At 30.6% G+C, this 55,608-nt stretch carries 58 protein-coding genes, 1 tRNA gene, 1 riboswitch and 1 other annotated feature; of the genes, 44 read left to right on the forward strand and 15 right to left on the reverse strand.

Annotated features, from left to right (window positions below):
* The first annotated feature begins 35 nt into the window (after positions 1–35).
* From BUA92_RS18485 to BUA92_RS23775, 18 genes are all read left to right on the forward strand, one after another.
* Positions 36–110 (forward strand) — tRNA-Asn (locus tag BUA92_RS18485).
* A gap of 263 nt (positions 111–373) precedes the next feature.
* The gene (locus BUA92_RS18490; protein ID WP_073022129.1) at positions 374–1,135 is read left to right on the forward strand and encodes a DeoR/GlpR family DNA-binding transcription regulator; all 762 of its coding nucleotides are present in this window, start codon (positions 374–376) and stop codon (positions 1,133–1,135) included.
* A 17-nt stretch (positions 1,136–1,152) separates the two neighbouring features.
* The gene (gene pfkB, locus BUA92_RS18495; RefSeq protein ID WP_073022132.1) at positions 1,153–2,091 is read left to right on the forward strand and encodes a 1-phosphofructokinase; all 939 of its coding nucleotides are present in this window, start codon (positions 1,153–1,155) and stop codon (positions 2,089–2,091) included.
* 3 nt (positions 2,092–2,094) lie between these two features.
* On the forward strand, positions 2,095–2,538 hold the full coding sequence (locus BUA92_RS18500; protein ID WP_021803788.1) for a PTS sugar transporter subunit IIA: 444 nt from the start codon (positions 2,095–2,097) through the stop codon (positions 2,536–2,538).
* Between the two features lie 30 nt (positions 2,539–2,568).
* Positions 2,569–3,933 (forward strand): PTS fructose transporter subunit IIC, encoded by a 1,365-nt coding sequence (locus BUA92_RS18505; RefSeq protein ID WP_073022134.1) that lies wholly within the window; start codon positions 2,569–2,571, stop codon positions 3,931–3,933.
* 109 nt (positions 3,934–4,042) lie between these two features.
* Positions 4,043–4,615 (forward strand): nitroreductase family protein, encoded by a 573-nt coding sequence (locus tag BUA92_RS18510; protein WP_073022137.1) that lies wholly within the window; start codon positions 4,043–4,045, stop codon positions 4,613–4,615.
* Between the two features lie 56 nt (positions 4,616–4,671).
* Positions 4,672–4,888, forward strand: a binding site (T-box leader).
* Between the two features lie 198 nt (positions 4,889–5,086).
* Entirely contained in the window at positions 5,087–6,370 is a 1,284-nt protein-coding gene (gene aspS / locus BUA92_RS18515) for an aspartate--tRNA(Asn) ligase (protein WP_073022139.1), read from the forward strand.
* Between the two features lie 161 nt (positions 6,371–6,531).
* On the forward strand, positions 6,532–6,687 hold the full coding sequence (locus BUA92_RS18520; RefSeq protein WP_073022141.1) for a zinc-ribbon domain-containing protein: 156 nt from the start codon (positions 6,532–6,534) through the stop codon (positions 6,685–6,687).
* 172 nt (positions 6,688–6,859) lie between these two features.
* Entirely contained in the window at positions 6,860–7,993 is a 1,134-nt protein-coding gene (locus BUA92_RS18525; protein ID WP_073022143.1) for a zinc-dependent alcohol dehydrogenase, read from the forward strand.
* Between the two features lie 265 nt (positions 7,994–8,258).
* Complete coding sequence (gene fusA / locus BUA92_RS18530; protein WP_073022145.1) at positions 8,259–10,355, forward strand: elongation factor G; 2,097 nt, start codon at positions 8,259–8,261, stop codon at positions 10,353–10,355.
* A 187-nt stretch (positions 10,356–10,542) separates the two neighbouring features.
* Entirely contained in the window at positions 10,543–10,779 is a 237-nt protein-coding gene (locus BUA92_RS18535) for a hypothetical protein (RefSeq protein ID WP_073022147.1), read from the forward strand.
* A gap of 118 nt (positions 10,780–10,897) precedes the next feature.
* Positions 10,898–11,845, forward strand: a complete 948-nt coding sequence (locus BUA92_RS18540) for an ROK family protein (protein WP_073022149.1) — start codon at positions 10,898–10,900, stop codon at positions 11,843–11,845.
* A gap of 129 nt (positions 11,846–11,974) precedes the next feature.
* Positions 11,975–14,428 carry a tetratricopeptide repeat protein gene (locus BUA92_RS18545; RefSeq protein WP_073022151.1) on the forward strand — a complete coding sequence of 818 codons (2,454 nt, stop codon included), beginning with the start codon at positions 11,975–11,977 and terminating at the stop codon, positions 14,426–14,428.
* A gap of 78 nt (positions 14,429–14,506) precedes the next feature.
* Complete coding sequence (locus BUA92_RS18550; RefSeq protein WP_073022153.1) at positions 14,507–15,148, forward strand: histidine phosphatase family protein; 642 nt, start codon at positions 14,507–14,509, stop codon at positions 15,146–15,148.
* Between the two features lie 219 nt (positions 15,149–15,367).
* Positions 15,368–15,505: a hypothetical protein gene (locus BUA92_RS23400; protein ID WP_021803777.1), complete on the forward strand. Its 138-nt coding sequence runs from the start codon at positions 15,368–15,370 to the stop codon at positions 15,503–15,505.
* A 302-nt stretch (positions 15,506–15,807) separates the two neighbouring features.
* Complete coding sequence (locus BUA92_RS18555; protein WP_073022155.1) at positions 15,808–17,040, forward strand: competence/damage-inducible protein A; 1,233 nt, start codon at positions 15,808–15,810, stop codon at positions 17,038–17,040.
* Between the two features lie 170 nt (positions 17,041–17,210).
* Complete coding sequence (locus BUA92_RS18560) at positions 17,211–18,233, forward strand: CPBP family intramembrane glutamic endopeptidase (protein ID WP_073022157.1); 1,023 nt, start codon at positions 17,211–17,213, stop codon at positions 18,231–18,233.
* A 59-nt stretch (positions 18,234–18,292) separates the two neighbouring features.
* Complete coding sequence (locus BUA92_RS23775; protein WP_278335150.1) at positions 18,293–18,427, forward strand: clostri-philic family protein; 135 nt, start codon at positions 18,293–18,295, stop codon at positions 18,425–18,427.
* A gap of 42 nt (positions 18,428–18,469) precedes the next feature.
* On the opposite strand, the gene hisC is transcribed toward BUA92_RS23775, so the two are convergent.
* From hisC to BUA92_RS18580, 4 genes are all read right to left on the reverse strand, one after another.
* Positions 18,470–19,528: a histidinol-phosphate transaminase gene (hisC, locus tag BUA92_RS18565; RefSeq protein WP_073022159.1), complete on the reverse strand. Its 1,059-nt coding sequence runs from the start codon at positions 19,526–19,528 to the stop codon at positions 18,470–18,472.
* Between the two features lie 12 nt (positions 19,529–19,540).
* Positions 19,541–20,728: a pyridoxal phosphate-dependent aminotransferase gene (locus tag BUA92_RS18570; protein ID WP_073022161.1), complete on the reverse strand. Its 1,188-nt coding sequence runs from the start codon at positions 20,726–20,728 to the stop codon at positions 19,541–19,543.
* A 64-nt stretch (positions 20,729–20,792) separates the two neighbouring features.
* A complete protein-coding gene (locus BUA92_RS18575) occupies positions 20,793–21,332 on the reverse strand; it encodes a biotin transporter BioY (protein WP_073022163.1) in 540 nt (179 codons plus the stop codon).
* 144 nt (positions 21,333–21,476) lie between these two features.
* Entirely contained in the window at positions 21,477–21,680 is a 204-nt protein-coding gene (locus BUA92_RS18580; protein WP_073022165.1) for a hypothetical protein, read from the reverse strand.
* 373 nt (positions 21,681–22,053) lie between these two features.
* Here BUA92_RS18580 and BUA92_RS18585 point away from each other — a divergent pair, with 373 nt between their 5' ends.
* The 6 genes from BUA92_RS18585 (at position 22,054) to BUA92_RS18610 (ending at position 27,210) form a co-directional block, all read left to right on the forward strand.
* Positions 22,054–23,610, forward strand: a complete 1,557-nt coding sequence (locus tag BUA92_RS18585; protein ID WP_073022167.1) for an ABC-F family ATP-binding cassette domain-containing protein — start codon at positions 22,054–22,056, stop codon at positions 23,608–23,610.
* 179 nt (positions 23,611–23,789) lie between these two features.
* The gene (locus BUA92_RS18590; protein WP_073022169.1) at positions 23,790–24,329 is read left to right on the forward strand and encodes a GNAT family N-acetyltransferase; all 540 of its coding nucleotides are present in this window, start codon (positions 23,790–23,792) and stop codon (positions 24,327–24,329) included.
* 20 nt (positions 24,330–24,349) lie between these two features.
* Complete coding sequence (locus BUA92_RS18595) at positions 24,350–24,841, forward strand: GNAT family N-acetyltransferase (RefSeq protein WP_073022172.1); 492 nt, start codon at positions 24,350–24,352, stop codon at positions 24,839–24,841.
* A 62-nt stretch (positions 24,842–24,903) separates the two neighbouring features.
* Entirely contained in the window at positions 24,904–25,380 is a 477-nt protein-coding gene (locus BUA92_RS18600; RefSeq protein ID WP_073022174.1) for a GNAT family N-acetyltransferase, read from the forward strand.
* Between the two features lie 238 nt (positions 25,381–25,618).
* Positions 25,619–26,176, forward strand: a complete 558-nt coding sequence (locus BUA92_RS18605; protein WP_073022176.1) for a GNAT family N-acetyltransferase — start codon at positions 25,619–25,621, stop codon at positions 26,174–26,176.
* Between the two features lie 206 nt (positions 26,177–26,382).
* Positions 26,383–27,210, forward strand: coding sequence for an alpha/beta fold hydrolase (locus BUA92_RS18610; protein ID WP_073022178.1), 828 nt, complete (start codon positions 26,383–26,385; stop codon positions 27,208–27,210).
* 37 nt (positions 27,211–27,247) lie between these two features.
* On the opposite strand, the gene BUA92_RS18615 is transcribed toward BUA92_RS18610, so the two are convergent.
* On the reverse strand, positions 27,248–27,712 hold the full coding sequence (locus BUA92_RS18615) for a hypothetical protein (RefSeq protein ID WP_073022180.1): 465 nt from the start codon (positions 27,710–27,712) through the stop codon (positions 27,248–27,250).
* A gap of 257 nt (positions 27,713–27,969) precedes the next feature.
* Here BUA92_RS18615 and BUA92_RS18620 point away from each other — a divergent pair, with 257 nt between their 5' ends.
* The 6 genes from BUA92_RS18620 (at position 27,970) to BUA92_RS18645 (ending at position 33,460) form a co-directional block, all read left to right on the forward strand.
* Complete coding sequence (locus BUA92_RS18620) at positions 27,970–28,815, forward strand: DUF4367 domain-containing protein (protein WP_073022182.1); 846 nt, start codon at positions 27,970–27,972, stop codon at positions 28,813–28,815.
* A 23-nt stretch (positions 28,816–28,838) separates the two neighbouring features.
* Positions 28,839–29,747, forward strand: coding sequence for an ABC transporter ATP-binding protein (locus BUA92_RS18625; protein ID WP_073022183.1), 909 nt, complete (start codon positions 28,839–28,841; stop codon positions 29,745–29,747).
* Positions 29,744–30,598, forward strand: a complete 855-nt coding sequence (locus BUA92_RS18630; protein WP_073022184.1) for an ABC transporter permease — start codon at positions 29,744–29,746, stop codon at positions 30,596–30,598. Before BUA92_RS18625 ends, BUA92_RS18630 begins: the two co-directional genes overlap by 4 nt.
* Positions 30,599–30,641: 43 nt before the next feature.
* Entirely contained in the window at positions 30,642–31,988 is a 1,347-nt protein-coding gene (locus BUA92_RS18635; RefSeq protein ID WP_073022185.1) for a B12-binding domain-containing radical SAM protein, read from the forward strand.
* 180 nt (positions 31,989–32,168) lie between these two features.
* Positions 32,169–32,378: a hypothetical protein gene (locus tag BUA92_RS18640; protein ID WP_073022186.1), complete on the forward strand. Its 210-nt coding sequence runs from the start codon at positions 32,169–32,171 to the stop codon at positions 32,376–32,378.
* 2 nt (positions 32,379–32,380) lie between these two features.
* Positions 32,381–33,460 (forward strand): 3'-5' exonuclease, encoded by a 1,080-nt coding sequence (locus tag BUA92_RS18645; RefSeq protein ID WP_073022187.1) that lies wholly within the window; start codon positions 32,381–32,383, stop codon positions 33,458–33,460.
* Between the two features lie 235 nt (positions 33,461–33,695).
* Here BUA92_RS18645 and BUA92_RS18650 read toward each other — a convergent pair whose 3' ends face one another.
* Complete coding sequence (locus tag BUA92_RS18650) at positions 33,696–33,797, reverse strand: putative holin-like toxin (protein ID WP_073022188.1); 102 nt, start codon at positions 33,795–33,797, stop codon at positions 33,696–33,698.
* Between the two features lie 263 nt (positions 33,798–34,060).
* Between BUA92_RS18650 and BUA92_RS18655 the strand changes: the two genes are divergently transcribed.
* On the forward strand, positions 34,061–34,876 hold the full coding sequence (locus tag BUA92_RS18655) for a PH domain-containing protein (protein WP_242950201.1): 816 nt from the start codon (positions 34,061–34,063) through the stop codon (positions 34,874–34,876).
* Positions 34,877–34,938: 62 nt separating this feature from the next.
* Here the strand turns inward: BUA92_RS18655 and BUA92_RS18660 are convergent, their stop codons facing one another.
* From BUA92_RS18660 to BUA92_RS18670, 3 genes are all read right to left on the reverse strand, one after another.
* Positions 34,939–35,496, reverse strand: a complete 558-nt coding sequence (locus BUA92_RS18660; RefSeq protein WP_073022189.1) for a DUF6143 family protein — start codon at positions 35,494–35,496, stop codon at positions 34,939–34,941.
* A 190-nt stretch (positions 35,497–35,686) separates the two neighbouring features.
* Positions 35,687–35,899 (reverse strand): DUF2922 domain-containing protein, encoded by a 213-nt coding sequence (locus tag BUA92_RS18665; RefSeq protein WP_073022190.1) that lies wholly within the window; start codon positions 35,897–35,899, stop codon positions 35,687–35,689.
* Positions 35,900–35,911: 12 nt separating this feature from the next.
* Complete coding sequence (locus BUA92_RS18670) at positions 35,912–36,145, reverse strand: DUF1659 domain-containing protein (RefSeq protein ID WP_073022191.1); 234 nt, start codon at positions 36,143–36,145, stop codon at positions 35,912–35,914.
* Between the two features lie 403 nt (positions 36,146–36,548).
* Here BUA92_RS18670 and BUA92_RS18675 point away from each other — a divergent pair, with 403 nt between their 5' ends.
* Complete coding sequence (locus tag BUA92_RS18675) at positions 36,549–37,835, forward strand: ATP-binding protein (RefSeq protein ID WP_073022192.1); 1,287 nt, start codon at positions 36,549–36,551, stop codon at positions 37,833–37,835.
* A gap of 40 nt (positions 37,836–37,875) precedes the next feature.
* On the opposite strand, the gene BUA92_RS18680 is transcribed toward BUA92_RS18675, so the two are convergent.
* Entirely contained in the window at positions 37,876–38,223 is a 348-nt protein-coding gene (locus BUA92_RS18680; RefSeq protein ID WP_021803751.1) for a winged helix-turn-helix transcriptional regulator, read from the reverse strand.
* 206 nt (positions 38,224–38,429) lie between these two features.
* Here BUA92_RS18680 and BUA92_RS18685 point away from each other — a divergent pair, with 206 nt between their 5' ends.
* Complete coding sequence (locus BUA92_RS18685) at positions 38,430–38,975, forward strand: NAD(P)H-dependent oxidoreductase (protein WP_073022193.1); 546 nt, start codon at positions 38,430–38,432, stop codon at positions 38,973–38,975.
* Here the strand turns inward: BUA92_RS18685 and BUA92_RS18690 are convergent.
* Positions 38,939–39,889 (reverse strand): alpha/beta fold hydrolase, encoded by a 951-nt coding sequence (locus BUA92_RS18690; RefSeq protein ID WP_175550933.1) that lies wholly within the window; start codon positions 39,887–39,889, stop codon positions 38,939–38,941. The genes BUA92_RS18685 and BUA92_RS18690 overlap by 37 nt on opposite strands.
* 256 nt (positions 39,890–40,145) lie before the next feature.
* Here BUA92_RS18690 and BUA92_RS18695 point away from each other — a divergent pair, with 256 nt between their 5' ends.
* Complete coding sequence (locus BUA92_RS18695; protein WP_073022194.1) at positions 40,146–40,763, forward strand: DUF5105 domain-containing protein; 618 nt, start codon at positions 40,146–40,148, stop codon at positions 40,761–40,763.
* 78 nt (positions 40,764–40,841) lie between these two features.
* Here BUA92_RS18695 and BUA92_RS18700 read toward each other — a convergent pair whose 3' ends face one another.
* A complete protein-coding gene (locus BUA92_RS18700) occupies positions 40,842–41,069 on the reverse strand; it encodes a CDGSH iron-sulfur domain-containing protein (RefSeq protein ID WP_073022195.1) in 228 nt (75 codons plus the stop codon).
* Positions 41,070–41,267: 198 nt separating this feature from the next.
* Here BUA92_RS18700 and BUA92_RS18705 point away from each other — a divergent pair, with 198 nt between their 5' ends.
* The 5 genes from BUA92_RS18705 (at position 41,268) to BUA92_RS18725 (ending at position 44,234) form a co-directional block, all read left to right on the forward strand.
* Entirely contained in the window at positions 41,268–42,074 is an 807-nt protein-coding gene (locus BUA92_RS18705) for an MBL fold metallo-hydrolase (RefSeq protein WP_073022196.1), read from the forward strand.
* 109 nt (positions 42,075–42,183) lie between these two features.
* Complete coding sequence (locus BUA92_RS18710; protein WP_073022197.1) at positions 42,184–42,573, forward strand: ACT domain-containing protein; 390 nt, start codon at positions 42,184–42,186, stop codon at positions 42,571–42,573.
* A 136-nt stretch (positions 42,574–42,709) separates the two neighbouring features.
* Positions 42,710–43,444 carry a class I SAM-dependent methyltransferase gene (locus tag BUA92_RS18715; protein ID WP_073022198.1) on the forward strand — a complete coding sequence of 245 codons (735 nt, stop codon included), beginning with the start codon at positions 42,710–42,712 and terminating at the stop codon, positions 43,442–43,444.
* 128 nt (positions 43,445–43,572) lie between these two features.
* A complete protein-coding gene (locus BUA92_RS18720) occupies positions 43,573–43,779 on the forward strand; it encodes a helix-turn-helix transcriptional regulator (RefSeq protein WP_021803743.1) in 207 nt (68 codons plus the stop codon).
* Between the two features lie 2 nt (positions 43,780–43,781).
* The gene (locus BUA92_RS18725) at positions 43,782–44,234 is read left to right on the forward strand and encodes a hypothetical protein (RefSeq protein WP_073022199.1); all 453 of its coding nucleotides are present in this window, start codon (positions 43,782–43,784) and stop codon (positions 44,232–44,234) included.
* Between the two features lie 43 nt (positions 44,235–44,277).
* Here the strand turns inward: BUA92_RS18725 and BUA92_RS18730 are convergent, their stop codons facing one another.
* On the reverse strand, positions 44,278–45,927 hold the full coding sequence (locus BUA92_RS18730; RefSeq protein ID WP_073022200.1) for a DHA2 family efflux MFS transporter permease subunit: 1,650 nt from the start codon (positions 45,925–45,927) through the stop codon (positions 44,278–44,280).
* Positions 45,928–46,073: 146 nt separating this feature from the next.
* Between BUA92_RS18730 and BUA92_RS18735 the strand changes: the two genes are divergently transcribed.
* Entirely contained in the window at positions 46,074–46,727 is a 654-nt protein-coding gene (locus BUA92_RS18735) for a TetR/AcrR family transcriptional regulator (RefSeq protein WP_073022201.1), read from the forward strand.
* A gap of 80 nt (positions 46,728–46,807) precedes the next feature.
* Positions 46,808–47,659, forward strand: coding sequence for an AraC family transcriptional regulator (locus tag BUA92_RS18740; RefSeq protein WP_341413348.1), 852 nt, complete (start codon positions 46,808–46,810; stop codon positions 47,657–47,659).
* Positions 47,660–47,702: 43 nt separating this feature from the next.
* Here BUA92_RS18740 and BUA92_RS18745 read toward each other — a convergent pair whose 3' ends face one another.
* Positions 47,703–48,341: a Crp/Fnr family transcriptional regulator gene (locus BUA92_RS18745; protein WP_073022203.1), complete on the reverse strand. Its 639-nt coding sequence runs from the start codon at positions 48,339–48,341 to the stop codon at positions 47,703–47,705.
* Between the two features lie 90 nt (positions 48,342–48,431).
* Here BUA92_RS18745 and BUA92_RS18750 point away from each other — a divergent pair, with 90 nt between their 5' ends.
* Positions 48,432–49,784, forward strand: a complete 1,353-nt coding sequence (locus BUA92_RS18750; RefSeq protein WP_073022204.1) for an MATE family efflux transporter — start codon at positions 48,432–48,434, stop codon at positions 49,782–49,784.
* A 139-nt stretch (positions 49,785–49,923) separates the two neighbouring features.
* Here BUA92_RS18750 and BUA92_RS18755 read toward each other — a convergent pair whose 3' ends face one another.
* Positions 49,924–50,715: a hypothetical protein gene (locus BUA92_RS18755; protein WP_073022205.1), complete on the reverse strand. Its 792-nt coding sequence runs from the start codon at positions 50,713–50,715 to the stop codon at positions 49,924–49,926.
* A gap of 221 nt (positions 50,716–50,936) precedes the next feature.
* Here BUA92_RS18755 and BUA92_RS18760 point away from each other — a divergent pair, with 221 nt between their 5' ends.
* Positions 50,937–51,359: an NUDIX domain-containing protein gene (locus BUA92_RS18760; protein WP_073022206.1), complete on the forward strand. Its 423-nt coding sequence runs from the start codon at positions 50,937–50,939 to the stop codon at positions 51,357–51,359.
* A gap of 162 nt (positions 51,360–51,521) precedes the next feature.
* Positions 51,522–51,604, forward strand: a riboswitch (cyclic di-GMP riboswitch).
* A gap of 42 nt (positions 51,605–51,646) precedes the next feature.
* Positions 51,647–55,608 (forward strand): tandem-95 repeat protein (locus BUA92_RS23405; protein ID WP_073022207.1); only part of this gene is annotated, 3,962 nt, incomplete at its 3' end.

The following is a 55,608-nucleotide window of genomic DNA, read 5'->3' on the forward strand; positions in this document are numbered from 1 at the left end:
ACTGTGTGGGAGAGTAGGAAGTCGCCAAATTTTGTTCCGCGATAGCTCAATGGTGGAGCACTCGGCTGTTAACCGATAGGTTGGAGGTTCGAGCCCTCTTCGCGGAGCCAATTTGATTATTACACTAGGATTTTTCCTAGTGTTTTTTTGTTTTTAATCTAATATAATTAATATAGTATCCTAAAAACATTCGAATGAATGTTTTATTTTATATAAGAAAAGTATAAGATGTCGATTTATTCGTTTGTGCTCATTTGTGAATAAATATGATTATTTTTGTTGACAAGTTTAAATTGTTAATATAAAATGAGATTAAGCAATCAAACAAATGCAAAAATGAGCAAATATTTTAAGATAAGGTGTGAAATATATCATGTTTGCGCAACAAAGACAACAAATCATTTCTGAAATTTTAAAAGAAAAGAGCAGTATAAAGGTAAATGAAATATCATTAATGCTCAATGTATCAGAGTCAACCATAAGAAGAGATTTGCAGGAGATGGAAGAAAAGAATCTTCTTACGAGAACACATGGGGGAGCTGTAGGATTAGATAATAAAACAAATTATGAACCTTCATTTCAAGATAAGAAAGACGAAAGAATTGATCAGAAAAAAAAGATAGCAGAAACTGCAAGTGAATTCATTCAGGATGGAGATACAATAATAATGGATTCTGGGACAACTACTTTAGAGTTAGCAAAAAGAATTAAAGCTAAAAACTTGACTATAATAACTAATTCTATTGATATTGCATCAGAACTATCTAGTAATAAAGATATAGAAATAATAGTAACAGGTGGATCATTAAGAGTTAATACAAGAGCAATGGTTGGTAACATGGCAGAAGCCGTACTTCGAAACTTTAGAGTAGATAAAGTTTTTTTAGGGGCTAACGGTATATCTATAGAAGAGGGAATAACTACTCCTAACTATGCAGAGGCTCAAACTAAAAAAATTATGATGAATCATGCTAAAAAAGTTATAGTAATGGCAGATAGTAGCAAATTCGAAAACGTTTCGTTTTCAGTTATATGTCCAGTTAAAGCTGTAAGTATGATAATAACTAGTGATGATATTGATAAAAGAATAATTGAGGAATATGAAGAAGTTGGAGTGGAAATAATAACAACTTAGATATAGGAGGTGATTTGATGGTAATAACTGTGACGCTTAATCCAGCAATAGATAAAACACTAATTGTAGATGGCTTTCAGTTGGGATCTGTAAATAGAACTATGGATGTGAGACATGATATTGGAGGAAAAGGTGTTAACGTTTCTAAGGTTCTAAAAAATTTAGGAATAGATTCCTTAGCAATAGGTTTTTTAGGTGGAGTATTTAGAAAATCTTTTGAATCTGAATTAGGTAAAAGGAATATAACTCATAGATTTGTGAAGATAAAAAATGATACTAGAACCAATATGAAGATAGTAGATAATATTAATAAAACTTATACTGATATAAATGAAGCTGGTCCCCAGATATCTACAGAAGAGCTGAATGAATTTATAGATATATATAAAGAAGTTTGCAAAGAAGGAGATATAGTTGTTCTATCAGGTGGAGTACCTCGAGGTGTATCAAAAGATATATATAAAGTTTTGACAGGAATCGCAAAAGAAAAAGGTGCTTTAGTAATTATTGATGCTGAAGGGGAACTTTTGGAAGAAGGAATGAAAGAAAAACCTTTTGCCATTAAGCCAAATGATCATGAATTATCAATTATGTTCAATGAGGATTTAAAGGATGAAAAAAGTATATTAGAAAAAGCTTTGTTGGTAAAAGATAATATGAAGATATCTAATATACTAGTATCTATGGGATCCAGGGGAGCGTTATATATAACTGATAAAGGGAAATACATAGCTGGGGGATTAAAAGTACCTGTAAAAAGCACTGTAGGTGCAGGGGACTCCATGGTTGCAGCTTTAGTGTATTCTATGGTAAAAAAATTAGATGACGAAAATACATTAGGTTTTGCTCAAGCTTGTGGAGCAGCTACAGTTACTTTAGAAGGTACGGAGGCATGTAGCAAAAAACAAGTTGAAGAATTACTACCAAAATCAATGGAACTTATAAGGAGGATATAACATATGGAAATAAAAGATATGTTTTCTAAAGAAAGAGTCTGCTTACAATTAGGAGCTAAAAATAAACTTGAAGCAATAGATGAATTAATAGATATATTAGTTAAAGATGGCAAGATTAACGACAAAGAGACATTTAGAAAAGCAGTACTAAAAAGAGAGGAGGAGTTTTCTACAGGAATAGGAATGGGAATAGCCATACCACATGGTAAAAGCGATTCAGTAAATGAGGCTGCTATAGTTTTTGGTAAAAGTGATCAAGGAATAGATTATGGTTCAATGGATGATAAGCCTGCACACCTATTTTTCTTAATAGCAGTACCACAAGATAGTAACGACATACACTTAAGAGCATTAAGTCAAATATCAAGAAAATTAATGCATGAAAATGTAAGAAACGCAATCATGAATTCAAGTAATTTTGAAGAATTTATAAAAGTATTTGAGTAAAATATTAAAATTTATTATGGGGGTATTATTATGAAAATAGTAGCAATAACATCCTGTCCAACAGGAATAGCCCATACATACATGGCTGCTGAGGCATTAGAAATGGCAGCCAAAGAGATGGGTCATCAAATTAAGGTTGAAACTCAAGGTTCTGTAGGTGCTGAAAACGTATTAACAGAAAAAGATATTGCTGAAGCTAACTGTGTTATCATAGCAGCAGACACTAACGTATCTAAAGATAGATTTGTTGGAAAAGCATTAGTAGAAGTAGCAGTTTCAGAAGCAATAAAGGATGCTAAAGGACTTATTGAAAAAGCTAAAGGTGCTAAGGTCTTAAAAGCTGAAGTATCTGAAGAAACAAATACGGAGAAAAAAGAAGGTTCTTCACAAAAGAAAGGTGTATATAAACATCTTATGACTGGTGTATCATACATGATTCCTTTTGTTGTTGCAGGTGGTATATTAATAGCATTAGGATTTGCATTTGGTGGAATCTATGTTTATGAAAATGTAGGTTCATTTGGAGAAGTAATATTCTCAACTGGTAAGGCTGCATTTGGTTTTATGGTGCCTGTACTTGCTGGATTTATAGCATACTCAATAGCTGACAGACCTGGTATAGTGCCTGGATTTGTAGGTGGAGCGTTAGCTAATACTATAGGGGCTGGATTCCTAGGAGCATTACTTGCTGGATTTATAGCTGGTTATGTTGTTATAGGTATTAGAAAATATATTAAATTACCAAAATCTATGGATGGATTAATGCCAGTGTTAATTATTCCAGTATTATCAACTTTTATAATAGCAATCATAATGACATTTGTTTTAGGTGGTCCTGTAAAGGCAATTAACGATGCGATGAATTCTGGATTAGTTAGTTTAAGCGGAAGTAGTAAAGTTCTTTTAGGTTTAATCTTAGGAATAATGATGGCAGCAGATATGGGTGGTCCTATAAATAAAGCTGCATACGTATTTGGAACAGCAACTTTAGCTAATGGAAGTTCTTCAGCTATAATGGCAGCAGTTATGGTAGCTGGTATGGTACCTCCTTTAGGAATAGCATTAGCAACAGTTATGTCAAAGAAAAAATTTACTGTTGAAGAAAGAGAAGCTGGAAAAGCTAACTGGGTAATGGGATTAGCATTCATAACAGAAGGAGCTATACCATTTGCAGCAGCTGACCCTGTAAGAGTAATACCTTCACTTATGGCTGGATCAGGAGTAGCAGGAGCACTTTCAATGTTATTTAATGTTACATTAGCAGTTCCTCACGGTGGAGCATTCGTATTAGCTTTACCAAACGTAGTAACTGGGCTTGGAATGTATTTAATAGCTATGGTAGCAGGAACTGTAGTAAGTGGAGTTCTTCTATCAGTACTTAAAAAAGAAGTATAGAATATAAATACAAAGGAGTTATAGCTAAACTATCAAATAGTTTGCTATAACTTCTTTTTTATTTTATAATTTAATTAATAATTATTATCAATTACTAGGAGTGATGACTATGGAATTAAAAGAGGCGATAATTAATAGAAGATCCATAGGCAATGTTGAGAATAAAGAGGTTCCTAAAGAAATAATTGAAGAAATAATAGAGTCTGCAAAGTGGGCACCTACAAGATTCTTAACACAACCTTGGAGATTTTTTGTTATAACAAAGGATGGGAGACAATCTCTATCTAAGGTAATTGAAGAGATTGCAGTTGATTTAGGTACAGATCCAAATACAGAAGAAGGAAAAAAGAGACTAGAGTTAGAGCGAAACAAACCTTTTAGAGCACCAGTTATTATAGCTGTTGCAGCAGAAGTAAGTGAAAAAGAAAGAGTGATAAGACTTGAGGAGCTTGGAGCGGTATATGCTGGAATACAAAACATGTTGCTTACAGCTCATTCATTAGGAATAGCTGCATATTGGAAGACTGGTAAGGAGTGTTATCACCCTAAGATGAAAGAGTTTTTTTATCTTAAGGAAAAAGATGAAGTATTAGCATTTATATATTTAGGTTACTCTGAGAGTACTAAAAATGCAGCACCAAGAATATCAACAAAAGAACTGACTACATGGATTGAATATTAAGATATTTAATAGTATTGACTTTCTTTTGGGTTTAGGAATATAATATATAAAATATTATAAATTCTATGAAGAGGATAGTAACTAATTAGGATTCTTATAGAGAGCGAAGGATGGTGAGAGCTTCGCAGAAAAGTTTTTAGTGAAAGACACCTTAGAGAAGTTTATTTGAAATTTAGTAGGATAAATCGGTTGCTACCGTTAAAAGGCTTAAAGATAATCTTTTTATATATTAGATTAAATAAGGATGGCACCGTGGGTAAACTCACTCCTGTTAAGGAGTGAGTTTTTTGTTTATTTATATATATTCTAAGGTTAATTAGGATGGTACCGTGAAGTATAGCTTTGCTCCTAAATGGAGTGAAGCTTTTTTTATTATTTGAAAGTTAGTGTTTTTATTCAAATGTCCGAACATTCGAATGTTCGGACATTTGAAAAATTAAATAAAAGTTTTTAAGATGAAAGGAGTCAATTATGAAAAGAATAATGATTAGTAGGCTAGAAGGGTCTATAGGAGAAAAAATATTTATACAAGGTTGGGTTCACAGAGTTAGAATTTTAAAAAACATTTCCTTTGTAATAGTAAGAGATAGAAGTGGAATGGTTCAATGTGTGGTTGACAAAGATATAGATTTAAATAATTTAACAAATGAATCTGTAGTAGAGATAACTGGAGTAGCTAAAGAAGGAAAAAACTCTTTAAATAATTTTGAAGTAATAGTTAAAGAAATTAATGTTATAAATAAAGTTGAAGAGATACTTCCTATAGAAGTAAATAAAAATTCTTTAGATATTTCTTTAGAAACATTATTAAATAATAGAGTTTTAAGTCTTAGAAATGAAAAAAACAATGCAATATTTAAAGTTCAGCATATATTGTTACAAGGTTTTAGAGAGTTTTTATCAAAAGAAGATTTTACAGAAATATTTTCTCCTAAAATTGTAGCTGAGGGTGCTGAAGGAGGAACCTCTGTATTTAAATTAAATTACTTCGGGAAAGAAGCTTATTTATCTCAAAGTCCACAGTTTTATAAGCAGATGATGATAGCAGCAGGATATGAAAGAGTTTTCGAAATTGGCAACTTTTTTAGAGCTGAGGAGCATGACACAAGAAGACATTTAAATCAATTTACAAGCATGGACGTAGAATTGGCATTTATAGAAGATGAAAATTCAATTATGGATCTTGAAGAAAACTTACTAAAATATATGTTTAACAAGTTAGTTAATGAAGGTGAAAGATATATTAAGTTATTGAATATTGATGTGCCTCAAATCGATATAATACCAAGAATAGAATTTAAAGAGGTTTTAAAAATATTAAAAGAAAACTATGGAAAGATTATTAATGACATTGATTTAGATTCTGAAGGAGAAGAGCTTATAAGCAAATATGCTAAAGAGAAGTTTAATTCAGATTTTATATTCATAACTAATTATTACAGAGAAAAAAGGCCTATGTATACAATGCCTAAGGGAAACGAGGGGACTAAATCTTTTGACCTTATATTTAGAGGAATGGAAATAACATCTGGGGGACAAAGAATTGATGATTACTCTATGTTAATAGAGAGCTTTACAGCTAAAGGGTTAGATCCGGAAGATTTTAAAAGTTATATTGATATTTTTAAATATGGAGTTCCACCACATGGAGGTTTTGCTATAGGCTTGGAAAGGTTTTTAGCCTTATTGCTAGGATTTAGTAATGTGAGGGAAACGACTCTATTTCCAAGGGATAAGAGCAGACTTGTTCCTTAGAGAATTAGTGACTTTACAAGGAAAATAATCCTTGCATCAAAATAATAAATGTGATATTATAAATGAGTAATAAAAAGTAAAGATATAAGAAGATAATAATTTTCTCCAGTTTTAGAGAATTTGTTAATCACTTATAAATCTTTAAAAATGGAGGAATTGAAATGGCAGATAAAACTATCGTTTGCAGAGATTGCGGAAAAGACTTCGTTTTCACTGAAGGAGAACAAGCTTTTTACAAAGAAAAAGGATTCGACAATGAACCAGTAAGATGCGTTGATTGTAGAAGAGCTAAAAAACAACAAAACAATAGAAGATAATTATTGTAAATGTTGAAGCTATAAGATTTAATCTTATAGCTTTTTTGCGTTTTAAAATATATTCTGATAATGAAATTTATGTTTAATATAAAAGTAAAGTATAACTAAATAAATTATAGTCTTTAAACAGATACTACCTAAGAACAAAATAAAATTATTGGAGGAGTTACAAATGAAAGCTATAGTTTATGAAGGTATTAGAGATGTAGAAGTTAAACAAGTAAAAGATCCTGCTATTCAAAAATCGGATGATATAATAGTTAAAGTAACTTCTACAGCTATCTGCGGATCGGACTTACATTTAGTTCATGGATTTATACCTAATCTTCCTAAAGGGTTTGTATTAGGCCATGAAACTATGGGGATTGTAGAAGAAGTAGGAAAAGATGTAACTAAGGTTAAAAAAGGAGATAGAGTAATAGTTCCATTCCCGGTTTCTTGCGGGCATTGTTGGTATTGTGAACATGATTTATGGAGTCAATGTGATAACTCAAATCCAAATGGAGAAACGGGAGGATTATTAGGATATAGTAATACGTTTGGAGGTTATGATGGAGGTCAGGCTCAATATCTAAGAGTTCCTTATGCAAATGTAGGTCCTACTATAATTCCAGAAGAGCTGACAGATGAACAAGTTTTATTTTTAACTGATATCTTACCAACATCACTTTGGGGTGTTGATATTGCAGAAGTAAAACCAAATGATACTGTTGTAGTTTTAGGATCTGGTCCAGTAGGCTTATTAGCTCAAAAATGGGCTATATATAAAGGCGCTAAAAGAGTAATTGCAGTTGATAGAGTAGGATATAGATTAGAGCATGCTAGAAAGTATAATCAAGTTGAAACTATCAATTTTGAAGACTATGATAATACAGGTGAATATATTAAAGAAATAACTGGAGGAGGAGCAGATGCAGTAGTAGATTGTGTTGGGATGGATGGAAAGATGTCTACTATAGAGAAAATAGAAAGTGCATTAAAGCTTCAAGGTGGATCAAAGTCAGCTATTGAAATAGCATCTCAAGCTATTAGAAAAGGTGGAACGGTAGCTTTAGTAGGTGTTTATGGATCTAAGTATAATGCATTTCCGCTAGGAGATTTCTTTTCAAGAAATATAACTCTAAGGATGGGTCAATGTCCAGCACATATATATGTTGATCCTATACTAGAGTTAATTAAAGAAGGTAAATTTGATGCTACTGATATAATAACTCATAGGTTATCAATTGATGAAGGAAAACATGCTTATGGGATATTTGATGCTAAAGAAGACAATTGTATAAAGGTTGTTTTAAAACCTAATTAATATATATAAGAATACAGTATGAAAATATTGTATTCTTTTTTATTTAAAAATAGAAATAGTTTGAATATTTAGAAAATTAAAAGGAAATATAATAAATATGGAGAATATATAATAATAAAAGCGTTCTATCTATAGAGTTAGGAATAATATTTTAATAGTATTAATATTTTAATATAGATGACTTAGCTGAAATTTTTCAGCATCATATAGCCTAAACTTTAAAGAAAGGTGGGTGAATGTTAAGGCTTAGGACCTTAACGCACGTATGAAAGAGTACAAAATTTCCAATTTAAGAAATGTAGGAATAGTTGGACATAGTTCATCAGGAAAGACATCTTTGGTAGAGGCTTTATTATTTACAACAAATACAATAGACAGATTAGGGAAGACAGAGGAAGGAACTACTGTAAGTGACTATGATTTAGAAGAAAGAAAAAGGAGGATATCTTTAAACACAACAATTTTACCTTTAGAATATGAGGATAAAAAAATAAATTTGTTAGATACTCCTGGTTACTTCGATTTTGTAGGTGAAATGGTTCAAGGAATGAGAGCAGTAGATGTAGCAACAATAGTAGTATGCGGTGTATCAGGTGTTGCAGTAGGTGATGAAAAAGCGTGGGATTATTGTAATAAAATAAAACTCCCTAGGAGCTTTTTTATAAATAAGCTAGATAGAGAAAACTCTGATTTTGATAGAGTTTTAGAAGACTTAAAAAATAGATTTGGGATAAGTGTTGTACCTATTCAATATCCAATTGGAAAAGAAGATGATTTTCATGGAGTAGTAAATGTTATATCTAGAAAGGCGAGAATATATAGTAAAGGAAATCCTAAAGGGGTTTTCTGTGATATACCACCTGAACTAGAGGAAAAGATAGATAGCTGTAAACAGGCTATCATGGAAGCTGTTGCAGAGACTGATGAAGAGCTTCTAGATAAATACTTCTCAGAAGGAGAATTATCTGATGAAGAAATATATAAGGGATTAATTAGAGGTTGTGCAAATGGGGATGTGGCACCTGTTATGTGTGGCAGTTCTACATCAGCTATAGGGATGGATGTATTACTTGAAGATATATGTGAATGTTTCCCATCACCTGAATATGCACTTCCGCAAAAGGGAATTGATTTACAAACTGATGAAGAGGTTTTCATGAACTATGATGAAAATAAGCCTTTTTCTGCATTTATATTTAAAACAATTGCAGATCCTTTTGTAGGAAAATTATCTCTATTTAAAGTAATTACAGGAAAAGCTAAAAATGATTTAAGTATATATAATTCTAATAAAGATAAAAGTGAGAAGCTAAGTAATTTATATTTCATGAGAGGGAAACAGCAGGTAGTAGCTAAAGAGATTATAGCTGGTGATATAGGTGCAATAGCTAAACTGCAATATAGTGCAACAGGGGATACCCTATGTGAATCTACCTTCAAGATAAAATATGATAAAATAAACTTCCCAGAGCCTGTAATATCTATGTCTATAGTACCAAAGAGTAAAGGTGATGAGGAGAAGATCTCATTGTCTTTGGGCAAATTATTAGAAGAAGACCCAACCTTTAAAATAAGTAGAGATATTGAGAATGCAGAAACCATAGTATCTGGAGTGGGTGAAGCACATCTAGAGGTTATAGCTGCAAAGATAAAAAATAAGTTTGGAGTGGATGTATTGCTTCAAGAACCAAAGGTTCCATATAGAGAGGCTATAAAGGGGGTTGCTGATGTTCAAGGAAAACACAAAAAGCAATCTGGTGGACATGGTCAATATGGGGATGTATGGATTAAATTTGAGGCAAGAAACGATGGAGAAGATGAGCTAGAATTTATTGATAAGGTTGTTGGGGGATCCGTACCTAGAAACTTTATACCAGCAGTTGAAAAAGGTTTAAAAGAATGTATTCGTCACGGGGTATTGGCTGGCTATCCAGTTATAGGATTAAAAGCTACCCTTCATGATGGATCTTATCATACAGTAGACTCATCAGAAATGGCATTTAAGATAGCTGCTTCTCAGGCTTATAAGAGAGGTTTAGAGAAAGCTAATCCTATTTTGTTAGAACCTATAATGTCTGTAACCATAAGTATACCAGAAGACTATATGGGAGATATAATAGGAGATATAAACAAGAGAAGAGGAAGAGTGTTAGGAATGGAGCCAGATAAAAAGCTTCAAAAGATTATAGCAGAAGTACCTATGGCAGAGATGTTTAAGTATGCTACAGATCTTAGAAGCATAACAGGGGCTAGAGGTAGTTTTGAAATGAAGTTTGAGAGATATGAAGAAGTTCCAGCTCCAGAAACCTTAATTATAATAGATGAAGTTAAAAGGAATAGGGAGCTTAGAAACGAAGCTTAATAATACGATAATGATAAATATAAACACCCGTAGGATATAATTTCCTATGGGTGTTTTCTATTAAATAAGGTATATATTTATACTTTCTTGGTTAAATTAATTTCAATAAAGAATATAGGGATATTAAGGGGAATATGCTAAGTAATAGGTGCCTGAAATTAGAGTGGTTCACTAGGAGGGTTCACAGATGTCAGAATATAAAATGGAGATAAAAGGAGAAATAGGATTAAGTGATTATAGTAATATTTATGATTATATAGGAGTTGTAGATACTGCGGATAATTTTACTATAACATTAGATTCGTCCCAAACTGAAAACCTAGACATAATATGCTCTATGCTTAAAGATAATAAGTTTAACATATTGTATCAAGGGGAAGATTCACAAGGAAATTATTTTATTAATGCTATAAAAAAGAAGTGAGAATTTGTATATACTTATGTTATAATAAGTATGTTATGTATTGAGAATACTAGTTTTAAGCAACTAGTATTTTATTAGAGTTTTATTGGGACAAGTTATAAATCTAGGAGGGAAATCTATGAAAAATTATGTAGTAGGTGTTGACTTAGGAGGAACAAAGATCAGCTGTGCCTTATCTGATCTTGAGGGTAGAGTTGTAGCTCAAACTACAATACCAACTTTAGCGCATGAAGGAGATAATCCTGTATTAGGAAGAATAATCAAAACTATAGAGATGGTTTTAGAAGAAGGAAACGTTGCAACTAATGAAGTAGCTGCAATCGGAATAGGATCTCCAGGACCTCTTGATGCAAAAAAAGGAATTATAGTAACTACACCGAATCTTCCATTTAAAAACTTTCAATTAGTACAGCCAATAGAAGAAAAATTTTCTATTCCCACTTATCTAGACAATGATGCTAATGTAGCTGCAATAGCAGAATTTATGTTTGGAGCAGGTAAGGGAACTGAAAATATGGTATATATAACAGTAAGTACAGGTGTTGGTGGAGGAGCTATATTAAATGGTAAAATATATAGAGGAAGCACCACTAATGCATTAGAAGTAGGTCATACTACTGTATTCCCAGGTGGTCCAAGATGTGGATGTGGGAATTTAGGATGTCTAGAAGCTACTTCTTCAGGAACAGCTATAGGCAGACGTGCAAATGAAGCAGTAAACAGTAAAGTAGAAACATCATTAAGAGATTACGAAACTGTTACTTCATATGAAGTATTTAAAGAAGCAGAAAAAGGTGATGCTGTATCTAAGAAGATATTAGATGAAGCATTCAGCTATCTAGGAATTGGTGTAGCTAACATAATAGCAAGCTTTGACCCAGATAAGGTTATAATAGGTGGAGGCGTTTCAAAGGGCGGAGATGTACTATTTAATAAAGTACAAGAAGTTGTAAACGAAAGATGCTTCAAATCAATGGCAGAATATTGCAAGATAGTTCCAGCTGGATTAGGAACAGATGCTGGTGTTTTAGGAGCTGTGGCTCTAGCTATAATGGAAAGTAAATAGATTTTATATAAAGGTAGGGATTGTTGATCCTTACCTTTTTTTCATGTGAAACTTCTTTTTATTGCATTGAAAAAATATTATGATATATAATATTAAGAACAGGAAAATAAATACAGTAAGGAGTAAGGCATGGATTATAATTATAGATTTTTGAAACTAGAATTTTTAGACATATATGAAGAGATAACTAAGCTAGAGATGACATCAGAAGAATATCATTATATTCTTGAAAATGCAGTTCTTCTAGTAGTAAAAAGAGTTTATGAAAAACTTTCTATAGAATATATAAATGAAGATATTAAAATATGCCTTAGAAACCTTATGGTTAAAGGATATATAAACGAGGAACTATACCATGATATTATTAATCTCCTAAATACAAAGAGAAGCTTTGATGAGGAGTGTGGGAGAGTCATGTATGAAGTAAGTACATGGCTTGTAACAGAATTTGGAGAAGAGGATTATTCTCTATTTATGGACAGCCTAACAGAAAAGGAAAAGAATATATTTAAGAAATACATCTATCCAAAAGAAATAAGTATTGAAATAGTAGAAAATGAAGAAGAGAATTTAAAAACACTAGAGAATATACTTCCTTATTATGAAGAAGAAGTTGAGGACGAGGAGCTATCTGCTTTAATAAATGATGGTGAAGATTATTACTATGGAAGAAATGATAAAGAGAAGAACTTGGAAAAATGTTTTGAATGTTTTAGCGAAGCTGCAGACTTAGGAAGTTCTTATGCTCAATCTTGGATAGGATATTTGTATGAACTTGGGCTAGGAGTGGAGAAAGACTACGACAAAGCATTGGAATGGTATAAAAAATCTTCCTTAAGCGACAATGCCTATTCTCAGTGGGCAATAGGAATGATGTATCTCTCTGACAAAAAGCCGGATAATGATTATAAGATGTCTTTATATTGGTTTACTAAATCGGCTGAAAATGAATATGCTCCAGGACAATATCAGCTTGCAAATCTATATTATGATGGTGACGGAGTGAATCAAAACTATGAGGAAGCTTTCAAATATTATTCTAAGTCGGCAGGGTATGGTTATTCACCAGCAGAATTCATGTTAAGTACTATGTATAAGAATGCACTTGGTATAGAGGAAGATATGGTAAAGGCTGTGTATTGGTGTAAAAAGGCAGCGGAGCATGGTTATCCACCAGCACAACTAATAGCAGGAAAAATATTAACACAAGGGTTTAATATAGAACAAGATAAAAATAAGGGAATAGAGTTCATAGAGAAAGCAGCAGAAGAGGGAATGACGGAAGCATACAATTATTTGGCCGAACTGTATGAAGGTAATTATGGACAAGAAAAGGACCTTAATAAAGTACTAGACTATTATGAGAAATCTACAGAGTTAAATGATATTGAAGGAAAACTTTCTCTTGGATTGTATAAATTATATGGCTATGCTGGAGAAACTGACTATAAAGGAGCTTATGAAATATTCTCAGAACTTGTAGATAAAGAAAAAGACCCTAGTGCCATGGTTAGACTATCAATAATGTATATTGAAGGTTACTATGTAGAGAAAGATTTAGATAAAGCATTAGAGCTATCTATTAGAGCTTCTGATCTAGATTATGGGAGTGCGTATATAAATGCTGGGTATATTTATGAAAGAAAAGATTTTTTGAAAAGAGATGTTAACAAAGCGCTAGAATATTATAATAAAGCTTGTGAAAAGGAAATGCCAGAGGCATTCTTTAACATTGCTATGTTATATAGAAATGGTGAATTAGGTGAAATTAATGGAATAAAAGCCTTTGAATACTTTAAAAAGGCGGCTGACTTAGGAGATTTGGAAGCTGCAGCTTATGTAGGAGATTATTTAGAGTATTCTTATGGAGTAACACCTAAAGACCACTATGAGGCATATAGATATTATTATATGGGATATGAATATGGGCTTAACCAATCTAGTTATGCTATAGGAAGATTCTATAAAGATGGCATGGTAGTAAAAAAAGATTATAAAAAGGCTTTTGATATTTTTTTAAGCATCTATGAAAAGGGATATAAATATGCTTCAGCAGAATTAGGAGAATGTTATATATTTGGATATGGAGTTAAACAGGATGTAGAAAAGGGCATAGCCTTATTAAATCAAGGAATGGAGCTAGAAAATCCTAGGGCATTTTTAATAATGGGGGATTGTTATCAACTTGGATTGGGTGTAAAAAGAAAAAAGAGTGAAGCCATAGATTACTATATACAAGCTTTTAAGAAGGCAGAATGGGATGCGGCACTTAAGCTTGCGGAAAATCAATATAAACTAGGTGGAATAATAAAAAAATATAGTAGTATATTTAGATTTTTAGAAGTTGGAGCAGATAATGGGCATGGTGGATGCTGCTTTAATCTAGGGATATTATATTATTATGGAAAAGGGCATAGGAAAGATTTAAGAAAATCAAAGGAATATATATTAAAGGCGTGTGACTATGGAATACCAGAAGCTGAAAATTTCTATAGATTAAAGTTTTCAAAAATAGGGGAAAGTTCTATAGAAGCAACAAAGATATCTTCAGGACAATATTTTGTTAATATTTTAAAAAAATGATTTTATAAAAAAGATATCTCTTTTGGGATATCTTTTTTACACTTATAATTAAAAGAGAAAAAGTTTTAGGAGGAGAATATGAAAACTACTATATATTTAACAAGACATGGAGAAACTATATGGAATTTAGAGAAAAGGCTACAAGGATGGAATAACTCTCCTTTGACAAAAGACGGAATAGATCAGGCAAAAAATTTAAGCAAAAGACTAGAAGATATAAACATTGATGTAATATATACAAGCCCCTCAGAGAGAGCGTTTAAAACAGCAGAAATTTTAAAAGGAGAAAAAGATTTAGAAATAAAACTTCATGAAGGTTTAAAAGAAATGGGTTTTGGACTATGGGAAGGAATGATATGGGAAGAAATAGAGAACTCTGAGAAATATGGAAAGGAACTATATAACCTATATTATAACCCTAAAGAATATAAACCTTTTGAAGGAGAGGAAATAGATATTTTTGAAAAAAGAACTAAAGAAGCTTTAGAGGAGATAATTGAGAACAATAAAGGAAAAGATGTTTTAATAGTTACTCATGGAATTACTTTAAAGCTGATGGTTGGGTATTTTGAGAACTTAGGAATTGAAGAAACTATTAAGGGGATAGTTATGGGACAAACTTCTCTTACAAAGATAACTATTGAAGAAGATACATATAATATAGAATTTAAAAATGATACTAGTCATTATCAAGATGACTACATAAAAAAAGGCTGGTAATAAGAAGATAAGTAGGACGGAATTTTAAAATTCTGTCCTACTTTTATGTAAGTTATAGCCCATTAATATTATCTAAAAACGGCAATAACAATTATAACCTTAAAAGCTTGTCCGGTCAATATAAAATAACTAATGAAAAAATTTCTAAGAATAAAAAGAGCAAATTTGCATAGATTAAATAGTGTACAGGACAAGAATTCACGAATAGGAGTGATTAATATGCCGAAAGATAGTCAAGTTGATAATAAATTATCTAGAAAATTGAAATCTAATTGGGATGATACATCAGCATCAGAGGAAGGCAAAAATAAAAATAAAACTAGAAAGAAACAATCAGCCCCAGTAACTTGGCAATAAATTCTTTTGCCTCATACATAACCTCCATCTAGCTTTTACCCCACCTTAAAGCTAAAGGTTACAAATATAAACTACTTAATTATACTTAGATGTTTAGGTTTTGAGGTAAGAGAGTTTTTCACATAAAGGTCTGTCCGAAGTAGAGTTACTCTACTTTTAGGACAGATTTTTTATTGATTAGGAAATTCAGAACGGTATCGCTTTGATAATTTTTTGAAAGTTTAAATTAAGCTATTGCCTAGAAAATTCCAACAACAAATGATATCATTATAATTAATAAATTTATTAAGAAGGTGAATTAAATGAATGCTGAAATTATTGCAGTAGGTACAGAGATTTTATTAGGAGATATAGTAAACACGAATGCGCAATATATATCTAGAGAGTTAGCTAACCTTGGAATAAATGTATATAAACAAGAAGTTGTTGGAGATAATGAAGAAAGAGTTTTGGAAAGTTTTAAAAATGCTTTTGAGAATTCAGATATTATAATAACTACAGGTGGACTTGGACCAACACCAGATGATTTGACAAAAGAAATGGCAGCTAAATATTTTAATAAGGAGCTTGTGCTTCATAAAGAATCTTATGAGAATTTAAAAAAGTTTTTCGAGAAAAGTGGAAGAGAATTAGTAGGAAGTAATGAGAAGCAGGTTTATTTTCCTAAAGATGCAATAGTTCTTAAAAATGATCATGGAACAGCTCCAGGAGCAATTATAGAAGGGGATAATGGTAAGAAGATAGTAGTATTGCCTGGACCTCCAAGAGAAATGAAGCCTATGTTTGATAATTATGTTGTTCCATATCTTAAGGAATTTACAGATAGTGTTTTGGTTTCAAAGGTGTTAAGAACTTTTGGAATCGGAGAAAGTCGTATGGCAGAGATAGTTAACGACTTAATAGTAAATCAAACTAATCCAACATTAGCGCCTTATGCTAAAGATATAGAAGCTATTTTAAGAATAACAGCTAAAGCTAAAAATGAAAAAGAAGCAGAAGAACTTATAAAACCTGTTGAAAAAGAGATTAGAAGAAGATTAGAAGAATATATATATGGAGAGGGAGAAACTTCTTTAGAAGAGGTTGTGGGAGAACTCTTAGTTAAAAAAGGAATAAAAATAGCAACTGCAGAAAGTTGCACAGGTGGGATGGTGGCAGAGAAACTTATTAACTACGCTGGAATATCTGAAAGCTTTTTGGAAGGGGCAGTTACTTATTCAAATGAAGCTAAAATGAAGAGATTAGGTGTAAAAAAAGAAACATTAGATAAATATGGTGCAGTAAGTAAAGAGACTGCTAGAGAAATGGCTGAGGGTATAGCTAAAGCAGCAGGAGCTGATTTAGGAGTTTCAACCACAGGAATTGCAGGACCAGGTGGAGGAACAGCTGAAAAACCAGTTGGACTAGTTTATATTGGGGTATATTATAAAGGGAATTGCTTAGTTAAGGAATTTAACTTTACAGGTAATAGAAATAGAGTTAGAGTAAGAACTACTATGAGTGCACTTGACCTTGTAAGAAGAACTATAAAGTAATAAAACAACAAACCCTCCAAGACTCATAAGGACTCCTAGAGGGATGTTAATTATATTAAAATGGGGGAGAGGCAATATCATATAAAGCTTAGTAGCTTCATTTATATTTTAGACAACTCTAATGGATATTATACAAAATAATAAAAAAAAATTAAGAAAGTAGGCATTTTATGAGAAAGATTTTTAGAGCTAATTTGTATTTTCTAATGATACTTTTAATAAGCACTTTTGTTCCATATCTTTTGGGGATAGTATATGAAAACATAAATTTAACTGATTCTAGAATTATCTTATTTCTGAATCATGTAATCTTATTTTTAGTTCCAGCGGCTATATATATACTAGTAACAAAATCATCTGTCAAAAAAACTTTTAGATTAAATCCTATAAGTTTTAAAAATATATTTTGGATAATGATTTTAGCATTTGCAATACAACCTGTTGTAATGTTATTTTCACTAATATCAGGTTTCTTTTTTTCAAATGATGTAGGAGCATTTATTGGATCTATAATGGACACACCATACCCAATATTACTTTTATTAATAGCAGTAATGCCTGCTATTACAGAAGAGGTAACACTAAGAGGTATAGTTTTATCAGGATACGATTTTAAAAATAAATGGGTAGCATCTATAGTTACAGGATTATTGTTTGGAGTATTCCACTTAAATGCACAGCAGTTTCTATATGCAGCAGTTTTAGGAATGGTTTTAGCATATTTAGTTAGGATAACAAATAGTATATTTGCATCTGTAGTTATGCATTTTATGATAAATGGACTTCAAGTAACATTGCAAAAAGTAATTTCATTATTTATGGAGAACAATGTGAGTCCTGATGCGGTTTCACAACTTAAAATGAGTGAAAAAATGGCAGCACTATCTGTGTGGGGATTTTTAGGTGTAATATTTGCAGCTATATCCATAATAATAATCAAAAAAATTGAGGATGACTGTAAATCTAGAGGAATATATGATTCCTATGAGAGATTAGGAGCAAGTTCAAGACATTCTTATATGAGAGTAGATTTAGATTCTAATTCTGTCACAGAAGTGACTTCAGACATACTTTCAACAAAAGAAAGAGTACTAAATGGACCTTTAATAGCCACTATTATTATTTATTTTATAGTGATGAATTTACCTACTTTAGTACTTGCCTTCAATAGATTAGTTAATTTTAGAAGATAATACTTAGAATTAAAACTCTTCAATAAGTAAAAAATACTTATTGAAGGGAGTTGATTATTATGCCACAAAATAAACCTAATAACTCAATGCAAAAAGGTGAAAGAAGACAAAAGCTTCATGAAAAGCAAGACAATAAAGGAAATGATAAAGTAGATAAAGGATATAGAAGTTTTGAAGATGAAAAAATAAAATAATATATTTAAAGAGGTCTTTGTTATTCAAAGACCTCTTTAATATTAAGCTATATAATCTTTTAAGAAACTTAAAAATCTATCCATTTCAGAATCAGTACCTATGGTTACTCTTAAATAATTATCAATTCTAGAAGAACTAAAGTATCTAACAAATATACCATCTTTCTTTAAGGCCTCAAACAAATCCTTAGCCTTTATAGTAGGATGAGTTATAAATATGAAGTTAGCTTTTGATTCAGGAATTATAAAACCTAATTCTTTTAATTCCTTAATAGTATTTTCTCTAGTTTTGATTATTTTTGAACAAGTATCTTTAAAATACTCATCATCCTTAAGAGAAGCTATAGCTAATCTTTGAGATATATAATCTAAAGGGTAAGAGTTAAAAGAGTTCTTAACATCATTTAGGTAGGATATAGCTTCCTTAGAACCTAAAGCTACACCAACCCTTAAACCTGCTAAAGATCTAGATTTAGAATAAGTTTGAATAACAACTAGATTATCATATTTATTTATAAGTTTAACAGAGGATTCTCCACCAAAATCTATATAAGCTTCATCAACAATCACTATTACATCTCTATTTTTTATCAAAATATCCTCTATAAAAGATAACGCCACACCTACTCCAGTAGGTGCATTAGGATTAGGGAATATAATTCCTCCATTTTCTCTAAAGTAGTCTTCTTTAGTTATGGTTAAATCCTCATTTAAAGGAATTTTATCATATTTAATATTAAATAAATCACCGTATACAGGATAAAAAGAATAAGTTATATCAGGAAATAATAGTGGCTTGTCTGAATTAAAAAAAGTCATAAAAGATAAAGCTAAAACATCATCAGAACCATTTCCAACAAAAACTTGATCTTTTTCTAAACCATAATAATCAGCCAAAGTTTCTACTAATTCACTAGCAGTAGGGTCAGGATATAATCTTAAGTTTGAACCCTCTATATTTTTAAGCTCCTCAATAACCTTAGGAGCTGGAGGATAGGGGTTTTCATTTGTATTTAGCTTTAAGATATTAACTACCTTAGGCTGTTCACCTGGAATATAGGGGTCAACTTTTCTTATTTTATCTAACCAAAGCTTACTCATAATAACCACCCATTATCCTAAATATAATTCAGCTAGTTTATCAAAAGCAGCTAAAGATTTTTCAATTTTATCATAAGAAACACAATAAGAAATTCTAAAATGTCCAGGACAACCAAAGGCAGTACCAGGAACAATTAATAAATTGAACTTTTTAGCATCTTGACAGAACTTAACATCATCTTCTATTAAAGATTTAGGGAAAAGATAAAAAGCTCCATTAGGCTTTACACAAGAAAAACCTATTTTTGTAAGGTGATTATATAATAAATCTCTATTTTTCTTATAAATATCAACATCAACCTCAGCTCCTAAAGTTCTAGCAATTACTCTTTGGAATAGAGAAGGAGCGTTAACGAACCCTAGTACTCTGTTAGCAACATTTAGACCTTGCATAAAAATATCAAAATCATCAAGATTGCTATTTGCTACTATGTATCCTATTCTTTCTCCAGGTAAAGATAATGATTTACTATAGGAATATCCTATTATAGAGTTATTATAATAACTTAATAAATAAGGAACTTTAATATCATCATAAACAATTTCTCTATATGGCTCATCGGAAATTAAATAAATGCTACTATTAAATTCTTTTTGCTTTTTATTAAGTATATTAGCTAAACTTTTTATAACTTCTTCTGAATAGATAACTCCAGTAGGATTGTTAGGTGAGTTTATAATTACGATTTTAGTTTTTGATGTTATTTTATTTTCAAATTCTTCTAAGTTTGGCTCAAAAGTATCTGTATTTGATGGAACAACAACAAGATTTCCATCATAATTGTTGGTATATGCTCTATACTCTCCAAAATAAGGAGCAAAAGTTATAACCTCATCACCTGGGTTCATCAGTGTTTTAAAAATTATATTTAATCCACCAGCAGCACCACAAGTCATTACAATATTATTTTCAGTTAAATTTAGATTATGTTTTTTGTTAGTAAACTCAGCAATTTTAAGTCTAACATCCTCATAACCTGAATTACTCATATAGCCATGAACAAAATTAGGAGATTCCTCAGACAATATTTCTATTATAGTATTTTTTACAACTTCTGGAGGTTCCACATTAGGGTTTCCAAGACTAAAATCAAAAACATTCTCTTCCCCATATATTGCTGCTAGCCTTTTTCCTTCTTCAAACATTGCTCTTATGGTAGAACTACCAGCTACAAGATCTTTCATTTTGTTAGATATCATTATTATTAGCCCCCATTCTATTCTTTAAAATAATAATATTATTTTATCATACCCCAACATAGATTTAAAGAAGAGCAGTAGAGAGTCTTTGTCTAATTTTAACGCCTAACAAAACAGTTAAAAATACAACGATAATATCTTTAATAATAAATGGATATAATCCTGCAGCAAGTGCAGCTGGAAGAGATAAGTGAGCAACTATGGATAATTGTAAAACACCTGTAAAATAATCAACTGCAATAGCTATATAAACTAAAATGAAAGTTAATATAGGATTGTCCAGTTTTTTAGAATAGCCAATTATCAAAGCCATTAGGGGGAAGCCTATAATATATCCTCCTGTAGGGCCAAGAATTACATTTAATCCTCCGTGAAAGTTAGAGAAAACAGGTAAACCAACAGCACCCAATAGAATGAAAATTATAACGGATAAAAATGATTGCTTTGGAGTATAAATAAGGGCTAATAATATAACTGCTGGCACTTGTAGAGTGATTGGAACTGTAGAAAAGGGAATAGGTATTGAAAATTGAGATAAAACAGCTAATATAGCAGCTCCCATACCTATAAAGGTTAAGTCTCTAATAGATAATTTTTGCTTCATAATAAAACTCCTTTAAAATAAATTATATGGTAAATATATACCATAGTATAAAAGAGCAAAAAACAATTGTCAACCAAATTATTTTAAAATAGGTTTACAATTAAAACAAAAAAAGAACTTCAATAAAAGAAGCTCTAGGTAAAACTAATCACAAATTTTTTCAAGATTTTCAGTATACTTTTCAATAGCAAAATTTAATATTTCTACGTCTTTTACTAAATATGAAGCTTGGGTAAGATCTGAGTTAATTAGATTTTCAAACATTTTTTCTGTTGGGATAATGCTTTGACCTAGAATTGTTTCGACTTCAATTACTATCTTGCTTTTAATTGTGTAATTATTATTCATAAAAATCCTCCTTAAATAAATATTTGTATCTTATAAAATAATAATAACAGTAAATTAGTAAAATTTAATGTTTAATATCGTTAAGAATTATTAAAAGGAAGTTAAAAAAATACACCGACAAACTATAAAGTAAGCCAGTGCATTCTTTAAGTTGATAGCTGCTTATTTCATTGAAGTTGAGGTTTATTGATTTATCACATTTGATAATCTTTAAAATCTTTCTTCAACAATATTATTTTGTCCACGTAAAAAATATAAATGCTATAAAAACAATTCATACATTGGATAAAATTATAAAGTGAAATACTCTTGTAATAAACTTGACCATCTATTAAAATTATCCTAGCGAAGTTAATACTAAGGAGAGAAGAAAATGAGTGTTTTAACAGTTAAAGACATGAGCCATGGATTTGGTGATAGAGCTATATTTGAAGATGTGTCCTTTAGATTATTAAAAGGAGAGCATGTAGGTTTAATTGGAGCTAACGGAGAAGGAAAATCTACATTCATGAACATAGTTACAAACAAACTTATGCCAGACGAAGGTAAGGTACTTTGGTCAAATAATGTTAGAGTTGGATACATGGATCAACATGCAGCTTTAGAAAAAGGAATATCCATAAGAGATGCACTTAGAGATGCATTTAAGTACCTATTTGATTTAGAAGAAGAAATGAATTCTCTTTATGGAAAAATGGGTGAAGTAGAACCAGAAGAATTAGAAAAAATGCTAGAAAGAACAGCAACAATTCAAGACTTATTAGACCATAATGGATTTTATGTAATAGATGCAAAGGTAGAAGAAGTTGCTAAAGGTCTTGGACTTTTGGATTTAGGTTTAGATAGAGACGTAGATGATTTATCAGGTGGACAAAGAACAAAAATATTATTAGGTAAGTTATTACTGCAAAATTCAGAAATATTACTTTTAGATGAGCCTACTAACTATTTAGATGAAGAGCACATAGAATGGTTAAAGAGATATTTAAATAACTACGAAAATGCTTTTATATTAATATCCCATGATATTCCATTTTTAAATTCAGTAGTTAATCTTATATATCATGTAGAAGAAAGAAAGCTAACAAGATATGTTGGAGACTATGATGAATTTAGAAGACTATATGAAGAAAACAAAAAGAGATTAGAAGCAGCATATGAGAAACAACAAAAAGAAATAGCTAGGCTAGAGGACTTTGTTGCAAGAAATAAAGCAAATGTTGCTACTGCCAATATGGCTAAATCAAGACAAAAGAAACTTGATAAAATGGACGTAATAGAACTTTCAAAGGAAAAACCAAAACCAGAATTTAACTTCAAAGCAGCTAGAGCTTCAGGAAAAGTAATATTCGAAACTAAAGGATTAGTTATAGGATATGACTCACCATTAACTAAACCATTAGATCTTTATATGGAAAGAGGACAAAAAATAGCTTTAGTTGGAGCAAATGGACTAGGTAAATCTACCCTATTAAAGAGTTTACTTGACAAAGTCAAACCTTTAAGTGGAGAAGTTGAACTTGGAGATTATCAATACATAGGTTACTTTGAACAAGAAGATAGATCAGGAAATACCAACACTTGTATAGAGGAAGTATGGCAAGAGTTCCCAAGCAAAACTCAATATGAAATAAGAGCAGCCTTAGCTAAATGTGGATTAACAACTAAACAGCTAGAATCAAAAATAATGGTTTTATCTGGAGGAGAAGCTGCAAAAGTAAGACTATGCAAAATCCTAAACACAGAAACCAATATATTAATTCTAGATGAGCCTACAAACCATTTAGATGTAGAAGCAAAAGAAGAATTAAAAAGAGCCTTAAGAGAATATAAAGGATCAATATTACTAGTATCCCATGAACCAGAATTCTACAGAGATGTAGTTACTGAAATATGGAATTGTGAGGATTGGACTACAAAAATTGTGTAGTAATTCTGTATAATTTATATGACTTTAGAATACCATAAATAATTGTTTTAGAATAACAGCAGTGATACTGAAAAGTATTACTGTTGTTTCTATTTGCAAGGATTTACACTTGGATTATAAAGCGAGTATAATATTTGTAACAGTTGAAAATTATTACAATAGAATAGAGGGATAGAATTATGAAAATACGCTTTGAAGAGTTTAAAGATGAAATTGATACTCTTATAGAATTTTTAATATCAGATACATGGGAGTTTTATGGAACACCTAATCCAAAGCCAGAAAGGATTAGAACCAGTTATGAAAACCAGTATTATACAGGTGATGATTGTAAAACTTTTTGGGTTATTTTAGATAATGACACAAAAGTAGGAATGATTAGGATTTATGATTTACAAGATGGTGATCCATTGTTTGATATAAGAATTTTAAGAAAGTATAAAGGTATGGGAATTGGAACAGTCACTGTAAAGTGGCTTGTTGACTACGTATTTAATAATTTTTATGATAAAGAAAGGATAGAAGCTAATACAAGGCAAGATAATTACGCAATGAGATGTGTATTCCATAAGTGTGGGTTTCTTAAAGAAGCGCACCATAGAAAAGCATGGGTGGGACAAGATGGAATACCATATGATGCAATAGGATATGGAATTACTAAAGAAGATTGGCAAAGTGGAAAAACTACTCCGATAGATTGGAATGACTTTAAGTGTTAATTATACAAGGAGGATATATGATGGGAATAAGAGTTACACCATTAGATAAAAGCGAAATCCAAGTACTTTTAGATATTCTACTTGAAAGAGCAAAGTGGTTAGAAAGTATTGGTCAACCTATGTGGAGCATTGAAAATTTAGATCCAGTTAATTTTGAAAAAATGTATCCTAACTATAAACCATATCTAATTTATGAAAATGATAACATTATTGGTGGATTTGTTTTGCTTGAACACGATGATTTTCTGTGGAGTGAAGAGGATAATGAAAAAGCTCTTTATATACATAAATTAGTGATAAAATCTGAATTTGCAGGAAAAGGGTATGCTGAAAAAGTTATAGTTTTAATAAAAGAGTTAGCTAGACAAGCAAAGGTTCAATATTTAAGATTAGATTGCTATGGAGATAGAGTATATCTTAGAAAGCTATACGAGAAATGTGAATTTTATAAAAAGCGTGAGACAGTTATGGATGATGGTATAGTATTATTATCTTATGAGTTTTTATTATAACTCAATAAATATTAAGACTAAAAATAAATATGACTAATAAAACATGAGAGGTAAATCAAAATATGCGCATTAAAATCATTAAAGGAAATATGAATCACATAAATGACTGCGAAGAAGCCCTAATGAATTCAGAACTTGGAAGAATATATTTTTCAAAGGCAGGAAGTGCTAGAAAGACATTAGAAGAAGGATTTTCTAAAGAAGAAATATATGTAGCAGTAGATATAAACAACAATTGTTTGGGATTTTTGTGGTTTATTATAAGTGGAGCGTTTCATTCCTTTCCTTATCTACATATAATTGCAGTAAAAGAAGAAAGTCGTAACCATGGAGTAGGCAAAAGGCTATTACAATACTTTGAGGACATTTGCTCTAAAGGCTTTTCAAAAGTATTTTTAGTGGTTGGAGATTTTAATCCAGATGCAAAAAGACTATATGAAAAAATCGGATATACTGAAGTGGGTTGTTTACCAAGTTTGTATAGAGAGGGAATAAATGAACATTTAATGATGAAAATAAGAGAAGAGTTTATAAAATAAGTATGGTATAGTGTAGTTGGAAGTATTTAAAGGAGTGGTTGCCAATGGATAAGATATTAATAGTTAAGAATTTACACAAAACTACTTCCAAATGTAACAAGTTAATAATATTTTGATGTACAGTTAATAAAAAATAAAGTATGTCTTCATAATAGTAATTATTTATATTTGAAGTAGTTAAAAAACTATTTTAGGGTATCGTTATGCCCAAAATTTAAATTTATGGAGGCAATTAAAAATGAAATATGAATTAATTAAGAGTAATGAAATTATAGATGAGAAGAAGACCGTTTATAGTTTGGAAACAGAAAGATTAAACCTAATACCATTACAACCATATCAACTTGAATTAGCAATAGATAATTATGAAGAAATGCAAATAGATTTAGGCTTAAGAGTGATAAATTCAGTTATAGATGAAGAAATGGATTATGTAATGAAAATAAGGTTAAAAAGAGTACTTGAGGATATTAAAAACTATTTGTGGTTAACTAATTGGGCTATAATTCATAAAGAAGAAAAACAGATAATTGGATTTATAATACTTAAGGGAGTTCCTAATGAGTTTGGTGAAGTAATAGTTGGATATGTTGCTGAAGAGAGTTTTCAGAGAAAAGGTTATGCTACTGAAGCTTTAAAAGCACTAATTCAATGGGTTTTTCAAAATCCACAAGCTCTTTGTGTGATTATGGATACTGAAAAAGACAATTTACCATCAAACAAGCTACTAGAAAAATTAGGAGCTGTTAAATATAAGGAAACAGATGAACTATTCTGGTGGAAAATAGGCAGGTAAAACTATAATATACTATTATTTAAATAAGATAACATTTATAAGGGTTGCGATATAGCAGCTCTTATTTTTTTATGTAATTATTACAAAAATAATTCTAAATATCAATTATATGGTAAAATTTTATTGGGGACAAGTGAGTTATAAGTTTTTAATATGTAACGCAGAAATATCAACAAATTATTATTAGAATTAAAGGAGAAGGACAAATGCAATGTAACATAAAAGATATATTAATAAATTATGAAATAATTGGTGAAGGTAAGCCAATTATTATGATACATGGATACTATGCTGATAATAGGGTAATGGCGGGTTGCATGGAGCCAGTATTTAGTGCAAGAGATGGATATAAGAGAATATATATAGATCTACCTGGGATGGGAAAATCAGAAGCGCCTGAGTGGATTACGACTTCAGATGACATGCTAGAGGTTGTAGTTGATTTTATTAAAAAAATTGTACCAAATGAAAACTTTCTTATTGCAGGTAATTCATATGGTGGATATATTACAAGAGGTGTAATGCATGAGATGATGGATAGGGTTGATGGATTTGCATTAATTTGTCCAATAACAATACCAGAATACAAGAAACGTACTTTACCTGAACATGTTGTTTTAGTAAGAGATACTGAACTGTTATCTAGGCTTAATAAAGATGATGCAGAAGATTTCAATTCTTCTATGGTAACTCAAAGTGAAAGAATTTATGAGAGATATCAAAACGAAATAATGAGTGGTGTTAAAGCAGCAAATAGTGACTTTTTACAAAACATAATGAAAAATGGGTACGGGTTTTCATTCGATTTAAATAAAGAATCTAAAATATTTGATAAACCATCACTTATATTATTAGGAAGACAAGATGACAGCGTGGGCTATAAAGATGCATTAACTATGTTAGATAAATATCCAAGGGCTACATTTTCAATATTAGATGGTGCAGGTCATAATCTTCAAATTGAGCGAGAAGAGGCATTTAACTCATTGATTAATGAATGGCTTACCAGAGTTGAGCGACAAAAAAGTAATTAAATCAATTTATAAATGAAGCTAAGAGAGGAAAACTTAGTTAATCATTAGTTTTATTTTTAATTAATTCTATTTCAGCCATTAAGGAATTAATACGGGCTTCTAGTTCATTGATTTTATCAGTTTGACTTTGAGCGTTTTCAGGTTTTGGGGCAGTAGGACTATTCGGGCCACAATATGGATTATTTATATTATAATTTTTAGGATTGTAATATAAACCTGGACCACCTTGGAAATATTGTTGTTGTGCATTATATGTTAATATTACTTGACCAAGTAGTTCAAACCAGTTTCCGAGTGCATTCTGAACGTTAAAAGGCATATTACCTGCCAATATCTCTCCAAGAATAGCTCCTATAATAACGAATAGTTCAGGATTTAAGCTTTGAAATCCATTGGGGATATCTTTGCAACCTTCATTAGTAGATTCATTTTCATTATTTGATTTAGTATAGCCGCAGGCTCTAGCAAAATCTTCAAAATTACTCCACCCATTAAAATTCACAGCTTCCCCTCAGACATAATTACTTTAATCTATGATATTCTTTTTAATTATAATAGATGATACTTTTTAATATGAAAATTATAGTAAAGTATAAAAAGCAGTTCTACAAATAAGGACTGCTTTTTGCTGTTAAAAAATAAAAATAAAGTGAAAATAGATAAATTTTTATTGATAAACAATAAAAAGTGTGATATTCTTTATTTACAAATTAGAATAAGATTAAAAGATCATCAATTTTTTTAGGAGGGTTTATCTATATGTTAAAGAATAAAAAAACTATAACTTTAATTTGTACAGCTATACTAGCTGTGGCAATTATAAATGGTCAAACAGTTAATGCAGCAATTTCAAAAACACTATCTATTTTTAGGGCTCAGGATTTAAAAGGAGTAACTGTAACTATTGATGATATTCAACAGATTCAGAGTAAGCTTTCAAGTGGGCAGGGAGAGATAAGTCTTGAAAAGATGGGAAACATAAAGGTACAAGGAGGACAGAAGAAAGTTTCTTCAAAAGAAGATGTAAAAAGCATTACAGATGTTACAGTAGCTTTTCCATCAGTTCTTGATGGGGTGGTACCAAGTGTTAATGTTGTTGAACCTACAGCTATTGAGTTCACACTGAAGGCAGAGAATGTAAATGAAATAATGAAATCCTATGGAGCTACAAAACTTCTACCAGCAAATATTGATGGTAAGACTTTTAAAATAGATTTTGCTTCTCAGGTGACTATGAACTACAGTATAAACAATAAACCTATAACAATTATGGAGACAAAATCTCCAGAAATAACAGTGCCTGATGATGTGGATATTGACGCAGTGTATGATGCAGTTGTAGAAATGCCTATAATTCCTCAAAGGCTACAATCACAGCTTAAGTCTATGAAGGATTGGAAAAGCACTCTGTATATTCCAGTGATAGAATCAGAAATGACTGAAGTTAATATAAACGGTGCAAAAGGATATATGTCTAAGGATTATGGAAATTCAGAAGAGAACTCTGAATCAGCAGTAATTTGGTACGATAAGGGTATTATCTATGTTGTATCCGGACAAGTAGACAGTGAAGAGCTTTTAAAGATTGCAAAATCTGTTAAATAAAGCTTTGCTTATGAGGTGATAGGATGGTAATAGAGACAGAAAGTTTAACAAAATATTATGGAAATAAAATTGGCTGTAAAGACATATCAATATCAGTAGGTGAGGGAGAAATTTTTGGATTTCTTGGTCCTAATGGGGCAGGAAAAAGTACATTTATAAAAATGATGGTAGGCTTATTATTTCCAACCAGTGGAAAAGCTTTTGTATTGGGTAGGCCTGTTGGCGATATCGATGTAAGAAAGAAAATAGGATATCTGCCTGAAAACTTTAAATATCAGGATTGGATGACTGGTGAAGACCTCCTAAACTTCCATGCTTCCTTATATAAGTTGGACAAAAAAAGTGCCGCATCAAAGATAGAAGAGGTTCTTGATATTGTGAAACTTAAAGGGCATGAGAGTTATCGTGTAGGCACCTATAGCAAGGGAATGCAGCAACGTATAGGATTAGCATGTGCTCTTTTAACAGATCCAGATCTGCTTTTTTTAGATGAACCTACTTCAGCACTTGATCCTGTGGGTAGGAAAGAAGTAAGGGAAATAATGACTACCTTGAAGTCTAAGGGAAAAACAGTATTACTTAACAGCCATCTTCTAAGTGAGGTTGAAGCTGTGTGTGATAGTGCGGCTATAATTAAAAGGGGCAGTATAATTAAGTATGGAAAAATGGATGACATACTTGAAAGCAAGTTAATCCTTGAGATACAAGCAGAAAATTTAAGTAATGAAATTTTAAGCAAGCTTAAAGAGTTTGATAGTTCGCTTACACAATCAAACAACAAGCTAAATATGCAAATTAAGAGCAAAACTGATATACATTGCATAGCATCTATAATAGTTAACGGAGGAGGAAGACTATTCGAACTTTCACCAAAGAAAGTTTCACTTGAAAATGTGTTCTTAAACTTGATAGAAGGGGGTGAGCAAAGGTGATTGCAATAGCAGCAGCATCCTTTAAGGAAGCTTTAAGGAAAAAAATATTAATACTTGTTGCAGCACTTACTCTTGTTTACCTTACATTATTTGGGGTAATCACTCATTTTGCAGTAGAAGATCTTGCAAGAGCGGGAACTTTAAATACAATAAATGCTCTTGATGTAGCTTCAAATATAATATCATTTTTAGGGTTTTATTTTTCAAGTATGCTTGTGGCATTTCTTACGATTATGGCATCTATAGGTTCAATTTCTTCAGAAATTGAAAGTGGTGTAATACATTCTATAATAACACGTCCAATTAAACGATCTAGTTATATAATTGGAAAATACCTTGGACTTGGAGCATTATCAGTGATATATTCAGTTTTTCTATTTATATCAATAATTACAATATGTACAGTATTTAAACTTCCTATAGTAAATAGCCTTGAACCTCTAAATATAATAAAAGGTCTTTTGTTTTTTACTCTGGAACCAATAGCTATTTTAGCTCTTTCTATTTTAGGAAGTGCTTCATTTAAAACACTAAGCAATGGGATATTTGTTATTTCAATATATATTTTAGGACTTATAGGTGGAGTAATGGAACAGGTAGGCTCCATGCTCTCAAATCAAAGTCTTATAAATCTAGGGATTATTTCTAGCTTAATTTCACCCTTCGATATAATATACAGGCAGATGATTTCGTCCATATTTAGAAATATTGGTATTACAGGTCCTTTCATGGGCTCAGGCGGTATAACAAGTACAGCTCCAAGTATATGGATGATTGTCTACATACTTATCTATATTCCTGGGTTAGTTAGCTTAGCAGTAAGAAAATTCAGCTTAAAGGACATTTCATGATGCTTATAAAATAAGTTAGTAATTAAATTATGTGAGGTAATATATGAAGATAAAGTTAATTCAACCTGCAATGCGCCAAAGACCTATGGATACAAAATTAAAAACAAGAATGTCTCCCTCATTAGCTTTATTAACAATAGCTAATCTTACTCCAAAAAAGCATGAAGTTATTATTGAAAATGAGAACATTGAGAGTATAAATTTTGATGAAGCTGTAGATTTGGTAGCCATAACTGTTACTGTAGATGTTATGAATAGAGCTGTGGAAATATCCAAAGAATTTCAAAAGCGTGGAGTAACAGTAGTAGCAGGTGGGATACATATTACCGCAGATCCAGAAAGTGCTAGTAGAAGTTTTGATGTTATATGCGTTGGAATGGCTGAGAGAGTTTGGGAAAAAATTCTTAAAGATAAAGAAAATAACTCCCTAAAAAAGATATATTCTGATATGCACAATATAGAAGGAAATGAAATAGTATCACCAAAGTATGAGATTATTGACACTAATAAATACTTATACACCAACATAATTAGTACAAGTAGAGGTTGCCCCTTCGAATGTGATTTTTGTTATAATAGCTGCAAAAGTGGACTTAGAACATATATAAATAGACCAGTAGAGGATGTAGTTAAGGATATAAAAGCTTTAAAAACAAAGCATATAATGTTTATTGATGATAACTTTATAGGAAATCCACCATGGACAAGAAGGCTTTTAGAGGAAATCAAACCTCTTAAATTAAAGTGGAATGCTGCGGTTACCTCTAATATAGGGAATATGCCAGAGCTATTAGATGGGATGAAGGAAGCAGGTTGTGAAAGTCTTTTTATAGGTTTTGAAAGCATAAACAGCAACTCAATAGCAAATGTTCACAAAATACAAAACAGTGTAAAAAGATATGAAAAACTTGTGGAGGAAGTTCATAAAAGAGGAATAATGATAAATGCAAGTTTTGTCTTTGGATTAGATGAAGATGATGCATCTGTATTTAAAGACACCTTAGAATGGATAATTAAAAACAAGATAGAAACAGTAACCTCCCATATCCTTACCCCCTATCCTGGAACAAAACTATATGAATCATTATTAAAAGAAAATAGAATTGTAGACTTTAATCTATCAAATTATAATACCTCACATGTGGTATATAAACCTAAAAATATAACCCCAGAAGAACTATATAATGGTTACTTATGGATCTATAAAGAAATATATACCTTCAAAAATATAATAAAAAGACTTCCAAAATCTAAAAAACAATGGATTCCATTTTTAGCTTTTAACTTGTTTTATAGGAAGTTTGGAAAATTTACAGAACTACTTTGCAACATAGCTTCATTTAAAAATATAGGAAGATTTTTTAGATGGGTGGCTTATCGTATAAACTAAATATTTATAGTTAAAAATAGTAGCTTTAGTGTTAGAAATTAAAGCTACTATTTTTTTATTTTTATACAAGGGTTAATATGCTATTTTGATTAATATTGAAAAAATAGTACAATAAATATAATAGAAAGTCTAAAAATATCTGAGAATAAAGAGAGTAAGATTCAAGAACTGAAGGAAAATATGTCTAAAATATATAATTGGATAACTGAAGAAAGTATTAATAGTTTATTAGTAAAATATAATACCTCATTAAAAGATAAGAAAAAAGAAGCAGAATATAAAGCAGAATTACTTCAAATACAAGATTATTTAGAAGAATTACAGAAAACTATAATTAATAGAACAGTGGACAAGTTATTTTTATTTCATAAAATTATAGGAGGAGAATAATATTGATAAATCCAACAAGAGAATGGAGAGAGTTTGATTCAGAAAAAGAAAAAATGGAAAAGCTAAAAGAATGGAAGCTTATTTCACCCAAAGCTATGGAAATAAAGAAATTCTACTATAAAGGAGCCTATACTAAAGAGGTTGTAGAATGTGATGTAGCAGGATATGTAGATGGTAATGAAATTATATTATACATAAATGGAGAATTGCATAGTATTCATCCTGACTATTTTTTAGATATGCAGAAAAAAGAGAAATTTATAATTTTAGATATTGAAACACCAATGAGTTTTAAATCGGAAGATGGGATAAGGGAAGTGGCTGTAATTGCGGTTGAAGATTTTAGAGTAGTTGATAGCCTTCACCTTGCAATTATAAATGATGAAGAAAAATATAAGCAAGGATATGGAGCGGGATTAGAAGCAATTGAAAAAGATGAAGTATCAATAGAAAATTTCAAAAATTTCATATCAAAGCATAAATGTCCTATAATTGCACATAACGCTAGTTTTGATAGAAGATTCCTAAGATATTGGAATTGGGTAGATGATAAACAAGAATTTTATTGTAGTAGAGATAATATAAAATCTAAGGAAACCTTGGAGAGTTATAAGCTCGAATATCTACTAAATCACTATGGTATAAAGCAAGAGCAATCTCATAATGCAATGCAGGATGTTTTGGATTTATTAGAAATATTAAAAATAGTTAAGATTGAAAAGTGGATATCGTTAGGGGAATACAGAGAAGATAAAAAAGAAAAAAGAGTAAGGAATTATGAAAATGATAGTAAAAAGAGAGAAGAAGACAGAAAAAAATTAGAGTATGCTAAAGATAATATTATAGAGAATATATTTAACAATAAAAGAATAGTTTTTACTGGAGACATGAAAGAAGATAGGGCCGAGATGAGATCTATTGCAATTAGATATGGAGCTATAAGCACAGATAGTGTTAGTAAGAAAACTGATATGCTTGTCGTAGGTGAAAATGCAGGAAGTAAATTAACTAAGGCTCAAGAATTTGGAATTGATATAATAAATGAAGCTGACTTTTGGAATATAATAAATAGGAAACAATAGATGTAATATACGTGATAAAAATTTATTTGTTTATTTTTTATTAAAATTTGATATAATATAAATAAGATACTAAATTTTTAATTTAGTTAATTGAATTTACGCTTATAGGCGTAAATGAGAGATAAAAAAGTAGAGTGCGCTAACACTCTACTATATACAACTATAGTTGCTCAGGCAACTGGTATTACTTATTTTTGTGTAAAAATAGTAGCTTTCCAATTGCGATGTGGGGCTACTATTTTTTTGAGATTTTTTCTATAAGTAACACTATAAATGTTAATAGTGCTAATAAGAACATACCTGCTGTAAATAGTAACATTAAATCATCGTTACTCATAAGTATCACCCCCTTCCATAAAAGAGGTAGAGTGATACCAGTAGCCCACATTCAACTATGAAATTGTACTTTAGAATTATACCATAATTATGTAGAAAATATATAGAGGAATAAAGTGGGAAATATAAAATGTTTATATAGGTAAAAATTTTGTTATGTACAAGAAAATCAATATTATTAGATGGAAGTATCAGTAAATAGAAAAATAAGCATAGTTGTGATAAGATTATATAAATAAATTATACTGATATAGGAGTAAAATAATGGATTTTAATAATGAAATGAATTTAAGGTTTAAAACTATGATACAAAAGCCATGGACGTTACTTAGCGATAGGATAATTTATAATAAAAGAGAAATATTGCTTACAGAAATACAGGCAGTGGATGTATTTTCTAGACCTACGTTTGCTACAAATGGATTGATACAAATTACTGTAAGAGGTAAAATTATAAATTTAGTATATTCTAATAAGTACAAAAAAGAAGGCGAAATAGCTGTAGAATATCTAAAAGAGAATTATGGAGATAAAAATAGAAAAGTAAATAAGAAAAGTGCCGCTGATATTCAAAAAGAAATAGAAAGCTTGCCATATAAGGATGATTGGGGAACTAAAAAAGAAATAATGGAGTTACCAAATGTACTTAATAAAGATGAACATATTAAAGCTATAACTAGTGGTTTTACTGAAGGTAATACATGGATAGTATGTACTGATAGACGTGTATTAATGCTGGATAAAGGTATGCTTTATGGATTAAGATTAATAGATATTCCATTAGATAAAATTAATAGTATATCCCATTATAAAGGATTAGGACTTGGTAAAATTGCTATTACAGATGGAGCTGTTACAAGAACTATACAGAATGTACCAAATGTAACTGTAAGCTTTTTTGCTGATACAGTGAATAAAGAAGTGCAACTATATAAGGAAATGAAAACTTCACATAGGGGGAACTCAGTAAACTCTACATCTCCAGCAGATGAATTAATAAAATATAAGCAGTTGCTGGATATGGGAGCATTAACCCAAGAAGAATTTGATAAAAAGAAAAAAGAGCTACTAAATTTATAGAAGCTAAAACAAATCCCTATACAGTAGTTAAAAATCTACCATATAGGGATCATTTGTTTATTTTAGCATATTTCTTCTTCCCACCAACCAAATGCAACTACAACTTTGCTATGATTTAAATTAGTTGACTTTATAATTAATGAATAGTTTCCACCTGGAGCTATAATAAATTTTCCGTCTTCCTCAGCAACTAATGTTTCATTAGGTTGTACAATTCTTTTATAAACATTAATTCCTTTTTTAGGAGTAACTATATCAGAATCTGAAGATAGAATGTTAACCCTATTTTTAGGAAGAGGTTTTATAGCAGTATTGGTTGGAGAAACATTATATGATTTATCTAAATTCTCAGGAAGACTAGCGTTAAGCCATATTTCGGCAGTTAAATGTTCATCAGAAAAATTAGAAATAGTAAATACATTTACGAATAAGATGACATCAGAATTACGAGGATTTACTAAACCTGCCCAAGCGTCTGACCCCTTACATACATGTAAAGGTTCAGTCTGACCTACAAAGTACTTTCCTTCTATAGATTTAGATAAAGAAACTGGAATACTAACCACTTCACGTGTTTTCATAGCCCTACTTAATAAATAATTAGTTTTATCTTCTGACATAAATATATCTCCTTAATTCTTTTTGGAAATTAAATATAGAATATAATATGATTTAAGTCGAAGATTGTTACAAAATTAGTTTGGAAAATGTAATTTGTCGAAAGTACAGTTCCGTAGATAATAATAAAAACAAATCCCTATACATTAGATTTCTTAAGTCTAATGTATAGGGATTATTTATTTTAAAAGACTAGACTATTTCACGTGAGTTTATTTCAGTAACTTTAGCTTTAGATGGGCTTGATAATGAACCGTTTTTAGTAAGAAAGATATTATTGGTTATAATAACATCCATCAATGCCTTAACTTGCTCATTAGTTAATCCATCTTTAACACCTTGTATAGTTAAAGTTGCTTTACTGCCATTTGATGTCACGAAGGTTAGGGTTAAAGATCTCGCCATAACTTACACCTCCTATTCTTCATCTGGAGTTTTTTCAATGCTTATAATCTTGTTAAGCAAAAACTCTCCAGTTTCTGTTTCTAAAATTTCTGAAATTGCATCTGCCACGTTATAAATATTTTCATAGGGGGCATCTAGTTTTATGCCGGAGAACGTTCTTTTCTTGAAAATTTTTTCTCCTTTTGAGTCTACGCCATTTTCAATTTCAATGGTTAAAGATAATGATTTTAAATTATCAATTATCATTTTAACGACCTCCTAATAATTATTTATAAGATTATATTATGTTTTAAGTCGAAGATTGCTACAAAATTAACTAATAAAATAGAATTTGTCGGTTTTAGGGCGGTATTAAGAGATAAAAGGAGTTTAATGAAGCTGAAGAACACACCTACAGAATAGAAGTGCACTTTGTTGCGGTGGACGCGCTTTTCAGCGTCAGTCTAATCCTTTATAGATAGAAGTTAAAAGGAATTTAATGGAGCTGAAGAACGCTCCTACAGAATAGAAGTGTAGAAATTTAGAAATTTAGAAACGCAGAAATTTAGAAATTTAGAAACGTACAAATTTAGAAACGTAGAAATTTTTTTAATGTTTTCACATAGAATATAGAGATTGTAGTGAGATGGAGTTTAAGGGGAGGGCGTTTATGAGTAATAAGAAAAATGGGCTTGATTCACAAATAGGTGTTGATGATAGTAGTGATATTTTAAGTGAGGCACATTGGCATGATACTGATGAAGTTGAAGGTGAAATTATAGATGAGTTTTATTTTGGAGAACAACCTAAGAAAGAAGAAAAGGTAGTAGAGGAAAATAAGGTGACTATCAATGAAACAGTCTCCAAAAGTGAGGATAATACGATAAACAATACTAATTTATATGAAGACGTAAATGTAGTAAGATTTGATATGGGAAATGATGTTGAGCTATACGATGTTAATAAAACTATTAAACTTAGAAAATCTACTGCTAATATGGTTAGTGATTTAAGAATTATGCATCCTAATGCTAATGTTCGAATTAGCAGAATAATAGATGATTCCATAAGGTATTATTATAAATTTATAAAGGATCAAGGCGGATTTGTTGTAGAGAATATTGAGTTAAATGCTACTAGAAGTGCAGGTTTAGCTAAAGCTACTAGAGATATTATCTATGATGAAAATTATGTCATTCCCTTTGATGAGAAGATAAATATTAATGGAGGAATTGAAGAGATCAGCGGAGATTTAATTAAGGAGTATTTTAGAGCATCAGAAAGTGAGCTTTATTGGGAGGTTAGTAAGTTTTCGTTAGAAGCTTTAGGGAAAAAGCTTGGGATAGTTCAGAATTCTAAAGTTAAAAATGTAGGTTTACTTATGTTTAGTAATTATCCTCAAAAGTTTTTTCCTATGTGTCAGATTGAAGTAATAGATTTTACAAAGAAATCTTTTGAAGCAGATTTTACGGAGAAGATTTTTACAGGGTCAATATATACTCAGTTAATAGGTGCTTTAGTATACATTAGCAATTCGGTTATAAAAGAGAAATTTATAAAAGTTAATGATAACTCTGAAGCGGTAAGAATGTTTAGTTATCCTTATGAGGCTATTAAAGAAGCTTTGGTTAATAGCGTTTATCACAGAGATTATTTAGGAAATGAGCCTATTGAGGTCAGAATATATAAAGATGAAATAATAATAATTAATTATCCAGGTGCAGACAAGTCCATAAGGCTTGAGGATATTAATGCGGGAAGAGTATTTGCAAGAAGATATAGAAATAGAAAAATAGGTGAGTTTTTAAAATCCATGAAGTTAGCACAAGGAAAAGCTACGGGTTTATCTAAAATTATAGATGTTATGAAAAAGAATTATTCACCAAGGCCTGTTTTTGAAATGGATGATGAGAGAAGCTACTTTTTGGTTAGGTTAGCTATAAATAGTTATTTTTAACCTAATTATTTGGTTAGCTCCTCTGTAAATTTTGATGCAGTCAATTTTCTAATAGGTTTATATCCTCCCCTTGGAGTTTTCTAAGTCTAATATTTTCTCTTCCCCAAGTACACATTACATCTATAATTTTATTAGCTGTTTTTCCATATTCAGTAACATAGTATTCAACTTTTGGGGGCATTTGATGATAATTTATTCTTCCAACAATTCCATCTCTTTCTAGTTCACGAAGTTGTTGTATTAGTACTTTTTGAGAGATATCTGGAATAAGACGTTCTAACTCACTGGTTCTTTTAGCGCCAGACATAAGTAGACACACAATTAAAGCTTTCCATTTACCACCGAGGATTTCTAGAGTTGCTTCAATTCCTAAATTATATTGTTTCAAAATATCACCTCCAATTTTATTATAGTTTATCAGATTATATTATGGTAATACACACTTCAAAGTAAGTATCTTACTGACTTTATTGTGTGTATTTACAATATATATTTTTAGGACAATAATAATTATAAAGCTAATTTCAAGTGCTGTAAAATAAGCATTGAAAGGATTTAAGATAATTAGATGTGATAGAAAGGATTGGTGATTTTATGAAAACTCTTATAATATTAGCTCACCCTGACATTGATAATTCAAAAGTAAATAAAAGGTGGAAAGAGGAATTAGAGAAATATCCAAATGATATTATAGTTCACGAGCTTTACAAAGAATATCCAGATTGGAATATTGACGTTGAAAGGGAACAACAACTGCTTGAAGCACATAATCATATAATTCTACAGTGTCCTTTATATTGGTATAGCTATCCACCTTTATTGAAAAAGTGGTTTGATGATGTTTTTACCTATGGTTGGGCATATGGTTCAAAAGGAAATAAATTAAAAGATAAGAAGTTTGGAATTGCTTTATCAATAGGAGATAAAAAAGAAAATTATTTACCTACAGGTTCAGTTTCTTTTACAGTTGATGAAGTGATTACACCGTTTAAGGCTAGTATGAAGCATGTTGGGGCTGTTACGTTACCTTACTTTGCAGTCTTTGGAGCATCATTTCAGGTAACCAGTGAAGAAATAGATCAGAGTGCAAAAGATTATATTAATTATTTGGAAAGCTCCTCTGTAAAATCTTTTATATAACTTACCACTTCATCAGAATTTGACCAATGAATATAATGTTGTGAGTCTTCAATTTTTATATGACGGCTATCTGTTGACCAAGAAGAAAGCTCTTCTTGCACCTTTGCCCACTGTTCTCCACTATCAGAGGATAATACAAGAATTGGGACATTGATAGTAGAACCATAGTTGAGAACTGTTTTTGCATTTTCATTTATAGATTTTAAATTGCTTAAGTTTATTGAAGACCCTGTATATTTATAGTACATTGACTTATCAACTTCTTTTAAGTTTTCTGGAAGGTTTTTATTTCTTATATTTTCACCATACAGTGGAAGAAGTAAAGAGAAATTACCTAAAAGTCTATTGATTCCTAAAAAACGAATAAGGGATGTCCCTCTATTAAAAGCTATAGAGGATATTTCAGAAGAGGTTCTATAAAATTCAGGGCTTCCCCCATCTAGAAACACTATTCCAGCAACTTTATCTTTATATCTTTGAGCAAAATTAATTGCTTCTAGTGATCCTAAAGAATGACATACTAATATTAGGGGTTTAGTTTCTTTGCTCAAAGAATCCACTATAGTAGATAATTCATAAGTTAGGTTGTCTATATCCCTACTAACCTTTGTTTTAGAACTCCAACCATACCCAGCATGGTCAAAAGAAATTGTTTTAGAATATTTAGCTAAAGTGTCTTGTAAATTATAAAAATCTGTATAAGAAGAAGGTGTGCCTGAGCCTGTAATAAAAACTAAAGTGCTATTGCCATCCCCTTTAACGTAACAATGAGCATCATAATTACCAGTGTTTACGTATGTTCCAGGAGCTTGATATTTATTATTTTCATACTTTTGCATGACTCCTTGCCAAACAATACCTATAAAAAGTACGAATATTATAATAGCTCTCTTTGATTTTAGTATCTTTTTCATATATTCTCCCATAATTAACTTGATTTTATTGTTTAAATTATACCATATTGTGTATATAGGCAATAAAAATAAAAAAGTAGAATATTTAAGATATAAATAGTACATTTTTATGATTTTTTATACAAAATATTACATGGAATATTAAAGAAAATATGTAAACAATCGATATAATAAATATGATGGTTAAAAAAGTCATAAATCACTGTTTATAAAATACAATTATAAATGTGATAAAAGTTATAAGGGGGAAAAATTAATGAAAAGTTTAAAAAAATTGAGCATTATATTAGCAATTATGATGTTCTCTATTGTCATGGTTTCATGCTCAAAACCTAAAACAACTCCAGTGGAAGGTACACAAATACTATTAGACATGATATTTAAGGATGATAAATCTAATATAAGTAAGATAGGTATGAGTGATGCCGATTATAAGGAATTTAGAGATGCGTTAGAAAAAGGATATGTACAGGCATTTGCTCAAGATCCAACTGGAAATACGATTTCTAAGGAAGATCAAGAGAAACTTAAGAATGCTATCTTTACAGGTCTAGCTAAAATAGAATATGAAGTAAGCGAAATATCACAAGATAAAGATACTGCAAAAGTTGAGGTTAAAATAAAAGGTTTCGATGTAGATAAAATAGTTAATGATGGTACTGATAAAATCACTGAAGCGGTTTTTGCTAATCCATCTATATCAGAAGCAGAGTTAATGAAGTTATCAACCGATATAGTTAGCGAGGGATTTGCAAATGGAGTGTTTATTGAACAACCTAAATCACTTACACTAGATTTAAATTTAGAAAGTAATATGTGGGTTCCAAGTGAAACAGGGATTTACAATTTCATGGCTGAGGCTGTAAGCAATTAATTAAATCACTAAATTTGAGCATAAAATAATTGAGGTCACAATTGAGGATTAGTTTTCTCAATTGTGGCCTTGATTATTTTATTTTTTAGCTCTTACTTCATTTTTAAATACACCTTTATGGGCACCAGAACAAAATGGAGGATTTGTTGTTAAGCCGCATCTACATAAGTAACATCTTCCTTCTGGCCATACACCTTGAGGTTTTTCCATAACAGTTCCTTCACCATCGAGTATTTCTACATCATCTAAATCCCCTGTAATAAGTAATGGAGCATTGTCTATAGCTTGAATTTTAATTTTACCCATATTGCTACCTTCTTTCTAAAATTTTTAATATCTTAGTGTAGTATATGTACATAACTAAGTTTTATTATAAATTTATACTTTAAAGATAGAATGTTAAAAAATTCTTTAGTAGCTTCCACTAAATATAATCGAATTGATTTAATAGCTAAATTTAGATTATAATCATCAATATATTGGGATGATTATAAGGAGAGAAATATGAAGCTAAAAGTGCTAGTAGATAATAATACATATATTGATCAATATTATTGTGGAGAACCAGCGGTATCATATTACATTGAAGATGAAGGTATTAGATTATTATTTGATTTAGGATATTCAGAGTTATTTATCAAAAATTCTAAGGCACTAGGTATAGATTTAAGTGATTTGGACCATATAGTAATTTCCCATGGACATGATGATCATACTGGTGGATTAAAACATTATTTTGAAGAAAATAATAAAGATAAAATAACTATTACAGCACATCCAGATGCTTTTAACGAAAAATCTTTAGGCAATATTAAAATCTGTTCACCTATTTTAAAGGAAGACTTAAAAGAAAAGTGTAATCTGAACTTATCAAAGGAACCAGTTAAGCTTAGTGAAAATATAACTTTCTTAGGAGAGATACCACAAATGAATTCCTTTGAATCTAGAAAGTTAATCGGGAAACAGGTAGTTGATAATGAATTAATTGATGATTATGTGGTTGATGATAGTGCAATTGTTTATAAAAATAAGAAGGGAATATTTATAATTACAGGATGTTCCCATAGTGGGATATGTAATATTATTGAGTATGCCAAAAAAGTCTGTAAAGATGATAGAGTTCTAGGGGTAATAGGTGGGTTCCATCTATTCGAGGTAAATGAGCAAGTTAGAAATACAATTGATTACTTAAATGAGAATAATATTAATGAATTATATCCTTGTCATTGTACTTCTTTTGAGGTTAGAGCAGAAATGTATAGGAGTTTGCCAGTGAAGGAAGTAGGTGTAGGGTTAGAATTAATTTGGTGAGAAAAAGAAATAGATTAGAGTTGCATCCTTCTATTTAAATATTTTGTTCAAAACAGTATAATATATAATTATAGATATAAAGTATATATAAATGAGAAAGGATAAGAAGATGAATAAGAAAATACTAACGATGGAATTATTAGAGGGTATATATGGGGTATGCAGATTAGATAAAAATGAGTTAATTCCTAATTGGGCACAAAATGGGGATTTTTTTTCTATAACAAGAACAGCTGATGAGTTATCAATAGTTTGTAGTGAAGAGTTCATTCCTTCTGATGTAAAGTGTGAAGGGGATTGGAGAATTCTTAAAATCAAGGGTCCGTTAGTTTTTTCTTTAGTAGGAATACTGGCATCTATCAGTACAATTTTGGCTCAAAAGGGCATAACCATATTTGCGATTTCTACTTATGATACAGATTATATCCTTGTTAAAAACAAAGATATAGATAATACTGTAGAAGCCCTTGTTAATGAAAGATATGAAGTTATTTGTTAGTTATACCACATTGAAAAGCTGAAGTATTAAAATTGCTTTAGCTTTTTATTTTTATAAAACAATACAGAACCATTCTATATACTTGAGCTAAATTATATTAAAGAAATATAATATTATTGTATAGGAGGTGATATTGGTGAAGGAAAATAAGTATGATGATGATAACTTTTTTAATAAATATAAGGATATGGATCGTTCAAAGAAAGGGCTTGAAGGTGCTGGAGAATGGCATGAGCTGAAGAAGATGTTGCCTGACTTTGAGGGAAAAAGGATTTTAGATTTAGGATGTGGCTTTGGATGGCACTGTAGATATGCAATTGATAATGGAGCAAAATTAGCTGTTGGTGTTGATATTTCACAGAGGATGTTAGATGAAGCTAAGAACAAAACTAATGATAATAAAGTACAGTATATTTGTATGCCGATAGAAGATATAGATTTTCAAGATAATTCTTTCGATGTAGTTATAAGTTCCTTGGCTTTACATTATATTAAATCCTTTGAAGATATTTTAGCTAAGATAGATAAATATATTCCAAGTGGTGGAGAATTTATATTTTCCGTAGAACATCCTATATTTACTGCAAGTGGTGAACAGGATTGGTATTATGATGATGAAGGTAATGCTATTCACTGGCCGGTTGATAGGTATTTTTATGAAGGTTCACGTAGAGCAAAGTTTTTAGGAGAAGAGGTAATAAAGTATCATAAGACTTTAACAACCTACATTAATTGTCTTATAAACTCAGGCTTTGAGATAACTGGAGTTACTGAGCCAAAACCAGAGGAGAGGATGCTTGAAAGAGTTCCTGGAATGCTAGAGGAATTGCGTAGACCTATGATGCTGATTATATCTTCAAGGAAAAAATAATTAAGTGAAACAGTACTGAATTAATTGGTACTGTTTTTATTTTGAAATTTTGTGCAAAGTATACTTTATAAATAATGCAAAGTATACTATACTAAAATTGTAAAGCGAACTTTGCAAGGAGGAGACTAATGAAGACTAGAATTCAGGAACTTAGAAAAAAGCATAAAATGTCGCAAGAAGAATTAGCTATGGCGGTTGGAGTTACAAGGCAGACTATTACATCATTAGAAGGTGAAAAGTATACAGCTTCTTTAATTCTAGCCTATAAAATAGCTAAAAATTTTGGGCTTACGATAGAAGAAGTATTTGATTTTTCGGAAGTGGAGGAAGTGTAAAGATGGAAAAATTTAAAAATGTGTTAAATAAGAGAATTGTTGTTATGAATACTTTTAATCTTTTAGCTGTTAGTTTTATAGCTTTATCAAATATTTATAGGTCTACTATTTATACAAAAAATGTTGATATAGCTGATATGATTCATGGTTTTCAACTAGGAATATTTGTTGGGTTAGAGTTTATGATGGTTATGTTTGTTTTTAGATATAGAAAAGCACTTAAGAGTGAAACGGAACTTAAAAAATTATATATTGAAGAAATGGATGAGAGAAGAAAGCTTATTAAAGATAAAATAGGCGGGACAGGACTTAATATTTGTTTAGGTGGAATTGCAACAGCAACTATTATTTCTGGATTTTTTAATGAAATAGTATTTTTGTCATTAATGGGAGCATTGATTTTTATGGCATCAGTAAAGGGAATTTTAAAAGTTTATTATAGAAATAAATTTTAGGACATTAAGAAAAAATAAGCTTGAAGTAAGTGAACTTCAAGCTTTATTTTTTATATAGAAGTTTTGATTTTTTTTTATTAAAAGGGACTGCTAGAAGCCCTAAAAGTGCAATTAATGAGGTTATTAAAAATGATTTATTGTATACTTTATTACTTTCATCATTTTTAATTATGGTTGCTTCATCTAAAATTTTATATATCTCATTTGCTTGAACTTTAAACTTCTTTTGAATTATTATTTTCGTTGTATCTGACGCAGAAGCAAGTAGTGGTTGCTCCTGTGCCAAAATCAATTCATCCACAGCTTCTTTTGAAAAAGATCTGTTTTCAGTAGAACTTGATGATGATATTTTGCTAGTAATTATATCTTTAACTTGCTTCTCTAATACTTGATTACTATTAATATTATCAATAATTCTTGATTTTGTATTATCAATAGCTTGAGCACTATAATGGCTACTTAGGGTTGATACTAAAGCTATAGCTATGCAGGCAGTGAGTTGTCTGAAGCTGTTTAATATACCAGAGGCAATTCCATTTTTATTTTCTGATATTTCTTCAAAGGCACTTTGATATAGAGGAGTAGTAGCCCCTAGACCAATTCCTACTAAGATAAATGAGCTATAAATTATTTTTAGGTTATTTGAACTGTTCATGAAAAAGAACATAAAGTCTCCTAGAGAAACTAATAATATAGCAAGTGTAGAAGTTACCCTAGCTCCAAATTTCATTGCTATAAGCCCAAAAACAGGAGACATAAAAAAGGAAATACCACTTATGATTCCAATAATAGCGCCTGATTTTAGAACACTATAACCTAACTGATTTTCTAAATAGAAATTCATAAGGTAGGAAATAGGCATATAAGCAAAAAATACAACTCCTATTATTATAACTGATGAAGTAAAGCTTTTTGTCTTAAAAAGTTTAAACTCTATCATAGGATTTTTAGATTTAAGTTCGTATAAAACAAATGCAATTAAAGAAATTGAAGAGGTAATTATTAAAGTCATTATTTTTGAGCTAGCCCATCCATAATCATTTCCTTTTACTAAAAAGAAGGTTAGTGCTCCTATTCCATAACTTATGAGAAGTGAGCCGAGAATGTCTATATTCTTTTCTATTGTTTTATCATAGGATTCCTTAAGATATAGTGTTCCAAACAATAAGGAGATAATAATAAATGGTATATTTACGTAGAATATTGATTTAAATCCTAAAAATTCATTTAAAATGCCACCTAATATTGGACCGGAGGCCGCAGAAATAGAAATGATCATACCTACTATAACAGCTAATTTTGACATTGCATCTTTACCAAAAATCTCTATACCTAGAGGAATTGCTAAAGGAGTCAAGATGGCTGCCCCTATGCCTTGAATAATTCTAAAAATTATTATCATAGAAAGTGAAGTTGATAGACCGCATAACATTGAAGATATACCAAAAACTAAAAGACCAATTACAAATAGTTTTTTTCGTCCAAAGATATCTGCAAGTTTAGAGAAGTTTATTAAAAGTGCAGAGAAAGGAATTAAGTAAGCTGTGCTAACCCAAGAGATTCCTGTAATATCTGTGTTAAAGTATTCAGCCATAGAGGGCAAGGACACATTTACTATAGTTGCATCCAATACTGTTAGAAAGCATGCAATTGCTAGTGATATAAATGCTAAGGTTTTTTCTTTTTTATTCATAATTATATCCTCCTAAATATGAAATAGAGTTCATATTCATATAATATATCTTTGAAAATAGAAAGTCAATATATGAAACAAATTTCATATTCACTTTAATTTGACTTTTTATTAGCTATCTTTTACTATTAAGTTAGGTGATGAATATGGAGAAAAAAACTAGAATACCAACGCAAAAAAGGGCATTAGAAAAGTACAATAAAATAATAGATGCTGCTTATAAGCTTTTTAATGAAAAAGGTTATTATAATACAACTACAGCAGATATATCAAAAGAAGCAGGAGTAGCAACTGGTTCCGTTTATGCTTATTTTAATGATAAAAAGGAAATTTATATTAAGGTTATTGAAAAAATTAATGATAATTTTAATTATCCCACGCGTACATTTTGGCAAGAAAATACAGATAAAGGATTTGATAATCCAGAAACGGTAAAAGATCTATTTAAATTATTTATAAAGATGGTGATGGATTATCATGATTTTTCTAAAATCTTTCACGATGAGATGAATGCGTTAGCTCTTTTAGATGAGGACATAGCTAAAGTTGTTAATGATCAACTTGATAATAGAGTAATTAGGACACGAGAGGTGTTTGAGGCTTTATCAATACCAACTAAAAGTAAAGAAGATGAAGAAATATTTATATACTATGTATTATTATTGATAGACGATGTATGTCATAAAATTCTTTATGGGGATGATGTGATAAATGTGGATTTATACATTGATAAATGTGTAAGCATGATATATACGTTGTTTGAAAGTTCTATAGATTATAAAAGAATAGAAAAGTCTTAATATTCTTAAACCTACATATTGGTGCAAGGAATATCGGACTTATAGTTTATATTTCCTTTAAGATGAGTATGAAAGGGGAGATGGATTTGGGTTGGATAGAGAGAATGAATGCTGCTTTAGAATATATAGAAGAAAATATTCAAGGCGAGATTATTTATTCAGAAATTGCAAAAAGAGCTTATTGTTCCGAATATCATTTTTCTAGAATGTTTTCGGCAATTAGTGGAATAGCTTTATCAGAATACATAAGGCGTAGAAGATTGACTCTTGCTGCATTTGAAATTCAAAAAACTGATATACGTATACTAGATATAGCTGTTAAATATGGATATGAATCTGGGGACTCATTTTCAAGAGCATTTCAAAAAACTCATGGTATAAAACCTTCAGAGGCACGTAATTCAGGAGCTCAATTAAAAGCCTTTCCAAAAATCTCTTTTCAAATATCTATAAAGGGAGATAAGGAAATGGAGTATAGAATTGAGAATATTGATTTCGAGATTAGAATAGTAGGGAAGAAAGAGTTAGTAAAAACCAATAGAGCCTTTAAGACTATACCTACTCTTTGGAGCAAATCAAAAAAAGAAGGTTTTACTCAAAGATTAATTGATATGTCATGGGAAAATCCTAAATGTAAAATGGAAGGTCTACTTGGAGTTTGTGGAAAAGAAGCTGCTATTATGGATGATGAATTTGAGTATTTTATGGGAGTAAGGTATACGGAAGATAAACAAGAAGACTTGGAAGAACTTATAATTCCATCAAGCACTTGGGCAGTTTTCCCTAATATCGTGGAAGCATGGAAGAGATTATATTCTGAATGGATTCCTACATCAGGTTATGAACTTGGGAATCTTCCATGTATAGAATGTTATTATGGAGCTGGTCATAAGCCAAGGCATGAACTTTGGGTACCTGTTGTACCTAAATAATTATCAATACGAATGACTCACCTGCCTTTTTAGAGAAGTGGCGCTAGCCACTTTTTTTATAGTCAATAAGCCTATACTTACCTTTTCCCAGTCTTTCTAAAAGCTTTTTTTCAACAAGACTTTTTAATATTCTTTGTATCTGACGTGTACTAATATTAAAGGTTAACGCTATATCTCCCATATGTTCAATTACTTTATCAGTATAATTTAGTTTAAAATATTCAAAAATACGGTCTTCTAATGAAGAACTATATTTATTATCAGTAGAAGAGTGGTTCATTTTATCAGCAAGGGACTTAATTATGAATCTTAAAAAACTATTGTCATTTTGTAAAATATTTTTATATTTATGAAAAGAGATCCCAATGCAATATACATCACTAAGTGCTTCTACATAATTTTGTGAAATGGTGTAACCTGCGAATTCCATATCACCAAGTGCGCAGAAATCATTTTGTTTATGAATTGAGTAAATCATACCATTATCAAGTATTGAATAAATTCGTATAGAACCGCTTACTAGAAAAAGAAAATAATTCAAAGGATTTATTGAGTTAACAATAGTTTCTCCTTTTTTATATTCAAATAAGAAAAACTCTAGGTTAGGAGTATCAAATAATGACAGTATATTATATTTATTTAGGTACTCATTTAATTTTTCTTGGGATTTGATTGTTTTCATATAATACCTCCATTTTGTATATGATTATGACACGTGTCACAACTAAAAGCAATTTAAATTGATATTATATTTTTGGAGGCGGTGAAAAATATGGAAAATGAAGTGTTTGAGAAATTTAGTGTTCCTAAAGCTGTACTTACACTTGCAATCCCTACGATGTTGGGACAACTATCAACTATAATATATAATGTTACAGATACATATTTTGTATCATTAACTAATGATGAGTATCAGATTGCTGCTGTTACTTTGGCATTGCCAGTATCATTGATAATTATGTCATTAGGAGCTGTATTTGGTTATGGGGGAAGTAGCTATATATCTCGTTTGTTAGGACAAAAAGAAGATGAAAAAATAAAAAATGTATCTGCTTTTTGTGTTTATAGTGGTTTAATATTATGTTTATTAGTATTAATTGTGGGTATTGTAGGGTTAAAGCCCATAACTTATTTGACTGGTGCAGGGGATGAAAACTTTATTCATACTTATAACTATTTGAAAATCATCATACTTGGAGCGCCATTCATATTTTACAGTAATATGCTGATTCATATAATTCGTTCTACAGGTATGGCAAAAGAAGCGTCTATGGGACTAATAATTGGAACAGTAACTAATATTATTTTAGATTATATATTTATTGTGCCCTTAAGTATGGGGGTAGCAGGAGCAGCCTTAGCAACTATTATTGGAAATATTATGAATGTATTATACTATTTATATCTTTTTGGCAGAAAGAAATTAGTTTTATCTATTTCTCCTAAGTATTTTAAAATATCCAAGGAAATAGTGTCTAATGTAATAGGGGTTGGTATACCTGGTGCTATGGTAACTGTACTGCTATCAATTTCAAACATTATACTTAATAATACTATCTCAACCTATGGATCAATAGTAATTGCAGCTTATGGAATTGCAAGCAAGGTGAACTCTTTTGCAGTAATGCTAACTGTTGGTTTGGCTCAGGGGGTAGCACCCTTAATTGGATACTATTATGGTGCCAAGAATTACAAGAAATTGAAGGAAACTATTAGATTTACTACAGGAGTTTCTATTACAATGGGGTTATGTTTTACTATTATATTCATATTAGCTAGAAATACTATAGCGGCATTATTTATAAAAGATGCTGAATTTATTGGTGTCACAACTACTTTTTTATGTATCATTACATTGTCTAATCCTATACTAGGTATAAGCAATCTTGTTAATGCTATGTTTCAGGCAGTAGGAAAACCTATGCAGTCCTTGATGATTACATTATCTAGACAATTAATAGTATTTATCCCGGTTCTAATTATTACTAGTAAACTTTTTGGAGTAAATGCGGTTATTGGCTCTCAAGTGATATCTGATGTTATTGTTACTGTTATTTCCTTTTTGCTATATAAAAAGTTTATTTCATCAAATTTAGTTAATGAAAATATGGTTGTAGAAGCGTAATTCTATACAAATAATTTTCTAGTATTTTCATAACATTATTATGGAGCTGGTCATAAGCTAAGACGTGAACTTTGGGTACCAGTTATAGCTAAAAAATGAGGTCATGCTTTATAAAGGCATGACCTTAAGTATTTATAGACTATTTGTTTTTAATTATGATTTTGAATTCATCTAGATTTATTTTGTATTCTGTAAGCATTTCTATAACTGTGTCTCTAAAAGAATTTTGAGGAGATTTTTTCTCAAGCGGTTGGATGTTTTTTACGATTTTATTACTATTTTTATTTGATCTGTATTGCTTTGTTAGGATTGCTGCAGTTTTTACAAGTAAGTCGTCCCAGTCTTCAACTAAAACATTGTGATTGTGAAGTGTAAATCCTTTAGGATCTTTTAGTGAAAAGTCTTTATATATTTCTATTTGTTCTTCTGTGGTAGCTTGAGAGGGAGAAGTTTCTTTAGCAGTATTTACTGATTCCTCTTTAATTTCATTAGTTATGCTTGCTGCTTTAGAAACTTCAGTAGGAGCTTCTTTTCTCATATTGCTTTCATATTCATCTTGCATCCAACTAACATAGTTGTTTATGTTTTGAACAACGTCGTAGATAGCTATTGCAGTATCTCTATGCTCCTGGCTTGTTGTAAATTCTCTGTTCTTTTTGATTATTTCACTTGACCTATCTTCAATGTAGTTTATAGTATCTTCTAAAATATCAGCTAAATTGTTAAGACCATTTTGAATCTCTATAGACATAGTTGGAAAATTCTCTATTAGATATTTAACAGTATCTCCTTCAAATAAGGATAGATTCCTTCTTTGAGATAAACTTTTTTTCTGAGAAAAGCTTGGCTCAATTTCTTTAACTTCTACTTTAGGTTCTGGCATAATAGGCACCTCTTTTTCTTTAATTTCATTTCTTTTTAAAAATCCCATTAATTAATAACCTCCTGTTTTGTAAATTAAATATTTGTATACTACTTTATCAATAGTATAAGTTTGTACATATACATGAGTACTCACAAAGTGGTCTATTTATTTCTTAAATATAAAAGATTTGAGAAGAAACTAGTTTGTCTATACTTATAATTGTATTTATAATGTTACTGCAATACAATAGCAATATGTGAAAAATGTGGAATTTTGGAGGGGTAAAAATGATTAAGAAGGTATTGGCATTTTGTGTAAGGGAAAAAGAGAATAAATATGAGATTTTAGTGTTAAGTAAGATAAATGGAAAAGGAACTGAGGTTCCAGGCGGATCTGTAGAAGAGGGGGAATCTTTAGAGGAGTCTGTGAAAAGAGAATTGTTTGAAGAAACAGGAATAGATGTTATAAAAGATATACATCATATTTTAACTATTCCATTTCATGCAAAATGGAGAGGAGAGTGGCAAGAAAGAAATATATTTAAAGTAGAGCTTAAAGATAATATAAAAGATGAGTGGGTACATGAAATTTCAGATGGTGTAGAGGATAAAGGTAAAAAAGCTAAAATTTATTGGCTGGATAGTGAAGTAGCGAAAACAGAATTGTTATGGGGGCAAGGAGCTTTTATTGAAGAGATTTTGAAGAAGTAGCTTATTTATATGATGAACAAATGGAAGAATATAAATTTTTATTTTATGAATTAGAGTGCATAATTTCTGAAAAAATTAATAGACAAAAAATACTAAAAATAAACATAAAATTACAAATTTTTATTGATGAAAAAAAGATGATATTATATAATAATATATATCAGAATAAACGGAAACTGGGATCTATATACTTATTTGGGCACTTTGTATATAGGGAGTTAGTAGTGCAACCGGCCAAATTTTTATATTTGGTCGGTTTTTTTATTTTTACAGAGGGAGAGTTGAGAATGATTAAGCGTAAAGTAAAATTAATGACAATCATAATTATGACATCAGTTATTTATAGTAGTGTTAATACATATACGGCTAAAGCTGAGGGAAGTAAAGATATGGTCAAAAATGGTGGATATAGACCATATACTGAATGGGCTAATAATACCACCGGAGGTATTGTTAGAAAGACTTTGTTAAAAGTCTATGCTAAAGATGGTGAAACTATAAATCTAGGTTCTAGTGTTTATCAAAATTCAGCTACTGATATTTTAGTAAGAGATCCTAGTGGAAACTCTAAGGGGTATGACGTAACTAGTGCAGGTAAGGGTTACATAAGTTCTGTTGATAAAGAAAAAGCAGGAGTAAAGACGAGCAGTAATCCTAATGGATATGATCCTATAACTATACAGGTTAACCAAACTGGAATATGGGAAGTAGAGTTTTATGGTTCAGGAGGTCCGTCTGCTGCATCATCAAATGGAAACAAACTAAAATATGTGACAGATGATTTTGTCGCTAACCAAGCAAATACAATAGGGGCTTGGGATATAACTGTAATGGATTCAAATAGTAATCCTGTAACAGGAAGAGTATTTACTTCATACATAGCGCTATTTATGGGGGCAAATGCCTCAAATCGTACTGAAAAAATCCTGAATTCTGATTTTTATGTACTAACTAAAGATGGATATCAATATAAAACTTCAATGAACGGTATAGATCCAAATGGTTTTATATTTTTCTCAGGAAATAGGGGAATAATAGATAAAACCAACAATTTAACTTTATATCATTCAGCAAAATATACTAATAACGAGTTATCTGCAGTTGAGGGAAATATTTCAGTTCAAAACCCTTTAGCTCCAGATACTGAAACTGATATTACACATTATGTGTTTTTTAATCCACCAAGTAGTGACTTGCCACAAAATATTATGCCAACAACTGCTATAGCACCATTGGCTGCTACAAATTTAAATTTTACAGGGGTAGCAGGATTAGGAAATCAATCAGAATTAAAAGCAGGGGGAATATTTACATTTAATGTTGCGAAGAAAAGCAGTTACAAATTAATTATACATAAATATAAAACTGGTGAGGATATCACTAAGAATGACTGGACTTTTGATTCCACAGTAGACAGAGTAATTGAGAATACTTCAGTATCAGGAATTAATACTGTTATATGGGATGGTAAAGATGCTTCAGGAAACTATTGCACATCAGGAAATTATTCAGTTAGATTAATGACAAAGGGGGGAGAGTATCACTTCCCTATGCTGGATGCCGAATATAATCCTTTTGGAATTAAGGTAGAGTTACTGAATCCACCTGGAAGTTTCCCTTCTGGAACAAATAAGAATACAGTATATTACAATGAAAGCAATTATACGGCAGCTAACGGCACAACTGTTTCACTTGGAGCTTCAGGAACTACAAGTAATCCTATAAGTGCATTACTTGGTATAGACAGTAGTAATGGAGCATACAAGTACACCACATCATATGGAGATTGGAAGGCTGTTGATACTTGGACATACTTCCCAGGAGATTCAACTTATTTATCTTTCTCAATAGATACAAATATAACTGAGAAGGGGATTGTAAGTGGTTATGTATTTAATGATATGAATTCTGATAAGGCTTTTAATGGAGAACCAGGTCTCAAAGGGATTTCAGTTTCATTAAAAAACAGTAGTGGAACTGAGATTGCAAGAACTACAACAGATGCAACTGGGTTATATGTTTTTAACAATATACCACAAAATTCTGTTAATAAATATAAAGTAGTAGTTAATGCACCAGCTTCATATACTTCAGGTTCGAATTCATGTACTACTGGGAATTCAACACAGGATGTTCTATTAAACTCAAACTCCGTAATTGCAGCTAATGTAGGATATCATGTTACTACTGATTTACAAATAAGTAACGTAGTTAGCCAAGCACCATATATAAAAAATCGTAATATAACATATACCTTAACAGCAAAAAATAATAGTAACATAGATGCTAATAATGTAGTTGTTAATGATTCACTACCTGCTGGCTTAGAATATGTAAGCAGTAGCTCAGATAATTATGATTCTAATATAGGGGTATGGGAGATTGGGAAATTATCTGCTGGAGAAACAAAAACTCTGACCATAACAGCTAAAATAAAGGATCTTTTAACTCTACCAGCAATAATTACAAATACTGCAAAGATTAGTTGTATTGAACCTGAATCTAATACATCTAACAATACAAGTTCTGTAGTTATAAATTCTATTAGTGAAAACTCTAGACCTAGCATTGGCAATTATAATAAGACAATAGATGAAGATACAGTATTAAATGATAGAGTCATAGGAAGTGATTCTGACGGGGATGCATTAACTTATGAAAAGGACTCGAATCCTTCACATGGATCAGTAAGCGTAAACTCGGATGGTAGTTATACCTATACTCCAAATTCAAATTATAATGGATCAGATAGTTTTTCTATTAAAGTAAGTGATGGATATGGTGGAATATCAACGTCAATAGTAAACATAACTATAAATCCAGTAAATGATGCGCCTACAGTATCAAATTTAAGTAAAACTGGAGACGAAGACACTGATATAACCTTTGGGAATACAGATTTTTCAAGTAAGTTTTCAGATATAGATAATGATACTTTGAATAAAGTAAAGATAGCTACATTACCATCGAATGGTGTTCTGAAACTTAATGGAAATATAGTAAGCGTAGGAAACGAAATATTAGCAAGTGATTTATCAAAATTAGTATTTACGCCAAGTGAAAATTGGAGTGGAAATACAAGCTTTGAATGGAATGGTAGTGATGGAACAGCTTATGCAGAATTAAATGGAAGAGTAGATATTACTGTAAATCCACTAAATGACGTTCCAGTTGCAATAAATGATTTAAAAACAATAGATGAAGATACTTCAATAGATATAGATGTTTTAGCTAATGATAGTGATATAGATAGAGATACATTAGAAGTAACGGCTGTAACTCAAGGATCACATGGAACAGTAGCAATAAACAATGATGGAACAGTAAGATATACACCAAGTGAAAATTATTATGGACCAGATAGTTTTACCTACACAATAAGCGATGGTAAAGGTGGAACAGCTACAGCAACAGTATACATAACTGTTAGTACTGTAAATGATATTCCAGTAGCTAACAATGATTCAATAACAATAAATGAAGATACTTCAATAGATATCAATGTTTTAGCTAATGATAGTGATGTAGACAGAGATACATTAGAAGTAACAGCTGTAACTCAAGGATCACATGGAGCAGTAACAATAAACAATGATGGAACAGTAAAATATACTCCAAATGTAAACTATAATGGGGTAGATAGTTTTACTTACACAATAAGTGATGGTAAAGGTGGTACCGCTACGGCAGTTGTAAATGTAACTGTAAATCCAGTAAATGATGCTCCAGTAGTAGCTGTTATAAGTAAAACAGGACCAGAAGATACTAACATAACATTTAACTCCTTAGATTTTACAAGTAAGTTTTTTGATGTAGATGGAGACAATTTAGCTGTAGCAAAGATAGTTACATTACCAACTAATGGAGTTTTAAAACTAGATGGAGTCTTAGTAACTATTGGGCAACAAATACCAGTAACTAACTTATCAAAATTAACATTTACTCCAAATTTAAATTGGAATGGAAGTACAAGTTTTGAGTGGAATGGTAGTGATGGAACTGCTTATGCAGTATTAAACGGAAGAGTAGATATAACCATAACTCCAGTGAATGACACTCCAACAGTAGCAAATCTAAGCAAAACAGGACTAGAGGATACTGATATAACTTTTGACCTTGTGGATTTTACAAGTAAGTTTTCAGACATAGATAACGACTCGTTGAATAAAGTAAAGATAGCTACATTACCATCGAATGGGGTTCTGAAACTTAATGGAAGCATAATAAATGTAGGAGATGAAATATTAGC

Origin of the sequence: Clostridium intestinale DSM 6191 (assembly GCF_900130055.1) — a bacterium.
Classification (GTDB): domain Bacteria; phylum Bacillota; class Clostridia; order Clostridiales; family Clostridiaceae; genus Clostridium_T; species Clostridium_T intestinale.

Excerpts from the sequence above, each read along its gene's own strand:
- BUA92_RS18740 (WP_341413348.1), top strand. The coding sequence starts at position 46,808 with ATGGATTTGGGTTGGATAGAGAGAATGAATGCTGCTTTAGAATATATA.
- BUA92_RS18600 (WP_073022174.1), top strand. The coding sequence starts at position 24,904 with ATGCGCATTAAAATCATTAAAGGAAATATGAATCACATAAATGACTGC.
- BUA92_RS18690 (WP_175550933.1), bottom strand. The coding sequence starts at position 39,889 with ATGAAAAAGATACTAAAATCAAAGAGAGCTATTATAATATTCGTACTT.
- BUA92_RS18610 (WP_073022178.1), top strand. The coding sequence starts at position 26,383 with ATGCAATGTAACATAAAAGATATATTAATAAATTATGAAATAATTGGT.
- BUA92_RS18705 (WP_073022196.1), top strand. The coding sequence starts at position 41,268 with ATGAAGCTAAAAGTGCTAGTAGATAATAATACATATATTGATCAATAT.
- BUA92_RS18725 (WP_073022199.1), top strand. The coding sequence starts at position 43,782 with ATGGAAAAATTTAAAAATGTGTTAAATAAGAGAATTGTTGTTATGAAT.
- BUA92_RS18620 (WP_073022182.1), top strand. The coding sequence starts at position 27,970 with ATGTTAAAGAATAAAAAAACTATAACTTTAATTTGTACAGCTATACTA.
- BUA92_RS18660 (WP_073022189.1), bottom strand. The coding sequence starts at position 35,496 with ATGTCAGAAGATAAAACTAATTATTTATTAAGTAGGGCTATGAAAACA.
- BUA92_RS18535 (WP_073022147.1), top strand. The coding sequence starts at position 10,543 with ATGTCAGAATATAAAATGGAGATAAAAGGAGAAATAGGATTAAGTGAT.
- BUA92_RS18545 (WP_073022151.1), top strand. The coding sequence starts at position 11,975 with ATGGATTATAATTATAGATTTTTGAAACTAGAATTTTTAGACATATAT.
- hisC (WP_073022159.1), bottom strand. The coding sequence starts at position 19,528 with ATGAGTAAGCTTTGGTTAGATAAAATAAGAAAAGTTGACCCCTATATT.
- BUA92_RS18700 (WP_073022195.1), bottom strand. The coding sequence starts at position 41,069 with ATGGGTAAAATTAAAATTCAAGCTATAGACAATGCTCCATTACTTATT.
- BUA92_RS18550 (WP_073022153.1), top strand. The coding sequence starts at position 14,507 with ATGAAAACTACTATATATTTAACAAGACATGGAGAAACTATATGGAAT.
- BUA92_RS18635 (WP_073022185.1), top strand. The coding sequence starts at position 30,642 with ATGAAGATAAAGTTAATTCAACCTGCAATGCGCCAAAGACCTATGGAT.
- BUA92_RS18585 (WP_073022167.1), top strand. The coding sequence starts at position 22,054 with ATGAGTGTTTTAACAGTTAAAGACATGAGCCATGGATTTGGTGATAGA.
- BUA92_RS18720 (WP_021803743.1), top strand. The coding sequence starts at position 43,573 with ATGAAGACTAGAATTCAGGAACTTAGAAAAAAGCATAAAATGTCGCAA.
- BUA92_RS18555 (WP_073022155.1), top strand. The coding sequence starts at position 15,808 with ATGAATGCTGAAATTATTGCAGTAGGTACAGAGATTTTATTAGGAGAT.
- BUA92_RS18595 (WP_073022172.1), top strand. The coding sequence starts at position 24,350 with ATGGGAATAAGAGTTACACCATTAGATAAAAGCGAAATCCAAGTACTT.
- BUA92_RS18525 (WP_073022143.1), top strand. The coding sequence starts at position 6,860 with ATGAAAGCTATAGTTTATGAAGGTATTAGAGATGTAGAAGTTAAACAA.
- BUA92_RS18730 (WP_073022200.1), bottom strand. The coding sequence starts at position 45,927 with ATGAATAAAAAAGAAAAAACCTTAGCATTTATATCACTAGCAATTGCA.
- BUA92_RS18605 (WP_073022176.1), top strand. The coding sequence starts at position 25,619 with ATGAAATATGAATTAATTAAGAGTAATGAAATTATAGATGAGAAGAAG.
- BUA92_RS18500 (WP_021803788.1), top strand. The coding sequence starts at position 2,095 with ATGGAAATAAAAGATATGTTTTCTAAAGAAAGAGTCTGCTTACAATTA.
- BUA92_RS18760 (WP_073022206.1), top strand. The coding sequence starts at position 50,937 with ATGATTAAGAAGGTATTGGCATTTTGTGTAAGGGAAAAAGAGAATAAA.
- BUA92_RS23775 (WP_278335150.1), top strand. The coding sequence starts at position 18,293 with ATGCCACAAAATAAACCTAATAACTCAATGCAAAAAGGTGAAAGAAGA.
- BUA92_RS18745 (WP_073022203.1), bottom strand. The coding sequence starts at position 48,341 with ATGAAAACAATCAAATCCCAAGAAAAATTAAATGAGTACCTAAATAAA.
- BUA92_RS18735 (WP_073022201.1), top strand. The coding sequence starts at position 46,074 with ATGGAGAAAAAAACTAGAATACCAACGCAAAAAAGGGCATTAGAAAAG.
- aspS (WP_073022139.1), top strand. The coding sequence starts at position 5,087 with ATGAAAAGAATAATGATTAGTAGGCTAGAAGGGTCTATAGGAGAAAAA.
- BUA92_RS18675 (WP_073022192.1), top strand. The coding sequence starts at position 36,549 with ATGAGTAATAAGAAAAATGGGCTTGATTCACAAATAGGTGTTGATGAT.
- BUA92_RS18650 (WP_073022188.1), bottom strand. The coding sequence starts at position 33,797 with ATGAGTAACGATGATTTAATGTTACTATTTACAGCAGGTATGTTCTTA.
- pfkB (WP_073022132.1), top strand. The coding sequence starts at position 1,153 with ATGGTAATAACTGTGACGCTTAATCCAGCAATAGATAAAACACTAATT.
- BUA92_RS23400 (WP_021803777.1), top strand. The coding sequence starts at position 15,368 with ATGCCGAAAGATAGTCAAGTTGATAATAAATTATCTAGAAAATTGAAA.
- BUA92_RS18570 (WP_073022161.1), bottom strand. The coding sequence starts at position 20,728 with ATGATATCTAACAAAATGAAAGATCTTGTAGCTGGTAGTTCTACCATA.
- BUA92_RS18685 (WP_073022193.1), top strand. The coding sequence starts at position 38,430 with ATGAAAACTCTTATAATATTAGCTCACCCTGACATTGATAATTCAAAA.
- BUA92_RS18750 (WP_073022204.1), top strand. The coding sequence starts at position 48,432 with ATGGAAAATGAAGTGTTTGAGAAATTTAGTGTTCCTAAAGCTGTACTT.
- BUA92_RS18640 (WP_073022186.1), top strand. The coding sequence starts at position 32,169 with ATGTCTAAAATATATAATTGGATAACTGAAGAAAGTATTAATAGTTTA.
- BUA92_RS18575 (WP_073022163.1), bottom strand. The coding sequence starts at position 21,332 with ATGAAGCAAAAATTATCTATTAGAGACTTAACCTTTATAGGTATGGGA.
- BUA92_RS18520 (WP_073022141.1), top strand. The coding sequence starts at position 6,532 with ATGGCAGATAAAACTATCGTTTGCAGAGATTGCGGAAAAGACTTCGTT.
- BUA92_RS18665 (WP_073022190.1), bottom strand. The coding sequence starts at position 35,899 with ATGGCGAGATCTTTAACCCTAACCTTCGTGACATCAAATGGCAGTAAA.
- BUA92_RS18710 (WP_073022197.1), top strand. The coding sequence starts at position 42,184 with ATGAATAAGAAAATACTAACGATGGAATTATTAGAGGGTATATATGGG.
- BUA92_RS18540 (WP_073022149.1), top strand. The coding sequence starts at position 10,898 with ATGAAAAATTATGTAGTAGGTGTTGACTTAGGAGGAACAAAGATCAGC.
- fusA (WP_073022145.1), top strand. The coding sequence starts at position 8,259 with ATGAAAGAGTACAAAATTTCCAATTTAAGAAATGTAGGAATAGTTGGA.
- BUA92_RS18560 (WP_073022157.1), top strand. The coding sequence starts at position 17,211 with ATGAGAAAGATTTTTAGAGCTAATTTGTATTTTCTAATGATACTTTTA.
- BUA92_RS18755 (WP_073022205.1), bottom strand. The coding sequence starts at position 50,715 with ATGGGATTTTTAAAAAGAAATGAAATTAAAGAAAAAGAGGTGCCTATT.
- BUA92_RS18580 (WP_073022165.1), bottom strand. The coding sequence starts at position 21,680 with ATGAATAATAATTACACAATTAAAAGCAAGATAGTAATTGAAGTCGAA.
- BUA92_RS18590 (WP_073022169.1), top strand. The coding sequence starts at position 23,790 with ATGAAAATACGCTTTGAAGAGTTTAAAGATGAAATTGATACTCTTATA.
- BUA92_RS18505 (WP_073022134.1), top strand. The coding sequence starts at position 2,569 with ATGAAAATAGTAGCAATAACATCCTGTCCAACAGGAATAGCCCATACA.
- BUA92_RS18510 (WP_073022137.1), top strand. The coding sequence starts at position 4,043 with ATGGAATTAAAAGAGGCGATAATTAATAGAAGATCCATAGGCAATGTT.
- BUA92_RS18625 (WP_073022183.1), top strand. The coding sequence starts at position 28,839 with ATGGTAATAGAGACAGAAAGTTTAACAAAATATTATGGAAATAAAATT.
- BUA92_RS18670 (WP_073022191.1), bottom strand. The coding sequence starts at position 36,145 with ATGATAATTGATAATTTAAAATCATTATCTTTAACCATTGAAATTGAA.
- BUA92_RS18490 (WP_073022129.1), top strand. The coding sequence starts at position 374 with ATGTTTGCGCAACAAAGACAACAAATCATTTCTGAAATTTTAAAAGAA.
- BUA92_RS18655 (WP_242950201.1), top strand. The coding sequence starts at position 34,061 with ATGGATTTTAATAATGAAATGAATTTAAGGTTTAAAACTATGATACAA.
- BUA92_RS18695 (WP_073022194.1), top strand. The coding sequence starts at position 40,146 with ATGAAAAGTTTAAAAAAATTGAGCATTATATTAGCAATTATGATGTTC.